The 57,671-nt window shown below is 37.6% G+C and carries 57 protein-coding genes and 1 riboswitch (1 of these 58 running past the window's edge); of the genes, 34 read left to right on the forward strand and 23 right to left on the reverse strand.

The window, feature by feature from the left end; genetic code table 11:
- Window positions 1–422: 422 nt before the first annotated feature.
- Together FAR12_RS16010 and FAR12_RS16015 are read right to left on the reverse strand one after the other, a co-directional pair.
- Window positions 423–1,172 (reverse strand): hypothetical protein, encoded by a 750-nt coding sequence (locus tag FAR12_RS16010; protein WP_126409818.1) that lies wholly within the window; start codon window positions 1,170–1,172, stop codon window positions 423–425.
- Window positions 1,165–1,698, reverse strand: coding sequence for an RNA polymerase sigma factor (locus tag FAR12_RS16015; protein WP_126409819.1), 534 nt, complete (start codon window positions 1,696–1,698; stop codon window positions 1,165–1,167). Before FAR12_RS16015 ends, FAR12_RS16010 begins: the two co-directional genes overlap by 8 nt.
- A gap of 352 nt (window positions 1,699–2,050) precedes the next feature.
- On the opposite strand from FAR12_RS16015, the gene FAR12_RS16020 reads away from it, so the two are divergent.
- A complete protein-coding gene (locus FAR12_RS16020; RefSeq protein WP_126409820.1) occupies window positions 2,051–3,754 on the forward strand; it encodes an IS200/IS605 family accessory protein TnpB-related protein in 1,704 nt (567 codons plus the stop codon).
- A gap of 104 nt (window positions 3,755–3,858) precedes the next feature.
- Here the strand turns inward: FAR12_RS16020 and FAR12_RS16025 are convergent, their stop codons facing one another.
- Entirely contained in the window at window positions 3,859–4,044 is a 186-nt protein-coding gene (locus tag FAR12_RS16025) for a hypothetical protein (protein WP_126409821.1), read from the reverse strand.
- A 168-nt stretch (window positions 4,045–4,212) separates the two neighbouring features.
- Between FAR12_RS16025 and FAR12_RS16030 the strand changes: the two genes are divergently transcribed.
- The 8 genes from FAR12_RS16030 to FAR12_RS16060 all read left to right on the forward strand — a co-directional run bounded on the left by FAR12_RS16030 (window position 4,213) and on the right by FAR12_RS16060 (window position 13,833).
- Complete coding sequence (locus tag FAR12_RS16030; RefSeq protein WP_126409822.1) at window positions 4,213–4,788, forward strand: hypothetical protein; 576 nt, start codon at window positions 4,213–4,215, stop codon at window positions 4,786–4,788.
- A gap of 71 nt (window positions 4,789–4,859) precedes the next feature.
- Window positions 4,860–5,009 carry a hypothetical protein gene (locus tag FAR12_RS23515; protein ID WP_170972230.1) on the forward strand — a complete coding sequence of 50 codons (150 nt, stop codon included), beginning with the start codon at window positions 4,860–4,862 and terminating at the stop codon, window positions 5,007–5,009.
- 158 nt (window positions 5,010–5,167) lie between these two features.
- A complete protein-coding gene (locus tag FAR12_RS16035) occupies window positions 5,168–5,944 on the forward strand; it encodes an ABC transporter ATP-binding protein (RefSeq protein WP_126409823.1) in 777 nt (258 codons plus the stop codon).
- A complete protein-coding gene (locus tag FAR12_RS16040; protein ID WP_126409824.1) occupies window positions 5,941–6,696 on the forward strand; it encodes an ABC transporter permease in 756 nt (251 codons plus the stop codon). The genes FAR12_RS16035 and FAR12_RS16040 overlap by 4 nt, the downstream gene beginning before the upstream one ends.
- A 17-nt stretch (window positions 6,697–6,713) precedes the next feature.
- On the forward strand, window positions 6,714–7,733 hold the full coding sequence (locus FAR12_RS16045) for an aliphatic sulfonate ABC transporter substrate-binding protein (RefSeq protein WP_126409825.1): 1,020 nt from the start codon (window positions 6,714–6,716) through the stop codon (window positions 7,731–7,733).
- A gap of 194 nt (window positions 7,734–7,927) precedes the next feature.
- Complete coding sequence (locus FAR12_RS16050) at window positions 7,928–8,932, forward strand: YeiH family protein (protein ID WP_126409826.1); 1,005 nt, start codon at window positions 7,928–7,930, stop codon at window positions 8,930–8,932.
- 234 nt (window positions 8,933–9,166) lie between these two features.
- Window positions 9,167–11,878 carry an ATP-binding protein gene (locus tag FAR12_RS16055; RefSeq protein ID WP_126409827.1) on the forward strand — a complete coding sequence of 904 codons (2,712 nt, stop codon included), beginning with the start codon at window positions 9,167–9,169 and terminating at the stop codon, window positions 11,876–11,878.
- Window positions 11,879–11,886: 8 nt separating this feature from the next.
- A complete protein-coding gene (locus FAR12_RS16060) occupies window positions 11,887–13,833 on the forward strand; it encodes a PAS domain S-box protein (protein WP_126409828.1) in 1,947 nt (648 codons plus the stop codon).
- 52 nt (window positions 13,834–13,885) lie between these two features.
- Here the strand turns inward: FAR12_RS16060 and metH are convergent, their stop codons facing one another.
- The 5 genes from metH to FAR12_RS16085 all read right to left on the reverse strand — a co-directional run bounded on the left by metH (window position 13,886) and on the right by FAR12_RS16085 (window position 22,154).
- Entirely contained in the window at window positions 13,886–17,326 is a 3,441-nt protein-coding gene (gene metH, locus FAR12_RS16065; RefSeq protein WP_126409829.1) for a methionine synthase, read from the reverse strand.
- Window positions 17,319–19,169 carry a bifunctional homocysteine S-methyltransferase/methylenetetrahydrofolate reductase gene (locus FAR12_RS16070; RefSeq protein ID WP_126409830.1) on the reverse strand — a complete coding sequence of 617 codons (1,851 nt, stop codon included), beginning with the start codon at window positions 19,167–19,169 and terminating at the stop codon, window positions 17,319–17,321. Before FAR12_RS16070 ends, metH begins: the two co-directional genes overlap by 8 nt.
- Before the next feature lie 14 nt (window positions 19,170–19,183).
- Window positions 19,184–20,353, reverse strand: coding sequence for a cystathionine beta-lyase (metC, locus tag FAR12_RS16075; RefSeq protein WP_126409831.1), 1,170 nt, complete (start codon window positions 20,351–20,353; stop codon window positions 19,184–19,186).
- Window positions 20,350–21,462, reverse strand: coding sequence for a methionine biosynthesis PLP-dependent protein (locus FAR12_RS16080; RefSeq protein ID WP_126409832.1), 1,113 nt, complete (start codon window positions 21,460–21,462; stop codon window positions 20,350–20,352). Before FAR12_RS16080 ends, metC begins: the two co-directional genes overlap by 4 nt.
- A gap of 312 nt (window positions 21,463–21,774) precedes the next feature.
- Window positions 21,775–21,887, reverse strand: a riboswitch (SAM riboswitch).
- Between the two features lie 84 nt (window positions 21,888–21,971).
- Window positions 21,972–22,154 carry an H-type small acid-soluble spore protein gene (locus tag FAR12_RS16085; protein ID WP_126409833.1) on the reverse strand — a complete coding sequence of 61 codons (183 nt, stop codon included), beginning with the start codon at window positions 22,152–22,154 and terminating at the stop codon, window positions 21,972–21,974.
- A gap of 450 nt (window positions 22,155–22,604) precedes the next feature.
- Here FAR12_RS16085 and FAR12_RS16090 point away from each other — a divergent pair, with 450 nt between their 5' ends.
- Together FAR12_RS16090 and odhB are read left to right on the forward strand one after the other, a co-directional pair.
- Window positions 22,605–25,442, forward strand: a complete 2,838-nt coding sequence (locus FAR12_RS16090; protein WP_126409834.1) for a 2-oxoglutarate dehydrogenase E1 component — start codon at window positions 22,605–22,607, stop codon at window positions 25,440–25,442.
- Between the two features lies 1 nt (window position 25,443).
- Window positions 25,444–26,688: a 2-oxoglutarate dehydrogenase complex dihydrolipoyllysine-residue succinyltransferase gene (gene odhB, locus FAR12_RS16095; protein WP_126409835.1), complete on the forward strand. Its 1,245-nt coding sequence runs from the start codon at window positions 25,444–25,446 to the stop codon at window positions 26,686–26,688.
- Window positions 26,689–26,733: 45 nt separating this feature from the next.
- On the opposite strand, the gene sda is transcribed toward odhB, so the two are convergent.
- Window positions 26,734–26,865 carry a sporulation histidine kinase inhibitor Sda gene (gene sda / locus FAR12_RS16100; protein WP_126409836.1) on the reverse strand — a complete coding sequence of 44 codons (132 nt, stop codon included), beginning with the start codon at window positions 26,863–26,865 and terminating at the stop codon, window positions 26,734–26,736.
- Window positions 26,866–27,027: 162 nt separating this feature from the next.
- On the opposite strand from sda, the gene FAR12_RS16105 reads away from it, so the two are divergent.
- The 5 genes from FAR12_RS16105 to crcB (FAR12_RS16130) all read left to right on the forward strand — a co-directional run bounded on the left by FAR12_RS16105 (window position 27,028) and on the right by crcB (FAR12_RS16130) (window position 29,994).
- Entirely contained in the window at window positions 27,028–27,882 is an 855-nt protein-coding gene (locus FAR12_RS16105; RefSeq protein WP_126409837.1) for a gamma-glutamylcyclotransferase family protein, read from the forward strand.
- Between the two features lie 333 nt (window positions 27,883–28,215).
- Window positions 28,216–28,422, forward strand: coding sequence for a DUF6501 family protein (locus FAR12_RS16115; RefSeq protein ID WP_126409839.1), 207 nt, complete (start codon window positions 28,216–28,218; stop codon window positions 28,420–28,422).
- A gap of 142 nt (window positions 28,423–28,564) precedes the next feature.
- Entirely contained in the window at window positions 28,565–29,251 is a 687-nt protein-coding gene (locus FAR12_RS16120) for a YfjL-like protein (RefSeq protein ID WP_126409840.1), read from the forward strand.
- A gap of 15 nt (window positions 29,252–29,266) precedes the next feature.
- Window positions 29,267–29,644 (forward strand): fluoride efflux transporter CrcB, encoded by a 378-nt coding sequence (gene crcB / locus FAR12_RS16125; protein ID WP_126409841.1) that lies wholly within the window; start codon window positions 29,267–29,269, stop codon window positions 29,642–29,644.
- Window positions 29,641–29,994, forward strand: a complete 354-nt coding sequence (crcB, locus tag FAR12_RS16130; protein WP_281275688.1) for a fluoride efflux transporter CrcB — start codon at window positions 29,641–29,643, stop codon at window positions 29,992–29,994. Before crcB (FAR12_RS16125) ends, crcB (FAR12_RS16130) begins: the two co-directional genes overlap by 4 nt.
- A 30-nt stretch (window positions 29,995–30,024) precedes the next feature.
- On the opposite strand, the gene yidC is transcribed toward crcB (FAR12_RS16130), so the two are convergent.
- Together yidC and FAR12_RS16140 are read right to left on the reverse strand one after the other, a co-directional pair.
- Complete coding sequence (gene yidC / locus FAR12_RS16135) at window positions 30,025–30,789, reverse strand: membrane protein insertase YidC (RefSeq protein ID WP_126409843.1); 765 nt, start codon at window positions 30,787–30,789, stop codon at window positions 30,025–30,027.
- A 454-nt stretch (window positions 30,790–31,243) separates the two neighbouring features.
- Window positions 31,244–31,816, reverse strand: coding sequence for a biotin transporter BioY (locus tag FAR12_RS16140; RefSeq protein ID WP_126409844.1), 573 nt, complete (start codon window positions 31,814–31,816; stop codon window positions 31,244–31,246).
- A gap of 237 nt (window positions 31,817–32,053) precedes the next feature.
- On the opposite strand from FAR12_RS16140, the gene FAR12_RS16145 reads away from it, so the two are divergent.
- From FAR12_RS16145 to nadE, 3 genes are read left to right on the forward strand one after another with little or no spacing between them, the layout of a single operon-like run.
- A complete protein-coding gene (locus FAR12_RS16145) occupies window positions 32,054–32,962 on the forward strand; it encodes a cysteine hydrolase family protein (RefSeq protein WP_126409845.1) in 909 nt (302 codons plus the stop codon).
- 42 nt (window positions 32,963–33,004) lie between these two features.
- Window positions 33,005–34,474 carry a nicotinate phosphoribosyltransferase gene (locus FAR12_RS16150; protein ID WP_126409846.1) on the forward strand — a complete coding sequence of 490 codons (1,470 nt, stop codon included), beginning with the start codon at window positions 33,005–33,007 and terminating at the stop codon, window positions 34,472–34,474.
- A gap of 24 nt (window positions 34,475–34,498) precedes the next feature.
- Window positions 34,499–35,320, forward strand: coding sequence for an NAD(+) synthase (gene nadE / locus FAR12_RS16155; RefSeq protein WP_126409847.1), 822 nt, complete (start codon window positions 34,499–34,501; stop codon window positions 35,318–35,320).
- A 43-nt stretch (window positions 35,321–35,363) separates the two neighbouring features.
- Here nadE and pflA read toward each other — a convergent pair whose 3' ends face one another.
- The 6 genes from pflA to FAR12_RS16185 all read right to left on the reverse strand — a co-directional run bounded on the left by pflA (window position 35,364) and on the right by FAR12_RS16185 (window position 41,027).
- Entirely contained in the window at window positions 35,364–36,098 is a 735-nt protein-coding gene (gene pflA, locus FAR12_RS16160; RefSeq protein ID WP_126409848.1) for a pyruvate formate-lyase-activating protein, read from the reverse strand.
- A 71-nt stretch (window positions 36,099–36,169) separates the two neighbouring features.
- Entirely contained in the window at window positions 36,170–38,395 is a 2,226-nt protein-coding gene (gene pflB, locus FAR12_RS16165) for a formate C-acetyltransferase (RefSeq protein WP_126409849.1), read from the reverse strand.
- 253 nt (window positions 38,396–38,648) lie between these two features.
- A complete protein-coding gene (locus tag FAR12_RS16170) occupies window positions 38,649–39,095 on the reverse strand; it encodes a cupredoxin domain-containing protein (protein ID WP_126409850.1) in 447 nt (148 codons plus the stop codon).
- A gap of 114 nt (window positions 39,096–39,209) precedes the next feature.
- Window positions 39,210–39,866 carry a molybdate ABC transporter permease subunit gene (modB, locus tag FAR12_RS16175; protein ID WP_126409851.1) on the reverse strand — a complete coding sequence of 219 codons (657 nt, stop codon included), beginning with the start codon at window positions 39,864–39,866 and terminating at the stop codon, window positions 39,210–39,212.
- The gene (gene modA / locus FAR12_RS16180; protein WP_126409852.1) at window positions 39,863–40,639 is read right to left on the reverse strand and encodes a molybdate ABC transporter substrate-binding protein; all 777 of its coding nucleotides are present in this window, start codon (window positions 40,637–40,639) and stop codon (window positions 39,863–39,865) included. Before modA ends, modB begins: the two co-directional genes overlap by 4 nt.
- Window positions 40,640–40,784: 145 nt before the next feature.
- Window positions 40,785–41,027 (reverse strand): YkuS family protein, encoded by a 243-nt coding sequence (locus tag FAR12_RS16185; protein WP_126409853.1) that lies wholly within the window; start codon window positions 41,025–41,027, stop codon window positions 40,785–40,787.
- A gap of 106 nt (window positions 41,028–41,133) precedes the next feature.
- Between FAR12_RS16185 and FAR12_RS16190 the strand changes: the two genes are divergently transcribed.
- Entirely contained in the window at window positions 41,134–41,265 is a 132-nt protein-coding gene (locus tag FAR12_RS16190) for a YuzL family protein (protein WP_126409854.1), read from the forward strand.
- Between the two features lie 44 nt (window positions 41,266–41,309).
- Here FAR12_RS16190 and FAR12_RS16195 read toward each other — a convergent pair whose 3' ends face one another.
- A complete protein-coding gene (locus FAR12_RS16195) occupies window positions 41,310–42,926 on the reverse strand; it encodes an ABC-F family ATP-binding cassette domain-containing protein (protein WP_126409855.1) in 1,617 nt (538 codons plus the stop codon).
- Window positions 42,927–43,081: 155 nt separating this feature from the next.
- Here FAR12_RS16195 and FAR12_RS16200 point away from each other — a divergent pair, with 155 nt between their 5' ends.
- The gene (locus FAR12_RS16200) at window positions 43,082–45,454 is read left to right on the forward strand and encodes a penicillin acylase family protein (RefSeq protein WP_126409856.1); all 2,373 of its coding nucleotides are present in this window, start codon (window positions 43,082–43,084) and stop codon (window positions 45,452–45,454) included.
- A gap of 252 nt (window positions 45,455–45,706) precedes the next feature.
- On the opposite strand, the gene FAR12_RS16205 is transcribed toward FAR12_RS16200, so the two are convergent.
- Complete coding sequence (locus FAR12_RS16205) at window positions 45,707–46,309, reverse strand: SCO family protein (protein WP_126409857.1); 603 nt, start codon at window positions 46,307–46,309, stop codon at window positions 45,707–45,709.
- A 268-nt stretch (window positions 46,310–46,577) separates the two neighbouring features.
- Between FAR12_RS16205 and FAR12_RS16210 the strand changes: the two genes are divergently transcribed.
- From FAR12_RS16210 to FAR12_RS16225, 4 genes are all read left to right on the forward strand, one after another.
- Window positions 46,578–46,685 carry a YjcZ family sporulation protein gene (locus tag FAR12_RS16210; RefSeq protein ID WP_126409858.1) on the forward strand — a complete coding sequence of 36 codons (108 nt, stop codon included), beginning with the start codon at window positions 46,578–46,580 and terminating at the stop codon, window positions 46,683–46,685.
- Between the two features lie 72 nt (window positions 46,686–46,757).
- The gene (locus FAR12_RS16215) at window positions 46,758–46,880 is read left to right on the forward strand and encodes a YjcZ family sporulation protein (protein ID WP_126409859.1); all 123 of its coding nucleotides are present in this window, start codon (window positions 46,758–46,760) and stop codon (window positions 46,878–46,880) included.
- A 152-nt stretch (window positions 46,881–47,032) separates the two neighbouring features.
- Window positions 47,033–47,197, forward strand: coding sequence for a YozQ family protein (locus FAR12_RS16220; protein WP_126409860.1), 165 nt, complete (start codon window positions 47,033–47,035; stop codon window positions 47,195–47,197).
- 16 nt (window positions 47,198–47,213) lie between these two features.
- Window positions 47,214–47,402, forward strand: coding sequence for a cold-inducible protein YdjO-related protein (locus FAR12_RS16225; protein ID WP_126409861.1), 189 nt, complete (start codon window positions 47,214–47,216; stop codon window positions 47,400–47,402).
- Between the two features lie 47 nt (window positions 47,403–47,449).
- On the opposite strand, the gene FAR12_RS16230 is transcribed toward FAR12_RS16225, so the two are convergent.
- The 3 genes from FAR12_RS16230 to yhfH form a co-directional block, all read right to left on the reverse strand.
- The gene (locus FAR12_RS16230; RefSeq protein WP_126409862.1) at window positions 47,450–47,632 is read right to left on the reverse strand and encodes a hypothetical protein; all 183 of its coding nucleotides are present in this window, start codon (window positions 47,630–47,632) and stop codon (window positions 47,450–47,452) included.
- Window positions 47,633–47,727: 95 nt separating this feature from the next.
- Window positions 47,728–49,539, reverse strand: coding sequence for an oligoendopeptidase F (pepF, locus tag FAR12_RS16235; protein ID WP_126409863.1), 1,812 nt, complete (start codon window positions 49,537–49,539; stop codon window positions 47,728–47,730).
- 183 nt (window positions 49,540–49,722) lie between these two features.
- The gene (yhfH, locus tag FAR12_RS16240) at window positions 49,723–49,857 is read right to left on the reverse strand and encodes a protein YhfH (RefSeq protein WP_126409864.1); all 135 of its coding nucleotides are present in this window, start codon (window positions 49,855–49,857) and stop codon (window positions 49,723–49,725) included.
- Between the two features lie 328 nt (window positions 49,858–50,185).
- On the opposite strand from yhfH, the gene FAR12_RS16245 reads away from it, so the two are divergent.
- Window positions 50,186–52,339 (forward strand): PAS domain S-box protein, encoded by a 2,154-nt coding sequence (locus FAR12_RS16245; protein WP_126409865.1) that lies wholly within the window; start codon window positions 50,186–50,188, stop codon window positions 52,337–52,339.
- 21 nt (window positions 52,340–52,360) lie between these two features.
- On the opposite strand, the gene FAR12_RS16250 is transcribed toward FAR12_RS16245, so the two are convergent.
- Window positions 52,361–53,104: a hypothetical protein gene (locus FAR12_RS16250; RefSeq protein ID WP_126409866.1), complete on the reverse strand. Its 744-nt coding sequence runs from the start codon at window positions 53,102–53,104 to the stop codon at window positions 52,361–52,363.
- Between the two features lie 135 nt (window positions 53,105–53,239).
- Between FAR12_RS16250 and FAR12_RS23520 the strand changes: the two genes are divergently transcribed.
- From FAR12_RS23520 to FAR12_RS16285, 8 genes are all read left to right on the forward strand, one after another.
- Window positions 53,240–53,392, forward strand: coding sequence for a hypothetical protein (locus FAR12_RS23520; RefSeq protein WP_170972231.1), 153 nt, complete (start codon window positions 53,240–53,242; stop codon window positions 53,390–53,392).
- A 14-nt stretch (window positions 53,393–53,406) separates the two neighbouring features.
- A complete protein-coding gene (locus tag FAR12_RS16255) occupies window positions 53,407–53,598 on the forward strand; it encodes a YbxH family protein (protein WP_126409867.1) in 192 nt (63 codons plus the stop codon).
- Between the two features lie 52 nt (window positions 53,599–53,650).
- Window positions 53,651–54,166, forward strand: coding sequence for a hypothetical protein (locus FAR12_RS16260; RefSeq protein ID WP_126409868.1), 516 nt, complete (start codon window positions 53,651–53,653; stop codon window positions 54,164–54,166).
- 255 nt (window positions 54,167–54,421) lie between these two features.
- Window positions 54,422–55,597: an acyl-CoA dehydrogenase family protein gene (locus tag FAR12_RS16265; protein ID WP_126409869.1), complete on the forward strand. Its 1,176-nt coding sequence runs from the start codon at window positions 54,422–54,424 to the stop codon at window positions 55,595–55,597.
- 115 nt (window positions 55,598–55,712) lie between these two features.
- The gene (fabG, locus tag FAR12_RS16270; protein ID WP_126409870.1) at window positions 55,713–56,477 is read left to right on the forward strand and encodes a 3-oxoacyl-ACP reductase FabG; all 765 of its coding nucleotides are present in this window, start codon (window positions 55,713–55,715) and stop codon (window positions 56,475–56,477) included.
- A gap of 14 nt (window positions 56,478–56,491) precedes the next feature.
- Window positions 56,492–56,941: a MaoC family dehydratase N-terminal domain-containing protein gene (locus tag FAR12_RS16275; RefSeq protein ID WP_126409871.1), complete on the forward strand. Its 450-nt coding sequence runs from the start codon at window positions 56,492–56,494 to the stop codon at window positions 56,939–56,941.
- Window positions 56,938–57,342, forward strand: a complete 405-nt coding sequence (locus FAR12_RS16280; protein WP_126409872.1) for a MaoC/PaaZ C-terminal domain-containing protein — start codon at window positions 56,938–56,940, stop codon at window positions 57,340–57,342. The genes FAR12_RS16275 and FAR12_RS16280 overlap by 4 nt, the downstream gene beginning before the upstream one ends.
- 93 nt (window positions 57,343–57,435) lie before the next feature.
- Window positions 57,436–57,671 carry the 5' portion of a hypothetical protein gene (locus FAR12_RS16285; protein WP_126409873.1) on the forward strand. Its footprint extends 91 nt past the window's final position, so 236 of the gene's 327 nt are visible here — the first part of the coding sequence; the start codon lies at window positions 57,436–57,438; its stop codon lies off the right edge, out of view.

The raw sequence follows: 57,671 nt of genomic DNA on the forward strand, positions 1-57,671 counted from the left end.
TCCTTTCTCCAGAATTACATATGTCGAAATGTTCAGAAATATGTCTATATGGACATTATAACCATCTAATTCTGGACAGGCAATACCGTCAACTTTCGGATATTTGGGGCCATCAAAAACATTTGAAGTAAATATATAGAAGACAGTTACCTATTGATAACTGTCTTTTTTGATAAAGGCTCTTTTTGCAAAGATTGTTTATTTTCCTACGAAAAAAACTTGCTGCTTTAAGATAAAAATTGATTAAATGACTAGTGAAATTGCCACTTAATAACGATAAAAGTAGCAAAAAGTGCCGTGCAAAAGTCATTTGTAGCACTAAACCACGTAGGAGGTGTAAATGTCGGCTTTAGATTTTTTTTGAAGAAAAAAATTAAGACATTTACGAAAAAAACAACATTCAAAAAGAAAACTGAGTTAGATTATTCTTTTACGATATGAAATTCTTTTAGCATTTGGTCGAAACGTGCACCATGACCTTCTTCAGCCTCTAAAAAGTACTTTTGTTGAATGATAAAACTACCTCCTGCTTCGTTATCAACTACATACACTCTTGTCATCTCATTATCCCAGTCATTCCCATTTTCTTTTGCAAGTAACATTTGACCAGCAACAGGCTCAGTTACTTGTTCTTCTAAAATAATCGTTGGATATACAGCTAAAATCGTATTTCTTAATTCACTATAAACTTCTTCCGTGTCTTTATCCTTAACTTGTGTGATTGTCATAGAGACTTCTGGATAACGTTCTTCTAGAGGCTCTTTTGTTGTAATGACATCACCAGCTTCTGTCTTATTCATCACATAACGCTCTTCATCTATATAAATAACGTAATCCGCTTCTTTCCCTTCATTTAATTTAAGATTCGTATCTTCTTTATCTCCTTCAATTTCAATCTGTACATCTTTCTCAGGTACAAACATTTCCTTAACTTTATCAACTAGTGCGCTACCAGTTTCAGTTTGTGAACCAAAAGCAAGTAACATTGCTGCGGCAGCAGCTACAAGTATTCCCCATCTTTTCTTTTTTGGTTTCATTTTAACGTCTCCCTTATGATGTTCTGTAAATAACTCTTGTTCTATGGCATTCCAAATATCGGCTTTATCTTTTGCATCGAAGTTTGACATTTCTTCTAGGCGCTCCTCAATTTTTTTATCGAAATCGTTATACATGGTTCTTCCCCCTATCCTCTAGCTCTAATAAATAGTCCTTTAATAAGGCTCTACCTTTATGGAGACGGGACTTTATCGTGTTCAAATTTGTTTCGAGCGCAACTGAAATATCCTTTTCAGAAAAACCCTTCAAGTATTTTAAAACAATAGGAATCCGATATAGATCATTTAAAGACTGAATTGCTTCATCTAGATCAGAATATTCCTTATTATCAATCGAAGGGTCCTTTATCTCACCTTCTGCGTAATCGGGTAGGTGAGTCATCTTGGATTCCTTCTTTAAAATACGATTACATTCGTTCGTTAAGATCCGATAGAACCAAGGGTCAAATGGTCTACTGGAATCGAAGGAAGATAGATTTTTAAAAACTCTTATAAAGGTTTCTTGCGTAGCTTCTTTTGCAAGTTCTCTATTTTTCGTAATTAATATTGCAACGCGTAAAGCCTTATCGACTTGTTGATTGTAAAAGGTGCGAAAAGCTTCCTTATCGCCATTTATGATTTTTTGAAGCATTGTTGCGTCCATGTGAATGGTGTCACTCCTCCCAGGAATTGTTTGAAATGCATTTCTATTAATTAATACCGCGATTAGGTAAGAAAAGTTTGCTCAGACGAAAAGTTTTTTTGAAAATGATAGTATATGACTCCATAAATAGAACAACTGACACCTCATTGAAAGTATATCCGAGAGCGTCAGTTGTTGTTTTTAGTATTTTTTATCAACACTAGCGAGAAGACTCCTTCCTCAACGATGTAGGGAGGAGATGAATCGCTTTTTGTGTCTATTTTCAAAATTAAATAAAAACAAAGGGACAAGGTTTTGAATTTTTGGTAAAATAAAAGTAAGAACAAACGTTCCTTTTGGAGGTGGTTGAGAAATGAGGAAAACTTATTTTTCTACTCGTGTATACAAAAATACGTTACCTGAAAAATATACGAATTCTATTTCTCATGCCCATCTTTTGTTTAGCCGTGCCAAACAATTCTCATTCCAAATACAAGTGTTAGAAAAACGGTCTAGTGAATCGAGAAGGAAAATATCTTTGCACCTTACTGTAAAGGAACGGTTTCAATTGAATGATCATTATGCAGGTAGTGCTGTTCAAGAAGCAAACGCCTTGATCAAATCGCAAAAGGAACTTCAAAAAATGTATATCGAAAATAAAGAAGTTCAAATCACTTCGGTTAAAAAGAAAATAAAATCAACCAAACGCCATTTAACAACTCTTTTAAAAATCAAACAATCTTTTATAAACGGAAATCCAAAATTCAATCAAACCTCCAGAGAACAACAATTTGGCCATTTTTTTGTGGTGAAATTCTATGAGAAAACAGACATTTACTATCACGCATATCAATTTGAACATGACTATTTAGATGCTCAAATCGCTTTTTTTAAAAGAAAATTAGGTCGGCTAGATTTCAGATTAGATAGATTGCAAAAACAGATAAGAAGTTTAAAAAATAACATCAATAGTGTAGTTTTTGGCACGAAAAAATTATTCAAGGCTCAACATACCATAGAAAACTATCAAAATGATCATCAACAATGGAGAAAAGATTGGGAACAATCTCGTTACAATCAAATGACCATTAGTGGACGAAAAGATGCCAAAGTCGGTAATTTCGTGTTTTGTTATATTCCAGAGACGAGAGAACTTAATTTCAAGACCCCGGATGGCACTCAGTTAAAGATTGAAAACCTTGTATTTCCACATGGTCAAGAACAGGTTGACCACGCAATTGAAACACAGATGAACTGCAAAAACAAAAAGAAATACGGCAAACCCATTGCATGGTCTGTGGAAGACCATGGGGACTACTATATTTTCAAATGCATAGTCGATGTGCCAGAGAATCCTCATAAAAATCATAGTCGTGCAGACGGCTTATTAGGTCTGGATTTAAATGTAGACCATATCGCCTGGTCCAATATTAATGCAAAAGGTCAACTGATTAAATCAGGTGTGTTTTCTTTCGATTTGGAAGGAAAAACATCTGAACAAATCACAAAAATCATTGAAAACAAAGCCGTAGTTATTGTTGATTTAGCGATGAAGTTAAATAAGCCCATTGCGTTGGAAAAATTAAATACCACCCAATCCAAAGTTTCTCATCCATACGGCAACAGAAAAGCCAATAAAGCGATGAGTCAATTTGCGTACAATAAAATGATTTCTGCCATTAAAAATCGGGCAGAGAAAATGGGTGTAGCCGTGTTTGATGTGAATCCAGCCTACACTTCCCAAATTGGCAAAATCAAATATATGAAGCGATTGGGAATTTCGATTCATCAAGCTGCTTCTTATGTCATTGCACGACGTGCAATGGGATTCAAAGAAACACTTCCACCAGTGTTGCATTCCCTGTTACCAGAGAAGATAGCAGGTCTACATCACTGGGCGCAGTGGAAGTGGGTTTCGTCATGCCTGTCTGATGTTCGTAAACACGCGTTCTATCGGATAGAACTTTTTGCCTGCGACAAGATTGACTCGATGAATCAACTCTTTCCTCAAGGGGCTCTTTCAGACTTGGAGGTAAAAGGTTTGTTCAAGGTGAGAAGTAGAAAACCCATTGCCTAGTTGAACGGGTGGTGGTCTACTAAATCCTTTGGTAGCCTTTTTAGGAATCCCCTTCCTCAAAAATCCATTTGGATTTTAGGTGGGGGTAGTTCAAAAATATAACATTACTCGAAGAACTCTTGAAATTCTTCTTTATCTTCTGGTTCATTTTGAAGATATGGGTTGTTTTCAGTTGAATCCTTTGGATCAAGATTGGTTTTGATAACGAGCATTGGCTCAGGGGAAGGATTAGCAATCACGCGATCTTCTAGTTGTTTAAAATCTGGTAAGTCTCTTTTATTTGATTTCAATTGTGCACCTCCTATCAATAGGGTTGTTAATCGAAAAACAAATTATGTAAGGGATTTTTATAAAATCGTGCAGTTTGTTACAGTCAAATAAGAAAAAATGATTTATAATTTTAACAAGCTATAAAGAAAATTCTCTAACCATATCATTTTAAAGGAATGGGTTTGAACATGAATATGTATGAAATTATATTAGACATCATAGAAAAAAATGGACCAGTTTCCTTTGATTCCATCTGCGATGAAATGAATGAGATGAGTATCATTAAGAAAGAAAGAGAAAAGCCTGTTCAAATATCCCATGTAAAGTCAGTTGTCAGCAGAAAAAAGGATCTATTCTCGGTGGAGGATAATATCGTCTCAATTCGAGAAGAAAAAGAATTGATTACTTTAACGGCGATGATTGGAAAGTTTCCAGGACCAACTTATAAAGTGGCTGTAGATTTTATTCATAATCGTTTTTATCTTTTTGAATGGAATATCGACAATAGGGTAGCTGTAAATAAAGAAAAAACGGTTTTTATTGGTGATGTGGAACAGTTTAAAAAGGAAATTATCCGCTTGAGTATATGGAATTGGGAGCGAGATTATCAGCCGGAATCCCTCGTTTTAGACGGTACTTCATGGTCTGTACATCTGAAAACTAAGGGAATGGTTTATGAAAGCGAAGGGCTTCAAGCTTTTCCAAAGGATTGGTCGAAGTTTTGCAAAGCTGTTTCTCAGTTAATAGGAATTAAATTCGCTTAAACAAATGCCGCTCGCATACTTAAAATCATTTTGGTAAACATATAAGAAAGAGCTCTTAAGGAGTGTCCAAAATGGATAAAAAACAACCGTTCCATTGCCAAGAAGATATGGACCTTGTTCATCACCAATTAGTCGAGCAAATTGCAAGGATAAGTGTGGATGAAGAAGAAGAGCGGATGCGAGATGAAATAGAGTTGAATAAAGAGGAAGGGACTACGTAGGAACGTGGGTACCTTATATTGAAATTTATGGCCAAGTCGATAATGATTTGGTCTTTTGTTTTTTTGCAATATTATATTGACATTAGTACTAAATAACCTATAATTAAAACCATGTATTCCGAGTAATATGATAAGAATTATGAGATAGGTGTGTTTAGATGTTTATCGAGATTAATCATATAAATAAACAATTTTTAAATAAAGAAAATGAGCCTGTCGATATCTTGAAGGACATTAATTTGTCGATTGATAAAGGTGAATTTATTTCCATTCTTGGACCGTCAGGGTGCGGGAAGTCAACGTTGTTAAATATTGTTGCAGGGTTGACGAAAGCAACAGAAGGGGAAATTTTCGTTAATGATACAAAGGTAACTAAGCCAGGTAAGGATCGAGGAATGGTCTTTCAACAAGCGGCTCTTTTCCCGTGGTTGAACGTCATCGAAAACGTCACTTTTCCATTAAAGAAAGAGATGTCGAAGAAAGAATCAATCGAGATTGCGAAGAAATATTTGCAAATGGTCCAATTAGGAAAATATACAGAGCATTATCCTCACGAGCTCTCTGGGGGAATGCAACAACGTGTGGCGATTGCAAGGGCATTAGCGATGAATCCTGAAACGTTATTGATGGATGAGCCGTTCGGTGCTTTAGATGAGCAAACACGCTCTCGGCTACACACACAGCTTGAAACGATTTGGACAGAAACGAAGAAAACGATCCTCTTTGTCACTCATAGCATCTCTGAATCTATCAAGCTATCAGATCGGATTATCGTGATGGGTACAAAGCCAGGGATTATCTTACAAGACATCAAAGTCGATATACCGAGACCAAGAGAAGAACATAAACAGGAAATGATCGAACTTGAGGATTACATTATGAGCTTCTTAAAGAAGGAAATTGACAAAGTCGTAAGTGAGGAATTAGCCGTATGAAAAAATTCATCAGACAAGTCATTTTCTTTATAGTAGTTGTTTTCTTATGGGAGCTTGGCTCAAGACTTGAGCTTTGGATGCCAATTATTCTTCCATCACCATCAATGGTGTTAGAGTCATTGGTTCAAGGGTTTGGGGATAAAACATTGATTTACGACTTGGTTGCCAGCTTTAAACGCTTATTTATTGGATTAGGAATTTCATTGGTTTTAGGTTCCTTAATCGGGATTCTTCTAGCGAAATCTAAATATGCAGATGATACAATCGGTTCACTCATCTTAGCTTTACAAAGTGTACCAAGTATTGTTTGGTTGCCACTAGCGATTATGTGGTTTGGAATGAATGAAGTATCCGTTATTTTTGTGGTTGTACTTGGCGGGACGTTTGTTATGACCTTAAACATGAGAATGGGAATAAAAAATGTTTCTCCTCTATATATTCAAGCAGCGCAAACGATGGGTTCAAAAGGAATAGACCTTTTTATAAGAGTCGTTTTCCCGGCATCGATTCCATATGTAGTAACCGGAGCCCGTCTTGCCTGGGCATTTGCTTGGCGTGCTTTAATGGCAGGGGAGCTATTAAGTACAGGACCTGGTCTAGGTTACACGCTTCAATATGCATCAGATTTTGGCGATATGAGTCTTGTTATTGGCGTCATTGTCATTATCGGTGTCATTGGTTCAGTCGTAGACCAATTTATTTTTAATCGGGTTGAAAAATCAGTCTCCCGCAGATGGGGACTAGAATCATAGTTTTGGAGGAGAACAGAGTGAAGAAGAAATCCATATTTTTAGCAATCATTTTTATGTTATTTGCTGGCATTCTAGCAGGCTGTGGTGCTGATTCCGCTACAGGTAAGAAGGATGGCAAAGAAAAAGTAGTCATTGGGTATTTCCCAAATATTAACCACGTACCAGCGATGGTAGCGAAAGATAAAGGCTACTACCAAAAGGAATTGGGCGATGGAACAACTGTAGAATACAAAACGTTCGCGGATGGTTCAGCCTTTATGACAGCATTAAAAACAGGTGAAATTGATGCTGGTTTAGTTGGACCTGGTCCAGCAATGAATAACTATTCTACTGGTGCTGATGTTCGAGTGATCGCTGGTGCATCCACTGGTGGTACAGTTGTTTTAGCAAGAAAAGATAGTGGAATTAATTCTGTTGAAGACTTAGCTGGAAAAACATTTATTACACCAGCCGTTGGTTGTACACATGATGTTCAGTATGAAACTTACCTAGAAGATCTTGGTATCACTTCAGAGCGTATTGGTGGTACGATGAAACACTTAACAGGAAATGCAGCTCAGTATTCTGCCATGCTTCAAGCTGGAAAAATTGATATTGCTGTTGCTCCAGAACCTTGGGCAGCTCAAATTCAATTGGAAACTGGTGCTGAAGTGGTCATTCCTTGGAATGAGATTTCTTTTGGAGAAACATTACCAGCATCTATTTTAGTTGCAAGTGGTAAAATGATTGATAATAACAAAGAAACAATTGATAAAATCGTAAAAGCACATAAAGAAGCGGTTGATTTCATTAATGCAAATCCTGAAGAAGCAAAAGAAATAACAATCAAGGATATTGAAATCACGACTGGTCAAGAGTTAGCAAAAGAAGTTGTAGATTTAGCTTGGGACCGTATTGGGTTCACGTATGAAGTAGACCAAGAGGCAATTCAAGCGTTTTCTGATAGCTCTTACGCGTTAAAATTCCTAAAGGAAAAACCAGATTTTAAAGAGTTTATCGATCTTCAATTTATCAGCACAGAAACAGCTAGTCGTTAATATTTAATAGTAAACGCACAAAAAGGGTATCGAGGGACACTCTTTTTGTGCGTTTTTTTATGCCCGATTAAGATGAAATGTTTGAAAGTGGTTAGTTTTTTATGTAAACTCAACTTTATTATGCGATTTTTTATCTACATGATTTATTGAAAAATTGTTCCTAAGCGTATAAAGATAGAGGAGAAGTGAAACGATTGTTAACTCAACAAGATGCACTTTCATCGTGGTCAAAACGGGCAAAAGGTATCATTCTAGTAGTGGTTATCGCCATCATTGCGCAATTTCTGGGGGGGTTATTCCCTTTAATCGGAGGAATTCTTTTCGCCATTATTATTGGTATTATTCTTAAAAATACGGTCGGCATCAAACCAACCTTCGATGCTGGATTAAGTTTTGTGATAAAAGACTTATTAAAACTTGCTGTTATATTTCTTGGTGCCAGTTTGAATCTTAATGCTATTATAAAAGTGGGTCAGCAATCGCTTTTAGTCGTTCTTGTATCCGTAATTTTGGGCATCGGACTGACGTTTTGGTTTGGAAAGCTTTTAAAGCTTGATCGTACATTAACATTGATGATTGGTGTAGGATCGAGTATTTGTGGTGCCACGGCTATCTCTTGTGTGAAAGGCGTGTTAGAAGCGAAGGACGATGAAACAGCCTATGCGATTTCAACAATTGTATTTTTTAATTTGATTGCCTTTTTTGTTTATCCAGTTGTGGGTCATTTATTTCAATTAGACGATCTATCATTTGGTATTTGGACAGGGACTGCCGTACATGATACTTCCTCTGCCGTTGCAGTAGGTTTTGCTTATAGCAATGAGGCTGGAGAAATTGCTACAACCGTTAAATTGGCTAGAACGCTCTTTTTATTGCCAGTCATTATTATCTTGCCATTTCTTATGAGTAACAGGAAAAAGGGAAGCGTTAAGCAATCGTTAAAAGAAGCATTTCCTTGGTTTATCGTGTGGTTCTTAGTCATGAGTATTCTTAATTCCATTGGCTGGATTCCATTAAATGTCCAGGAACTTAGCAGCAACTTAGCAAAGTTTTTAATTATCATGGTCATGGCTGCAGTAGGGATGCAGGTCAACTTAAAGGGCTTTGCAAAAATTGGGATAAAGCCATTTTTAACAGGATTATTCGCTTCAATCACTGTATCATTGATAAGTTTACTTATGATCTGTCTAATTAAATAATGTTGTAGAAGAGCCAAGGGTTGTCATGATCCTTGGCTCTTTTTTTAGCCACATTCTAGTAGATTCATTCCTACCTGAAGTGCGTACGGAAAGCAGTATATTGAGGTGTAGTTTTGTAAATAGTTATAATCTCCCTTTTTTAAAAAATTCAGCTTTTTATCTTAATAAAGCCGGTAAAATATGGTTTACTAGATTTAGATAGTGAAAACTATGATAGATAAAGGAGCTTTATAGATGAAGTATACAACAAGGCTGTACGTAGGATTTAGCCTAATTATCATGGTAATTGCTGTTTTAGTCGGATTTATCGTTGGAATCATCCATAGTCAAAATCAAGAATTGAATGAGCTATACGAGGATCGCTATTTGAAAATCCAACTATTGAATCATATTCGGGTTGGAATTAAGAATGTGGATAATGATTTAAAGGATACGATCGATCATAACAACGCCCCATCAAAGGATATGAATGTACAGAGTATCCGCGAAGGTTTGGAAGAAATAAATGATGATTTACATACGCTAGATGCGATCATTAAGGTCAAAAAAGCCAAGGATAAACTGAATATTTTACATGGGCAGATAGAAGAATACGAAAAATTAATCAATGAAATACTGACCATTGTGGATGGAGGAAATACTGAAAAGGCTGCTTCCGTCTATGAAACTGATATTAAAAGAGACAATCAAATCATCAATACAACTGAAAGCATGATTTCCATACAAGAACGAATTATGGAGGATACTCTAAAAAGTACCAAGGTTTCGAATGATTTTTATGTGAAGTTTACTGTCGTTTCAATCATTATTACGCTATTAATTGGTTTTTGGGTATCTAGATGGGTCATAAGAAGCATCACAAACCGCTTTCAGAATATTCGAGATGTAATGAAAAGTATTCAGTACGGTTCTGAAAATCTTCCAAGATTAAGAGACTTATCGAATGACGAAATTGGAGAAATTGCACAAGCCTATAATGAAATGGCAACAGCACTTGAAGCACATGAACGGATGGAGCGACAGTATACGGAGGAAGTTGAGGAACAAAATTGGCTTTCTATGAGACTTGCCGAGCTTTCGATGCTTTCACAAGAAATATTCGATATTAATAATCTTGATGAAAAATACTTTCAAGCGGTTATTCCGATGGTAGACGCATGTTATGGCGCACTTTACATCATTAAGAATGATCGCTCAAGACCTTATTTATTGAAGGTCTGTTCCTATACGGATGATGTTTTTGCTAAACCTTCATTAATAGTTGAATTGGAAGAAGGAATGGTGGGTCAATGCGCTAGGGATGGAAGGTTAAGACGGATCAAAAGTGTCCAAAGTTTACCTAATACATTCTTTTCCCATATGGGAGAAAGTGTTCCGAACGAAATTCTTATCTTCCCGATTCTTTTAGATGGAGAGGTAGTTGGCGTACTAGAACTAGCTACAAAAAGGGAATTTCCGCAACTTCACGAAAAATTGCTAATAGAAGCCATGAACCAGCTTGGAGTGACGATCGACCGGATTATGCAACAGATGCAGGTAAGAAAACTACTCGAAGAATCACAGGCGCTTAATGAAGAGCTGCGGATGCAATCTGAAGAAATGCAGTTTCAACAAGAACAGTTGCGAAAAATGAACGAACAGCTTGAGACTCAATATAAGCATTCTGAACAAAAAACGAAAGATCTAGAAGTAACAAAATTGGAGCTAGAAGAAAGAACAAAGCAGCTTCAGTTAACATCGAAATATAAAACTGAATTTTTGGCAAATATATCTCATGAGTTACGTACCCCATTGAATAGTTTACTAATTTTGGCGCAAATTTTTCTCGAGAATAAAGAAAATAATTTAACTGAAAAACAAAAGGAATATGCCAATACGATTCACGCAGCGGGAAAGGATTTACTCAATCTTATTAACGACATTCTAGATTTAGCTAAAATTGAATCTGGAAAAATTGATATTAAACGAAACGAAATGGAGATTGGCGATTTGGTTAGTTTTATTACAAACCAATTTGAACCATTAGCAAACCGGAAAAATCTCGAATTCATAGTTGAGGTCGCTAGTAATATCCCAGGATTCGTTTATACTGACACACAAAAAGTCTATCAAATTCTAAAAAATCTACTTTCGAACGCTATTAAATTTACGGTAAAAGGGAAAGTAAGAGTGTTCGTCAAGAGAACGATGCACCTACAAGGAGAATATATTGCATTCGTTGTAGCAGATACAGGCATCGGGATCTCGAAGGAAAATCAAGAGCTGATATTTGAAGCCTTTCAGCAGGTCGATGGAACGACTAGTCGTCAATATGGAGGTACTGGCCTTGGTTTATCAATTAGCAAAGAATTGGCGGGACTATTGTCTGGATTTATTACGGTTGAGAGCACAGAGGGAAAAGGAAGTACTTTTACCTTTTACTTACCAGTTAATTTTGAAGCAGAAGTGGTCCATTCATATCCAAATGTAGAACTAGATACATTTGACTTGCAACACCAAGTGGTTGAAGAACCTCGATTAGGGGCAAACATAGTCCAAGATCATGAACTTACAGGAAAGCATGTATTGATTGTTGATGATGATATGAGGAATGTTTTTTCACTGACGACAGTGCTAGAAGCAATAGGGATGAAGGTTTCTTTTGCAGAAAATGGTTTGGAAGGGATTCAGATTTTAGAAAACAATAGAGACATAGATATTATCCTCATGGATATTATGATGGCAGAAATGGATGGTTATGAAACGATGCGCGAGATTCGCAAAAGTGAAAAATTAAAACATATTCCCATTATTGCTGTAACCGCTAAAGCGATGAGCGAAGATCGAAATAAATGTATTGAAGCAGGAGCTTCGGATTACATGACGAAGCCAGTGAATTTGGAACAATTAATTTTATTGATGAAGGTTTGGCTTTGTCAATTAGACAATGAATCCATAGGGAAGTGAGGAAAGTTATGGAAAATACACAAGTTAATATTTTATTAGTTGAAGATCGTCCTGAGAATTTATTAGCTCTTGAGGCTGTTCTCACTTCTCCCCAGTATCGACTTATTAAAGCGAATTCTGGGATCGAAGCGTTGAAATGGGTATTGAAGGAAGAATTTGCAGTTATTTTAATGGATGTACAAATGCCATTATTGAATGGGTTTGAAACAGTCAAAATGATTCGAGAACGAGAAAAATCGAAGGACATTCCAATCATTTTTATAACGGCCTTGAGTCAAACAGTTGAAAATGTATTATATGGTTACTCAGTTGGAGCCATTGATTATATTATAAAGCCTTTTGATCCGATCGTATTAAAATGTAAGGTTGACGGCTTTATTTCCATGTACACACAGAAGAAGATCATTCTTGAGCAGAAAAACTTAATTGCTAGTCGAACAAAGGAGCTTGAGCGGGTTTATACAGAACTTAAGAAAAAAGAGGCGATGTCACGAGCGATTGGGGAAACCTCGATTGATTCGATCGTATTTTTTTCTGAGGACGGTACGATCCTGTCATTAAATCCTACGGTTAAAAAAATGCTTGGTTATTCGGACGGTGAACTAGTTGGAAAAAAGGTTGATTTACTCTTCGACTTGTCCATTTCTGATATTCCAACAAAAGCAAATGTGGAAACGACTGCTATTCGAAAAGACAAGACGACCTTTCCGATTGAGCTTCACATTGCTGATACAGAGGTGGAACACGAGAAGATCTTTGTTTGTACGATTCGTGATATAACCGAGAGAAAGCATTATTTTGAAATGCTCGAAAGCTTAGTAAAGGAAAGAACATTAGAACTGAGCGAAACGAACCGAAATCTACATAACGAAATAGAAGAAAAGAAAGCAACTATGAAACAATTATATGAAAGTGAAGAAAAATATCGTCAACTCGTAGAGAATTCTCCGGAGGCGATTATTGTTCGAGCTGTTTCAAGTGAAAATATTTCTTTTATTAATGACACAGGAGTAAAGCTTTTAAAAGCCAATTCAAAGGAAGAATTGGTTGGGAGGAGCATGTTTGAAATTGTTCACCCGTCTGATCAGGAAAAGGCTAGGAAAGTATACAAGCAGTTATCACGTGGAGAAACTATTCTTCCGTATGAGGAGAAACTAGTTTGCGTGAACGGAGACGTTATTGATGTGCAAATCAAAATTATTCCTTTCGTTTATGAAGGGAAAGCCTCTCTACATATTGTTATACGAGACATGACGGAAGTTAAACGGAACGAAGAATTTATACAACAATCGGAGAAACTGAATGTAGTTGGGGAATTAGCTGCGGGTATTGCGCATGAAATTCGTAATCCGTTAACCAGCTTAAAAGGCTTCACACAGTTACTCGAGTATAAATATTCGACGGATAGTGATTATGTTAATATTATGATTCAAGAAATCGATCGGATAAATACAATCGTTAGTGAGTTATTATTATTGGCAAAACCCGGTCATGATGATTTTAGAGAAGTGAGTTTAGACCAATTGATTCAGAATGTAACAACACTCATGAGTGCTCAAGCTAATTTACATGGAATCACGCTACAGCCAAAAATGGACCCAAATTTAAACTCTGTGATGATTAAAGGGGTCGAGAATAAGATCAAGCAAGTGTTTATCAATATTATCAAAAATGCCATTGAAGCTAGTGGTGCAGGTGGAAGCATTGTCATTGAAACAATGCGAGTATGTGACCATATTGTCATTTCCTTTACAGACACCGGTGTAGGTATACCAAAATCAATTTTACAAAATATCGGAAAACCTTTCTTCACGACAAAAGCTACAGGTACTGGCCTTGGAATAATGGTGTCAAAAAGCATCATCGAAAGTCATGATGGCGAATGGAACATTCGAAGTAAGGAAGGGGAAGGCACGACCGTTGAGGTGAAGTTGCCGATTTTAAAAGATTTATAGAATGAAATGCAAAAAGCCAGAGATGCAGGTTGAATGCGTCTCTGGCTTTTTTTTACAATACATTAAAATACCTAGCTTCCGGATGGGCAAAGACCATCGCTGTTACGGATGCTTCTGGCTCCATCATAAATCCTTCTGTTAGTTGAATGCCAATATCCTCAGGATGAATGAGGGAGAAGAGCTTCGTTTGATCTTCTAGCTCAGGACAAGCAGGATAACCGAATGAGAAACGTTGTCCCTGGTATTTTGCAGCAAAACGTTCCTGCATCGTCATCTGAATTGGATCAGGGAATCCCCATGCGTCTCGAATTTGACGATGTATCAATTCTGCAAATCCTTCAGCAGATTCAAGGGCAAGTGCTTGCAAGGCATGAGACTCTAAAAATCTACCTTCAGCTTTCAGTTTATCAGCTTGCTGTCGGATTCCTTTACCTGCAGTTACGGCAAAAAATCCTACATAATCCATTTCTCCTGAATCAACTGATTTAATAAAATCAGCAAGACATAGATAAGAGCCTTTGTCTTGACGTGGAAAATCGAATTTCTCAACGATTCGTTTCGGATCTTCAGGGTCATAAATATAAATTTGATTGCCGTTCGACTGAGCAGGGAAGAATTGATACACAGCAGAAGGCGTTATCCAATGATGTTCCTTTGCTTCAAGAATTAATTGATTGACCATATCATTGACCTTATGAGCCTTTTCATCGTTTGCTTGTAAAAGCTGTTCGATTTTTCCTTTTACGCCTAGATGATGGCCGATTAGCATTTGTTTGTTAATGTATGGCTCGATATGTGCAAGTGAATAAGACTTTAATATATGTCTTTTTGTATCTCTTGGAATATGGACAGGAACGGTCGTGCTCACCTTTGGTTTTTCTAAAACGGCTGTTGATGTAGGGCGTTCATAAGAAAAAACAACAGGTGCTGCTTCTAATTTTGCTTTATGAGCTTCAACTAATACCTTTCGTTCCTCTTGATCTTGAACCTGATTAGCGATTGCTAAGCCGTTCATTGCATCTTTTGCATAAAGAACGAGTCCATCATATTCCTTCGAAATTTTCGTATCGGTGAACTTTCTTGATAGGGCTGCACCACCAACTAAAATTGGAATATCAATTCCAGCCTGCTTTAAATCGTGTGCTGTTAAGACCATTTGCTGAGCAGATTTGACTAATAGTCCAGATAAGCCAATCATATCTGGCCGTTCTTTTTTCACAGCTTCAATCAAAGTAGTCGGCGTAACCTTGATGCCAAGGTCAATTACTTCATACCCGTTGTTGCTTAAAATAATATCAACGAGGTTTTTACCGATATCATGAACATCGCCTTTTACGGTTGCTAGAATAATTTTTCCTTTATTTGAACTAGTGTCGTTCTTCTCCATAAATGGTTCAAGATGAGAAACAGCTGCTTTCATCACTTCGGCACTTTGTAAAACTTCAGCAACAATAAGCTCGTTGTTGTTAAACAGGCGTCCAACTTCTTTCATCCCATTCATTAATGGTCCATTAATGATCTCGAGTGGGGTAGGGAAAGTCTCTAACGCGATGTTTAGGTCGGCAATTAATCCTTCTTTCGTTCCTTCAATGACATAATAAGCTAGTCGTTCTTCTAATGTCATATCTGGAATTGAGCTTTTAGCTTCCTTTTTCTTATCTCGATAAAAATCAGTGAAGATTGCAAGTGATTCCTGTGTAGTTTCAAACAACAGCTTCTCTGCCATTGCAACTTCGTCTTTAGAAATAGAGGCAAAGCGCTCTAGTTTTTCCGTATTTACGATGGCATAATCTAGGCCAGCCTGTGTGCAATGATAGAGAAAGACAGAATTCAAAATTTCTCTGCCAACAGGAGGTAAGCCAAAGGAAACATTACTAATACCTAAAATAGCTAATGTTTTAGGGAAATGTTCTTTTATCAATCGTATTCCATCAACCGTTGCTTTAGCCGAGCCAATGTATTGTTCGTCACCTGTTCCTACTGGGAAGACAAGTGGATCAAAGATAATATCTACTGGGGAAATTTTATATTTATTTACTAGCAGATCGTAGGAACGGGTAGCAATTTCTAGTTTTCTCTCGGCAGAGACACCCATTCCTTTTTCGTCAATTGTCCCAACTACAACGGCAGCACCAAATTGATGAATAAGCCGCGCAATCGATTCAAAGCGTTCTTCACCATCTTCTAGATTAATAGAGTTGATAATCGCTTTACCTTGTGAATAGGATAATGCTTTTTCAATCACTTTTTCATCAGTCGAATCGATAACGAGAGGTGCTTTGATTTTCTTTGTTACTTCTTTTAGGAAATTTTCCATGTCTTCAAGCTCATCACGGTCAGGGTCTGCCAAGCAAATATCAATGACATGGGCGCCGCCTTTCACCTGTGCACGAGCAACTTCGGCTGCTTCTTCAAACTTACCTTCGGAGATAAGTCGCTTGAATTTCCTTGACCCAATTACGTTTGTTCTTTCGCCAACCATAATCGGACGAAGGGTAGGATCATCATAAATAAAAGGCTCGATCCCAGAAACCATATGATTTTGCTGTTCAGCTGGCTTTCTAGGTTCATATTGCTTCATTTCTTCAGCTATAGCCTTAATATGTTGAGGTGTCGTACCACAGCAGCCGCCAACGATGTTTAGCCAGCCTTCTGCAGCAAATCCACCCAGTTTTTTGGCGAGAGATTCCGGCGTTTCATGGTAGTTTCCTTCTTCATCTGGTAATCCCGCGTTTGGATAACAGCTAACTGCGGCAAGCGAGAGTTGTGATAATGAGCGGATATGGTCCTGCATAAACTCTGGACCCGTCGCACAGTTTAGGCCGATCGCTAACGGTTTCATATGCTCAACGGAAATGTAAAATGCTTCAATCGATTGTCCAGCAAGGGTTGTACCCATTGGCTCAATCGTTCCGGATAGAATTATAGGAATCTCCACATTTCGCTTTTTAAAAGCCGCTTGAATACCTAAGAAACCAGCTTTTACATTAAGCAAGTCTTGACTCGTTTCGAGGAGAAGAATGTCAACGTCCCCATCAATTAACCCTAGGGCCTGTTCTTCATAGGACTGTTGCAGTTTTTCAAATGTCGTCCCACCTGTTACTGATAATGTTTTCGTTGTTGGTCCCATCGAACCGGCAACAAAGCGGGGCCAAGAAGGGGAAGACAATTTATCGGCAGCTTTTCGAGCAATTAGGGCCGCAGTTTTATTTAGTTCATAAGCTTTTGAACCTAATTCATATTCATCAAGGACAATTTCTGTAGCCCCGAACGTATTTGTTTCGATTATGTCAGCACCTGCTTCTAAATATTGAAGATGGATCGACTCAATCACGTCAGGTCTTGTAATATTTAGGATTTCATTACAGCCTTCAAATTGTTCTCCACCGAAGTCTTCAGCTGTTAATTCGGCTTGCTGCAACATGGTGCCCATCGCGCCGTCCATGATGAGAATTTTTTTCGCTAATTCTTTATTGAGTATTGCATTAGACATTCTGCTTCCTCCCTAGGATGCTGCTGTATTCATTTGCATATTGAGCAAGCTCAACTGTCAATTCATATCGTAGAAATGGCGTAATTAGATAAATTCCGTTAAAGAGCTCGGAAGCTGCATCAATTAGTGATTTCGTAATCGCAATTCCTTCGCGTGCGGACTGAATGGGATCGTCCTGCAGTTCAGCCATTGTATTCCGAATGGAGTCTGAAATTTTAATGCCTGGTACTTCATTGTGAAGAAATTCTGCATTTTTGCTACTTGTAAGTGGCATAAGGCCAATATAAATAGGGGTATCTAAATGCTTTGTTGCCTCATGGACCTCAATTAGCTTTTCTTCTGAATACACAGGTTGTGTAATAAAATAATCAGCACCATACTTAATTTTCTTTTCCAATCGTTGTACGGCTTTTTCGACGGAGCGAACATTTGGATTAAAAGCTGCTGCTATAGAAAAGTCACCTTTTTGACCAAGATCCTTTCCTGAGATTGATAAGCCTTCGTTAAACTGCTTAATCATTTGAATTAATTCAAATGACGAAACATCATATACAGAAGAGGCTCCAGGGAAGTCTCCTACGCGGGCAGGGTCACCAGTAACAGCGAGAACGTCATTTAACCCAAGTGTATGTAAGCCCATCAAGTGAGACTGAAGTCCAATCATGTTTCGGTCTCGGCACGTAATATGAACAAGTGGGCGTAATCCCACCTGTGTTTTCGTTAAATAAGCAAGAGCTGAATTCTCAATTCGAGGGGAGGCAAGAGAGTTATCTGCCAACGTAATGGCATCGATTCCTGCTTCTTTCAATGCTTTTGCTCCTTCGAAAAAGCGGGTAGTATTCAGCTTTCTTGGTGGGTCCAATTCGACAATAACAGAAGGTCGCTCTGAAGCGATTGTTTGTAATGGTGTATTATTCCGTTTTATTGGTGCGTGTTCAATAGAAATGGAAGAAACACGCTTAAACTTGACTATTTTTTCTGTAACTGGTTTCGCACCCTTTAATTCCTCTGCAAAGGAACGAATAAGTGCAGGAGTCGTTCCACAGCAACCTCCAAGAAGACGAACCCCTTGTTCACGAAAGGCTTGGGCAGATTTTTTAAAATAATCGGCTTCTCCTTCATAATGGAACTTTCCATCTGTATAGGTTGGTAGACTCGCATTTGGAAATGCAGAAAGAAACGCCTGATTCGGAATCTGCGCTTCTTCTAAACTTTTAATCATATGGTGGGGACCAAGTCGGCAATTTAACCCAACAATATCTGCCCCTAATGCTTCAAGTCGTTCAAAGGCTTCATTTATTGGTGTTTGATTTTGCATAATCCCTGGCTCATGAATCGACACTTGCGCAATAATTGGTAGAGCGGTTTCCTTGCGAGCAATCGCTAATACTGTTTCAATCTCTTCTAAGTCATAGAAGGTTTCGAGGAGAATCCCGTCAACTCCTTCTAATAATAAACAATAGAGTTGCTCGCGAAAGCTTCGCTTTATTTCATCGATGGAAATGGCTTTTGGATTAACGCCACGATTTCCGCCCATTGTTCCAACAATATAAGCTTTATTGTTAGCCGCTTGTTTCGCTATTTTTACGGCTGCCGAATTTATTTCTTTGACGGATTCTTCTAAGCCGTATCTTTGTAGCTTTAAATAGTTTGCAGCATAAGTGTTCGTTTGGATGATATCTGAACCTGCAGCAATATAAGCTTCATGTATTTTAAGAATATCATTTGGATGGGATACATTTAGTTCTTCAAAACAGCTATCTGTTCCGTAGGAGTATAAAAGGGTTCCCATGGCACCATCTGCAATTAAGATTTCATTTTTTAATCTGTCTAGGAAACTCATAGTTTTACTCCTTTCTATTTTACTACAGCTATTGCGTTACTTAAGGCATTAGAAAAATCAGCGATTAAGTCATCAACATGTTCTAATCCAACAGATAGTCTTAATAAGCTATTGCTAATTCCACGTTTTTCACGTTCATTTTTAGGCATAGCCCCATGTGACATTTTGGCAGGGTAGGAGAGGATGGACTCCACAGCTCCTAAGCTAACGGCAAACACTGGAATTTTAACGTTCTCAACGAAAAATTTCGTTAATTCTTCACTCTCTAATTCAAACGAAAGGACCGCACCAGCACTTTTTGCTTGTTTCTTTTGTAATTCATATTGTGGATGGTCAGATAGACCAGGATAGTAAACATTTTTTACTAAAGGATGATCCTTTAAATAGTTTGCGAGCTTACTAGCATTGGTGACCGATTGCTCAAGTCTTACAGATAATGTTTTTAATCCGCGCATCACAAGCCAAGCATCTTGCACACCTAACACAGCTCCGAATGAATTTTGTAAAAAGGCTAGTTGATTTCCAAGCTCTTCATCTTTTACAACAGCAAGACCTGCTACAACATCACTATGGCCGGAAAGAAACTTAGTCGCACTATGAAGGACAACATCTGCTCCTAATTCCAACGGTTTTTGAAGGGCGGGTGTTAAAAAAGTATTATCAACAAAAGTATAGGCATTGTGAGCTTTTGCTAATTGGCTGATGGCTTCAATATCCGTAACCTTCAGTAAAGGATTTGAAGGCGTCTCAACATAAAACACTTTCGTATTCGGTTGGATTGCATCCTTGACTGCTTGAAGATTCGTCATATCAACAAAAGTATGCTCAATTCCAAATCGAGAAAGGACCTGAGTTACGATTCGGAAGGTCCCACCATATACGTCTTCTGTAATGACAACATGATCTCCTTTTGAAAGAAGAAGGAAGGCTGTTGAAATGGCAGCCATCCCTGAAGCAAAAGCAAATCCGCGCACGCCACCTTCTAATTCAGCAATTTGTTCCTCAAGTGCTTCTCTTGTTGGATTTAAGCTTCTACTATAATCATATTTTCCGTACTTATCGAAGCTTGATTGATGAAAGGTGGAGGCGTGTTGAATTGGAACACTTACACCACCTGTGGTTACGTCAAACTTATGGCGATTATGTAGAAGTTTGGTTTCAAAAGAAAAACACTCGTCACTCATCGTACAGCCTCCTTACTTACCTTAGTTAGAGCTTGTTCTAAATCCTCAATTAAGTCACGTACATTTTCAATGCCCACTGAAAAACGTAATAAGCGATTATCTACGCCAGTTGCAAATCGAACTTCTTCAGGGATATCAGCATGGGTTTGGGTAGCAGGGTAGGTAATAAAGCTTTCTACGCCGCCAAGACTTTCAGCAAAACAAATGAGTTTTAAGTTTTTTAAGAAAGGATTGACCCATGTTTCATCTTGAACGCGGAATGAAATCATTCCTCCACGACCAGGGTATAAAACATCCGTAATGCTATGATGTTTTGATAAATATTCAACAAGTTCTTTTGCGTTTTGTTCATGACGATCCATTCTTAAAGCTAATGTTTTCATCCCGCGCATTAAGAGCCAAGAGTCAAAAGGGCTTAAGACAGCACCGTTGCCATTATGATAGAATGCTAGATCCTGACATAATTTTTCCCCTTTTGCGACAACCAAACCTGCAAGAACATCATTATGACCACCTAAGTATTTCGTAGCACTATGAATAACAATGTCTGCACCATCTTTGATCGGTTTTTGAATATATGGTGTATAGAATGTATTGTCGACGATAAGAAGTAGTTCATTCTCTTTTGCAATTTCTGAAACTGCTTTAATATCCGTTTGTTCCATCATTGGATTCGTTGGTGTTTCGATAAAAATAGCCTTTGTATTTTTCGTTATGTATTGAGAAATATTAGTTGGATCACTTGTATTAGCATAGGTTACCTTCAGGCCCCATTTTTTGAAGCCTTGTTCTAACATACGGTATGTTCCACCATAGAGGTCCTGCGAAACAATCCATTCATCTCCTGCTTGGAAAAGTGAGACAACAGTTAAGATAGCCGCCATACCGGAGCTACACGCAAAGCCTGCATCACCTTCTTCAAGCTCAGCGATCGTTTTTTCAAGCAATTGTCTCGTTGGATTACCTGTTCGAATATAATCAAATCCAGTTGATTCTCCAATGCCAGCATGTCGAAAGGCAGTAGAAAAATAAACTGGGGGATTAACGGTTCCAGTTGCTGTTTCACTTCGATTTCCAATTTGCGCTAAAGTAGTTTCAAGTTGATGCATTGTTTACACTCCTTTATGTTAGGTGGTGATAGGTAAAGGCTCTTTTCGCAGAGATTGTTTATTTTCTTACGAAAAAAACTTCTTGCTTTTAGATAAAAATTGATTAATTGACTAGCGGTATCGAATCTTAAAAACAATAAAATGTAGCGAAAAGTGCCGTGCAAAAATCATTTGTAGCACTAAACCCCGTTTGATGTGTAAATGTCGGTTTTAAGACATTTACGAAAAAAACAACAAGCAATAAGAAAATAGCGTAAGGAAATAAAAAAAGTCTTCTATAAGAAGAAGACTTTACGTTTAATTTAGCCATTCTTCTTATCTCCCAAGTCTTAAAAGCGAACTTGCTGGAATTAGCACCTTGCTTAAAATTCATGCAGGTTGCTGAGGTTTCATAGGGCCAGCCCCTCTACCTCTCTTGATAAGAAATACAAGATTTAATTTTCTAAACTTTACTACAATTAACGAACGAAGTCAACAAAATTTTCAGTAAATTACGGAAGCCACTCTCGTTAATCCTCTTCAATTAGATTCAGAATGGGTACATCTTGTTCATCTTCTGGATTTTTCTTCGAGTAAATTCTAGCCATCTTCGTTTGCTCATCCACATGTTGAATAATGACTGGTGTTCCTTCATAAGTGACGTTGTGGATATCAGCGCTTTCTACTATTTCTTTTGCACGACCTACATTCACGCTCTGTCAGTCCTCCTAGGATTAAATTCAAAGCATATTTTGTCTATTTTTGAGAAAATTTATCCAAGGATCAGAAGAGGCGAGTAGTCTTTTTGGTATTTATAAATTTCTAATGTAGGTGAAGGCCTTCGCCTAAAGCGGAATCAACTTTTTTCTATGTCTGAATGACTCTTAAAAATAAGAAGAACTGTCTTTTAAACTGGAATCAGTAATCTGAAATATTGTGAAAAGGCTTTCAAGAAATTTTATCGGAATAGGTATTTATATGATATATTTTTTTACTATTTCAATAGTAAAAACCTTTGTAGATCTTACATGATCGTGTTAGAATAGCTATGAAAACGTTATATCCTCTGAAAAATAATATTATTCTAAAATTTGAGTTTTGCTATGTAACAAAGGGGTAAGAGGATATAAATTCTATTTTTATCTATTTTGGAGGTTTTTCACATGAGAAAGCCATTAGAAGGTCAAGGACCTGTATGGCAGGGGTTTCACGGGCCGAACTTAGGGTACGTCATGGAATTATACGAAATCTACTTAGAAAATCCAGAGTTAGTTGAAGAAGACATTCGCAGTCTTTTTGACAAATATGGTCCGCCTAGTGAAGAGACGGCTCATGAAAGCACTAGTTTCACAAATGTATCTGATGAAGTAGCAACTGAAAAAATTATAGCAGCGGTTTCGCTAGCAGATAAAATAAGGGGCTACGGTCATTTAGCGGCAGATATTTACCCGCTCAATAATCAAGAACCAGATAAGGAATTAATCGAACTTGAATTTTATGGACTAACAAAAGGGGACCTTGAAAAAATCCCAGCTCGCTTTATTTCAACCGATATACCTGCAAATATTAAAAATGGCTATGAAGCTATCGAGTATTTAAGACAGGTATACACAGGCAAAATTGCCTTTGAAATTCGCCATGTGAATAGTGTTCAGGAAAAAATATGGCTCCGTAAAAAAATCGAAACAGGAACACTTCTTCCTGCTTTTAATAAAGAGAAGAAAAGAAAAGTTTTACAAAGATTAACAGAGGTTGAAGAGTTTGAAAAATTCATTCATAAAACCTTTGTTGGTCAAAAGCGTTTTTCAATCGAAGGACTTGATACATTAGTACCTTTAATTGATGAAATTATTGCAGAATCCGTGCAAAAAGGGGCTTCAACCGTCAATATCGGGATGGCCCATAGAGGACGTCTAAATGTACTTGCGCATAATCTTGGCAAGCCATATGAAATGATTTTTGCTGAATTCCAGCATGCACCAAACAAAGAATTAGTTCCATCAGAAGGTTCAATTGGAATTAACTTTGGTTGGACTGGGGACGTAAAATATCATTTAGGGCTAAATCGTGAATTGAAGGAAGAAGATCGACCAAAGGCGAGATTAACTCTTGCTAACAATCCGAGTCACCTTGAATTTGTCGGAGCAGTCGTAGAAGGCTTCACTCGTGCTGCCCAAGATAACCGAACAGAGAAGGGGTATCCACAGGAAAATTTGAATTCCGCGATGGCCATTTTGGTCCATGGTGATGCTGCATTCCCTGGTCAAGGGATCGTAGCTGAAACACTAAATTTAAGCCGCTTAAAGGGATACCGTACAGGTGGAACGATTCATATTATCGCCAACAACCTAATTGGTTTTACAACTGAACGATTCGATTCCCGTTCTACACGCTACTCTAGTGATTTAGCAAAAGGTTATGAAATGCCGATTATTCATGTTAATGCGGATGATCCGGAAAGTGTATTAGCTGCTGCTCAGCTAGCTTGTGAATATAGGGAATTATTTAAAAAGGACTTCTTAATCGATTTAGTTGGTTATCGTCGTTTTGGACATAACGAAATGGATGAACCTATGACTACCAATCCATTAATGTATCAACTTATTCACGAACACCCAACTGTGAAGGAATTATATGCGAAGAAGCTTGAAAATGAAAACGTTCTTTCTACATCAGAGATCGACGAGGTTTACAATGCTGTAGTTACGAAGATTCAAGAAGCTTATGCGAAGGTCCCAGCAGAAAAAGCTGTAGTGGATGATCCGAAACCACCGATCACAGTCGAAAAGGGTATTCCTAGAATCGAGACGAAGGTTTCCTTTGAGACGTTGAAAAATATCAATGAAGAACTATTAGATTGGCCAGAAGATTTCCAGGTTTTCAGTAAACTAAGCCGTATTTTAAAAAGAAGAAAAGAAGCTTTTCAGGACAATGGAAAAATCGATTGGGGATTAGCAGAAACATTAGCGTTTGCATCGATTATTGTGGACGGAACTCCAGTACGACTGTCTGGTCAAGATTCCGAACGTGGAACATTTGCCCATCGTAATATTGTTCTCTATGACCAAAATACAGGAAGAAAGTTTTCACCATTACATCGATTGTCGGAAGCGAAGGCATCATTTGCTGTATACAATAGTCCATTATCTGAAGGTTCTGTCCTAGGATTTGAGTATGGTTATAATGTGTTCGCTCCAGAAACGCTAGTATTATGGGAAGCACAATTTGGTGATTTCTCTAATGCAGCACAGGTAATATTCGATCAATTTATATCGGCAGGAAGAGCAAAGTGGGGAGAAAAATCAGGACTTGTTATTCTTCTTCCACATGGTTATGAAGGGCAAGGTCCAGAACATTCAAGTGCAAGGATGGAACGCTTTTTAACACTTGCAGCAGAAAATAATTGGACAGTTGCGAACTTAACAACATCTGCTCAATATTTCCATATTTTAAGAAGACAAGCCGCAATTTTACAAAGGGAAGAGGTTCGTCCACTTGTCATTATGACACCGAAGAGCCTGCTTCGTAATGTAAATGTAGCTTCGAATCCGAGTGACTTTACTGAAGGTGAGTTCCAAGCAGTCGTTGAGCAGGATGGCCTCGGGAAACAGGATAAAAAGGTTGAACGAATTGTCATGGGAACTGGGAAGATTATGATCAATGTGATGGAACAACTCGATTCGGTGAAGGAACAAGATTGGTTACATATCGTGAGAGTTGAAGAAATTTACCCTTTCCCAATGGAAAACCTTCGTACTATCGTCGCGCGTTACCCGAACTTAAAAGAAATTGTCTGGATTCAAGAGGAACCGAAAAACATGGGAGCATGGACTTTCGTAGAGCCTCGTATTAAAGAAATAGCGACAAGTGCAGTAGAAGTGAACTATGTTGGTCGTAGACGTCGTTCAAGTCCAGCTGAGGGAGATCCAGATGTTCATAAAAAGGAACAAGCAGCAATAATAGAGAAAGCATTAACCCGCTCGGTAGAAGGAGGAAATTAAGGTGGCAGAAGTTAGAATTCCTGAATTAGCAGAATCCATTACAGAAGGTACAGTTGCTCAGTGGCTTAAGAAATTAGGGGACCAAGTGGAAAAAGGCGATTATCTTGTTGAATTAGAGACAGATAAAGTCAATGTAGAGATTATTTCTGATTTTAGCGGAGTCTTATCTGAAGTAAGGTACAACGAGGGTGATACAGTTAATGTAGGCGAAGTGATTGCTGTTGTTGAAGAAGGCGGAGTAGCTAGTCCTCCTGCACCAAAGGAGGCTCCTGTACAGAAGGAAGAAGCACCAGCAGCACAAGCACCTGTTGAGACACCAAAAGCTGTGGAGGAAACTGTAGATAAGAACGGTCGCCCAATTGCTTCCCCATCAGCTCGAAGAATTGCTCGTGAAAAAGGAATTGATTTAACTGCAGTGCCGACAGTCGATCCATTAGGTCGCGTTCGTGCCCAGGATGTTCAAAATTATAATCCACAGGCAAAAACAGCTCAATCTGCGCCTGCACCTGCTCCGGCAGCAAAACAAGAGGTAGCTGTTGATAGCAATAAGCCAGTGGAGAGAATTCGCATGTCTCGCCGTCGTCAAACGATTGCGAACCGCCTTGTTGAAGTACAGCAAACAGCGGCGATGCTTACTACTTTCAACGAAGTAGACATGACGAATGTGATGAACTTAAGAAAACGTCGTAAAGACCAATTCCAAGAAGAAAATGATGTGAAGCTTGGTTTTATGTCCTTCTTTACAAAAGCGGTTGTTGCGGCTCTTAAGAAATCTCCATTATTAAATGCAGAGATTCAAGGGGATGAAATCCTTTTAAAGAAATTCTACGATATTGGAATCGCTGTATCAGCACCAGAAGGTTTGGTCGTACCAGTGGTTCGAGATGCTGATCGTAAAAATTTCGCGGAAATTGAAAAGGATATCCTACACCTTGCGGATAAGGCTCGTCAAAACAAACTTGCCCTAAATGACCTACAAGGCGGAACATTTACAATCACAAATGGTGGAGTATTCGGTTCGTTAATGTCTACACCAATTTTAAATGGACCACAGGTTGGAATTTTGGGTATGCATTCTGTGAAGCTTCGTCCGGTTGCGATTGATGAGGAAAAAATGGAGAATCGCCCGATGATGTACATTGCACTTTCTTATGATCACCGTATTGTCGATGGGAAAGAAGCAGTTACATTCCTGAAGCGGGTGAAGGATTTAATTGAGGATCCAGAGTCATTGATTTTTGAATAAACAAAAGTAAACCACCGTTTTAAGATAAACGGTGGTTTTTTAATCTTAGTTTTTGATGGGTTTTAGCCCGCGTCTTCTGATTTCATTCATTAAAATTCTTGCCCATTCCTTATCCTTTCCCGACTTCAATGCATCACGATACGAGACAATTAACATTTCGTTACTCATAATCTTCATAGTGCATACCTCCTGGTAAAGGATTGTTAAAGCTATGTTAATCCATTGTAAAGGATTTTCGAGGTAATGAAAACCATTTTAACTAAATTTTCAGAAAAAAGTTTATTCTTTTGTTGGATATAAGGTAAAATAGGGATATCTTAGCTGGCTGGGGGGAAAAGTGTGAAAGTATTTGTTTACGGTACCTTAAGAAAACATGGAAGATATCATCATTTATTAGATGGAAACCCTTGTTTAGCTGAACAGGCGTGGACCTACGGTGAGCTATTTGATACTGGCCATGGCTACCCGGCGATGAAAAGGTCCAATCAACATAAGGTATATGGGGAAATCTACGAGATTGATGATACAACTCTATTTAAGTTAGATATTCTAGAAGACTATGAGGAAGGCAGAGAGGATAATGAGTACGATAGAATAACTGTTGATGTATTCACTGATAGCGGTTCCCATAGGTGCTTTGTTTATATAGAAAATCAGGCTGGATTAGGAAAGGTCGCGGTCCCACATGGAGATTGGAAATTACATCATCTAATTGAGACTAAACCAAGATCGATCTATTATTTTGCTTACGGCTCATGTATGGACACAGAGAGATTTGTTAAAGCGAATGTTGATCATTACTTTGACAATGTGATAGGTGCTAGTCTACTAAACGGGTATTCGATGAAGTATCTATTTGCTGTTGAGGATGGTGGCAGAGCCGACATTATTGAAGATGGGGAATTAACAGAAGGAATATTATACGAAATTCCATATGAGGGAGTCGAATATTTATTTGAAAGAGAAGGGTTTTACGGTGGATGGTATCGTCCAACCTTCGTAGATGTGACCATCAATCATCAATTATATACGGATGTCTTAACTTTCCATGTCTATGAAAAACAGGCTGAACAAGCGCCCCCGGCCCATTATGCAAAGGAAATATTAAGAGGTTCGAAAGGCAGAGTTAGTTCAGAATATTATCAGAAACTTGAAAATGAATTAGCTAGACTTGGATGCATTGTAGAATTTTAAGAAATACTTTTTAAGAAAAATGTTTCAAACAAGCAACAGAAGTGGTAAATGAAATTAACCCCTTTAAGAAAGAAGGTTAGTTTCATGAAGCTATTTGCTGAAAATGGCTATTATGAAGTGATGTATAAAAATAGATGTTATCCCTTTTTGGAATTTATCCGAATAGATACAATTTGCGAACGTACTTATGTAACTTTAAAAAATATCATAACCGGTGAAATCTTTACATTTGAAGAAGAGAAAGTAACAAGAATCCGAAAAAAACTTTTGTTGCGTGACATCAAACTATTTCACTATAATAGGAATTAGATACACATTGAAGGAGCTGTCATTATGAAACATTTAACATGGAACGATACAGAAACAATTAAAACAGTAAAGTGTGTGCATACAAATGCTGAAAAATATATTGTAAACAATGCCTTAACTGTTGGAAAAATGTATGAAGTAAAAAATGAGACGGAAGAGTTTTATTTTATCGTTGACAATAGCGGAAAAGTTGGCGGTTTTTACAAAGATTATTTTGAAACTGCTGAATAAGTCTCTGAACATTCTTGGAAATAGGCATTAGTAAATGTGGAACTGTGTATACAGTTCCCTTTTTATTTTGTATGAATTAATATATTGCTCTTTTACATTTATAGTGTAAAATTACACTATAAATGTAAAAGGTGGGAAAAGTATGTCTATGTCCATTAAAAAATTCTTTGTGGTAGTTTCAATTGTATTATTTGGAGTATTTCTATTTTTTTACATAACCTTTGCAGGTCTTCCTTGGAAGAAATGGTTCATCGGAAATGAAGCACTCGCCTATTTAGAAAATAAATATAAAGAAGAGTTTGTAATTGAAGATCGATATTACAATTTCAAGGATGCAAAGTACAGTATTACGGCTCATCCTTTAAAAAATCCGTCTATAAGCTTTAATGCTGGAGAAGCTGGGATTAAAAACGAGTATTTTGATTACTATCCTGAGGCGATCTGGACCATGCAGGCAGAAGGTGATTTTAAGGATATTGTAAAAGAAACGTTTCCTAATTTACGGCGTTATAATGTGAATACTGTGTTTGGTGAAGGTGATAAGTTAGTTTATCAAACAAAGATTCCGGATTATATTACGGCAAAAGCTTTTGTTGACATCCTAGTTATTTTGCCTGACAAGTTTGTGGAATCAAATGCGGAATATAAAAAAATGCTTTCTCTCATTAATTTTGTTCGTGAAAAAGATGGTAATATTCATATTTTCATTGCCTATGAACCAAATGAGGATTATGCTAGTGACACGGTTTACTTTACCTTTTCTAATGCAGAAATACATAAGATTAAAACGATTGAGGATGTAGAGAAATATGGTACTAATTTAGAATAAGAGTTGGTGTTTTAATTGAAGGTATATTTATATGTTGGTCTAGGAGGAGCAGTGGGTAGCGTATTGCGTTACGGGGTTGGACTCGCATCTTTGCAGCTATTCGGTACTGGTTTCCCATTCGGTACAATTTTAATTAATATAATTGGGGCATTTATTCTCGGCTGGTTGACAGCTAAAGTCATTCATCCTCATGTGCGAGCAGCAATCGGAACGGGTTTAATAGGATCGTTTACAACCTTTTCGACATTAAGTGTAGATGTTGTTAATCTAATACATGGTGGAAAATTATTATTGGCAGCAACCTATATCTTTGTGAGTCTATTTGGTGGCTTACTTTTTGCAGCCTTTGGTTTTCGAATAGGCGAGCAAAAGGAAGTAGGTGAAGGGCACTGACATGGGTATTAGTAGCAATAGGCGGTTTCTTTGGTGCTATGAGTAGATTTTATGTCGGGAATGTAGCGAAAAAAAGATTTGCTACAGATTTTCCAATCGGAACAATTTGTGTGAACCTATTCGGTTCTTTTCTCCTCGGATACTTATTTACCGCACCTTTTGAAAAAGAGATTTATACTCTTTTTGGAGTCGGATTTTTAGGAGCTTTTACGACGTTTTCGACGATGAGTGTAGAAGCTATTCAATTGTTGTTTGCAAAAAAGTTTTCCCTTTCATTTGTCTACTTGGCACTTACATATATTTTAGGGGTTCTTCTAGCGTTTCTCGGATATTTTATAGGTAACAATTAAGGACCTGCTAATCATAGCAGGTCCAACTTTTTATTTGCTTATTGCTTGAGCTTTAGGAGTTTTATAGAGAACTCTAGCTAACCAAGTTTGGAAAATCAAAAAGATTCCTCCGACCGTCCAATATAAAGGGAGAGCGGCTGGGGCATTCAGTGAGACGATGACGATCATAACAGGCGATAATAAGCCCATTATTTTTATTTGCCCTTGTTGCTCTTTTGGAATGTTGGACATCGTCACTCTAAATTGTAAAAAGTATACAATCCCTGCAATGGCAGTCAGGATGATATCAGGTTGACCAAGACTAAACCAGAGAAATGAATGGCTGGCAATCTCGGTTGAACTTCTGATTGCATAATAAAATCCCATTAAAATTGGCATCTGTATGAGCATTGGTAAGCATCCCATTGATAATGGATTGACCCCATGCTTTTTATATAGGCCAAACATTTCTTGTTGAAGCTTTTGCTGTTCTTGTTGGTCTTTTGTAGCTTTAATCTTTTTTTGAATCACTTCAAGCTCAGGCTTAAGGACTTCCATTTTCACTTTCATTTCTTGTTGCTTCTTTGATTGTTTTAACATCAAAGGCATTAGAATGAGGCGGATAAGTAAAGTAATACAGATGATGGATAAACCATAATTCCCATGAAAGAGCTCAGCGATTGCGTGTATTGCACTGGCAAAAGGACTCACAAAAAATGTGTTAAAGAAGCCCGTATCACTTCCGTTTTGAGCGGAACAAGCTGATAGAAAGATAGTACCCAATATAACAATGAAAAGCTTTAATTTGTGTTTCATAAATCGATTTCCTCCAATTGTGTAAGTTTAGTATTGTAGGTTTTGGAGAAAATCGATAGAATCCTCATCGTTACTCGAGCTTACTTTCTTCCTTATATATCTTAAAATCCATGTAATGATATTGTTAAAAGATTTCTTAGCAGTTTTATAATAATGACCTGAAACAAAAAAGCATTTATCTTCGAATGTTTGATTCGAGGTAGTAAACTGATACTCAATATTCCAAATCCAGATCATTCTTATTAGAATGAGAAAGAGACCACCGTATACTGAATATATGGTAGATAAACTCGTTAAATCTAATTCAGGGTCAAACATATATTCACCTCTTATTTAGCACCTCTTAAAGTATAAGAGCAGTAGTACATAAAAGCAATACTAGTATATACGATCCAAAAGGGAAAAAGATTCATTAAAAAAGAGTTGCCGTGTGTACGACAACTCTACTAATGTTTTATGCTGATTGTTTTATATCATGTGAAAAAAGCAATTTAGCAGATAACAACCGTTTTCTGACGAGTGTGCCAATCCACGAAGCAAGAACTGCTTTAATAACGCCAACAATAAGAAATGGAGTAAAACCACTTGCAAGTGCAGCTGTCCATGATAAATCGGCAGAAATTTTTAACCAAACAGTACCAAAAATTAAAGTAATTAACATTCCAATAATGTTGGCAATCGTAGCAATTTTAAAGGTGAATCCGAACTTCTCCATTAATAATCCCATAATTAGAGTCGCTGGAATAAATCCTACTAGGAAACCTCCAGTTGGTCCAACTAGCTTTGAGACTCCAGCAGAGAACTCTGCAAATACAGGAACACCAACAGAGCCAATTACTAAATATAATAAAACAGAAAGAGTACCATAACGGGCTCCTAAAATTGTAGCTGCAAGACCGATCGCCAATGTTTGACCAGTGATTGGCACAAGAGGAAGTGGAATGGTCAATTGAGCCAGTACGCCTATAATCGCTGCGAATAAAGCTGTAATAATCATTGTCCTAAGCTTGATTTGTTCCTTACTCATACATCTGCTCCTTTCATATGTTAACCGTTATGTATTTTTAGTTTACATTTAAAACTATAAAGATAACTGAAAAATATGTCAATCACTTTTTTGAAGGAATCACGGGGCCATACAACGTTTTCTTAGTTGTGGTATTATAATAGGCAATGGGAAAAATGTAGCAAATACCCTTTCAAAAATGTTAATATTTTTTATTATAGAATAGCTAAAGTTTGACTAAGTCCAAGGGGGAAGACGATGTTAAAAACTAATTTTGAAGAAATTGTAGATTTAACAGCAGTTGGAGGACAAAATCCCAAAACGTTAAACGACATTTTAAGATTAGCGGCTTCGGAAGACATTGCTTCATCTAACAAGGATAAAGAAAAGGTATTGTTTGTCGGAATTGATTTACAAAATGATTTTATGGAAAATGGGGAACTACCCGTACCAAACTCTTTTAAGGATATAGAAAATACGACAAAGTTTCTTTACCACAACATTGAGAAGATCACGACGATTGCGGTCTCGCTTGATACTCATTCCCCACAGCAAATTTTTCACCCAAGCTGGTGGGTAGATAACGAAGGAAAACACCCTGAACCTTACACGATTATCTCAGAAGAAGATATCGTCAATGGAAAATGGATGGCCGTTGAGAAACAAGAAGAAAGCTTGGAATACGTTCGCCAGTTAGAGAAACAAGGTAGAATGAAACTATGCATTTGGACATTTCATTGCATTGAAGGAACATTTGGTGCCGCATTAGAAGGGCAATTTTCCAATATAATTCATTTTCATTCGGTGGCAAGAAAGTCTCCAATACATAAAATTGTAAAAGGGAAAGATCCATTAAGTGAAATGTACGGAATCATCAAGCCTGAATATAACAAAAACAACTTCGTTAATTCAGAATTTCTTGAGATGTTAAAAGGATATGATAAAATTCTTGTTGCAGGGGAAGCAAAATCCCATTGTGTACTTGAATCTTTACGTCAAATTTTAGAGCATTATCAGGATGACTTAGCTATGACCTCGAAAATCTTTGTACTAGAGGATTGCATGAGTTCAATCCCAGGCTTTGAAGAAAATGCTGAAATAGCTTTGAAGGAATTTAAACAGTTATATAACATTAATATTGTACGTTCCAATGAATTGAATTTATAGAATCTGGAACTATATTTAAGAATTTGAAAGAAGGAAATATTTATGATTAATCAATACCCAGATGATAGCTTAACTTTACATACTGATTTATATCAAATCAACATGGCTGAGACGTATTGGGAGGATGGCATCCATAATCGCAAAGCTGTGTTTGAAGTATATTTTCGGAAGCTACCATTTGGAAATGGTTATGCCATTTTTGCGGGACTGGAGCGAATTATTGAATACATTCAGCAATTTCGTTTCACAGAAACAGATATTGAGTATTTGAGAAATGAAGTCGGTTATAAAGAGGATTTTATCGAATACTTAAAGACTTTACGCTTTACTGGTAATATACGCTCGGTTGTTGAAGGCGAACTTGTATTTGGGAATGAACCATTAATTAGGGTTGAGGCACCTCTAGCAGAAGCTCAATTAGTGGAAACAGCGCTACTTAACATTGTGAATTACCAAACATTAATTGCCACGAAAGCTTCTCGGATTAAGCATGTGGTTGGCGATGAAGTGGTGATGGAATTTGGTACAAGGAGAGCCCAAGAGCTAGATGCAGCGATCTGGGGAACAAGAGCTGCTTTTATTGGTGGATGTAGCTCTACGTCTAACGTTCGAGCAGGAAAAAAATTTGGCATACCTGTGGCTGGTACACATGCCCATTCATTAATCCAAGCATATAAAGATGAATATACTGCCTTTCATAAATATGCACGTCGACATAAAGATTGTGTATTTTTAGTTGATACGTACGACACGATAAAATCCGGTGTACCAAATGCCATTAAAGTAGCCAAAGAGCTTGGGGATAAAATCAACTTTGTTGGTATTCGCTTGGATAGTGGAGATTTGGCGTATCTTTCTAAAAAGGCGCGAAAAATGCTGGATGAGGCAGGTTATCCGAATGCAAGAATCGTCGCTTCCAATGATTTAGACGAATACACAATCATCAATTTAAAAGCACAGGGTGCGAAGATTGATACTTGGGGGATTGGAACGAAGCTGATTACCGCTTTTGATCAAGCGGCATTGGGTGCAGTCTATAAACTCGTTTCAATTGAAGATGAAAATGGAGACATGCAAGATACGATTAAAATTAGCGGTAATCCTGAAAAGGTTTCGACTCCTGGTTTAAAAAGAGTTTATCGTATTATCAATCAAATAAATCATAAATCAGAAGGGGACTATATTGCGCTTGAAGACGAACGTCCTCAAGAAGAGTCACCTTTAAAAATGTTCCATCCAGTGCATACGTATGTGAGTAAATTTGTCACAGATTTTGAGGCGAAGGAATTGCATCAAGATGTATTTAAGGATGGAAAACTTGTGTATGATTCTCCGTCCATTTGGGATATGCAAAAATACGCAGTAGAGAATTTAGATTTACTTTGGGAGGAGTACAAGCGTACACTCAATCCAGAGGAGTATCCAGTTGATTTAAGTCAGAAATGCTGGGATAACAAAATCAAAAATATCCAAGAAGTTAAAGACAAGCTTAAAAAGGATACGACGGTATAAATAAACGAAGGAGGGCGTCTTGTTATGAATTTACAGCAGCAGATTATGAAGGAATTATTTGTAAATCCAGATATAATTCCAAAGGAAGAAATCAGAAAGCGGGTTGACTTTTTAAAGTCTTATTTAAAGAAAACAAAGGCAAATGGTTATGTTCTTGGTATTAGTGGTGGCCAGGATTCTTCGTTAGCAGGAAGACTAGCTCAGCTTGCAGTAGAAGAGCTTCGTGCGGAAGATTATAATGCTACATTTGTAGCAGTACGTCTTCCATATGGTGTTCAAAAGGATGAAGAGGACGCACAAAGAGCTTTACGTTTTATCAAACCAGATAAGTCATATACATTTAATGTTCAGGCGGCCGTTGATGCGGTTAAAGCTGAATATGATGAAAGCATCCCTGGAGAAGAGCTACGAGACTATCACAAAGGAAATGTTAAGGCTCGGATGAGAATGATTGCTCAATATGCTGTTGGTGGTCAGGAAAATCTACTTGTCATTGGAACGGATCATGCAGCTGAGGCTGTGACAGGTTTTTTCACCAAGTATGGCGATGGGGGAGCAGACATTCTGCCCCTAACTGGATTGTCTAAGCGTCAAGGAAAAGCGTTATTACAAGAGTTGAATGCAGAGGAAGCTATTTATTTGAAGGTTCCAACGGCTGACCTTCTCGATAATACTCCTGGACAAGCTGATGAAACAGAGCTTGGCATTACATACGATCAATTAGATGATTACTTAGAGGGTAAAACAGTACCTGCTGATGTTGCAGAAAAAATTGAGAAACGCTATTTAGTAACCATGCATAAGAGACAACTACCAGCAACGATGTTTGATGAGTGGTGGAAATAGAAAAAAGGGCCAACTGCAATTTTAATGCAGTTGGCCCTTTTTATTAGACGAGTTTCTCTGTAAGCAGTTTTTGAGCAAAAGCTGTTTTCTCTTCACATGGCGGTTGGATATCCTTTAGTGGATATTCCATGCCTAAGGCTTCCCATTTATATACACCGAGCTGATGGTAGGGAAGGACCTCTACTTTTTGTACATTATTTAATGTACCGATAAAAGCTCCTAAATTTCTTAAATCCTCTTCGTCATCTGTAACAGTAGGTACTAGGACATGACGGACCCAAATAGGAACATTGTTATCAGATAGATAACGAGCAAATTCTAGTATATGGTCGTTTGCCATCCCAGTTAGCTTTTTATGTTTTTTACGATCGATATGCTTTAAATCAAGCAAAATTAAATCAGTATAGCTTAAAAGCTCTTTTAAATTTTTCTGAAAAAGGTCAGCATGGGAGAAGCATCCGCCAGAGGAGTCGATTGTTGTATGAATCCCAAGCTTTTTACACTCTTTAAACAGTTCAATGAGAAAAGGGAGCTGTAATAAAGGTTCTCCACCAGATACTGTAATTCCACCACCAGATGCCTCAATGAAAGGAAGATAGGATTTTAAATCATCAATGATTTCGGAAACAGACATTTGCTTGCCAATCCCAATTTCCCAAGTATCTGCGTTATGGCAAAACTGACAGCGAAGCAGGCACCCTTGTGTAAATAGACAATAGCGGATACCAGGGCCATCTACTGTTCCAAATGTTTCGATTGAATGAATGTTTCCGTTCATGTTGATTATCTCCTTTCATAATAAGGGGGTGAGAGAGGGGACAAAAATGATTTTGACCCTCTCAATATACCTTATAGTGAACCATGGAAGGTTCTATTTATAACGTCTAGTTGCTGCTCTCTTGTTAGTTTAATAAAGTTTACCGCATAACCAGAAACGCGAATTGTTAATTGTGGGTATTCTTCAGGATGTTCCATTGCATCTAATAATGTTTCACGATTAAAGACGTTCACATTTAAGTGGTGACCTTGCTTCACAGCATATCCGTCTAGAATACTTACTAAGTTTTGAACACGGTTTTCTTCTTCTCTTCCTAAAGCTTTTGGCACGATAGAGAAGGTATTAGAAATTCCGTCCATTGCAGAGCTATATGGTAATTTTGCTACAGATGAAAGGGAAGCAAGTGTACCCTTTGTATCACGCCCATGCATTGGGTTCGCACCTGGTGCAAATGGTTCCCCAGCACGACGGCCATCTGGTGTATTACCTGTTTTCTTACCATACACAACGTTGGATGTAATTGTTAAGATGGACATTGTATGAACGGAGTCACGATATGTTGCATGCTTGCGTAATTTTTTCATAAATGACTCTACGAGTTCAACAGCGATGCTATCTACGCGATCATCGTTGTTACCGTATTTAGGGAAGTCGCCTTCGATTTCAAAATCAATAGCAATACCATTTTCGTCACGAATTGGTTTTACTTTAGCATATTTAATCGCACTCAATGAGTCTGCCACAACGCTTAAACCGGCAATTCCTGTTGCCATTGTACGAAGAATCTTCGTATCATGGAGGGCCATTTCAATACTCTCGTAGCTATATTTGTCATGCATGTAATGGATAATATTTAGAGTATTGATATATAACCCAGCAAGCCATTCCATTGTATTATCAAATTTCGCCATTACTTCTTCATAGTCGAGAACTTCAGAGGTAATTGGGCTGTATTCAGGACCTACTTGAACTTTTTTCATTTCATCTTTGTTGCCGTTGATTGCATAAAGTAGGGCTTTGGCTAAGTTAGCACGAGCGCCAAAGAATTGCATTTGCTTTCCGATTTCCATTGCAGAAACACAGCAAGCAATACCGTAGTCGTCCCCGTATTCAGGTCTCATAATATCATCGTTTTCATATTGAATTGCACTTGTTTCAATTGAGACCTTCGCACAGAATTTTTTAAAGTTCTCAGGAAGTTGTGGTGACCATAGAACAGTTAAATTTGGCTCTGGTGCTGGTCCTAAGTTACTTAAAGTGTGTAAGAAACGGAAAGAGTTCTTTGTAACTAAAGCACGTCCGTCATTTGCCATACCACCAATTGATTCAGTTACCCATGTTGGGTCACCGCTATAAAGCGCGTTGTATTCAGAAGTACGAGAGAATTTCACTAAACGTAGCTTCATAACAAAGTGGTCGACAATTTCTTGTACTTCCTGTTCTGTTAGTGTGCCATTTTGTAAATCTCTTTCAATATAAACGTCAAGGAAGGTTGATACTCTACCTAAACTCATAGCAGCACCGTTTTGTTGTTTTACAGCAGCTAAGTAAGCAAAATATAGCCATTGGAAAGCTTCAATAGTATTGTTAGCTGGCTTAGAAATATCAAAACCATAGCTTAAGGCCATTTGCTTAAGTTCTTTTAATGCACGATATTGTTCGCTAAGTTCCTCACGAAGGCGAATCACATCTTCACTCATAACAGAAGAAGTAGCAGCAAAATCTTTTTGTTTTTCTTGCATTAAGAAGTCGACACCGTATAATGCTACTCGACGATAGTCACCAATAATGCGACCACGTCCGTATGCATCTGGAAGACCGGTGATGATACCAACGCTTCTTGCTTTTCTCATTTCTTCTGTATAAGCATCGAATACACCTTGATTATGTGTTTTGCGATAATCAGTAAAAGTATCCTCAACATCTTTATTAAGTTCAAAACCATATTCTGCTAAAGATTGTTTTGCCATTCTTACTCCACCGAAAGGCTGAAGAGAACGTTTGAATGGTTTGTCAGTTTGAAAACCAACTACTTTTTCAAGGTCCTGATTAAGATAGCCTGGTCCGTGAGAGATGATTGTAGAAACAATTTCTGTATCCATGTCAAGAACGCCACCATTTTCACGTTCTTGCTTCGTTAATTCCATGACTTGGTTCCATAACTTTGTTGTTGCTTCAGTAGGGCCTTGTAAAAAAGTATCTTCTCCTTCATATGGAGAAAAGTTTCTTAAAATAAAATCGCGAACATTAATTTCTTTCTGCCAAACACCTTTAGTAAAACCTTTCCATTGTTCCATCATGAACACCTCTTTATAGTAATTAGTTTGTATAACAGTTAATACAACTTAACTATATTTGAAGTATAACAGATAATATGTGAAATACATCACATAATTTGTGAACGTATTATGAACGTTGAATTAAAGGGAGTTTAATCCGTGTGGGGGATGAGGGAGTAGGAGGAACTGTACTATAACTGTTTATAAAAATGTTAACTATCATAATAATAGTCCAATTCAAGTTTGAATTGGACCTAGGTGAAGGATTTAACTAATCAACGATAATATTTGCGATCATTGGACCACTATTTTCCATGTCTGAATGAGTTAAGCAGACAAGTCTGTAAACTCCTTCTTTTGATAGTTGGAGCTCAACTGTTGTATCCTTTCCTTTTGAAACAGTTCCTTTAATATCTGTTCCTTCAATAATAAAAGGATGTTCATGGCCATTGACTCCATATAAGTGTAGGAGAACTTTTTCATCTTTTCCGACGAAGATTGTGCCAGGGTCCCAACGATAAGCTTCAATCTCTTTTCCATCCTCTGTTGTAGTCTTGAATTCAGTTGTAACGAGATGGATTTCACGAATTTTTTCTTCTTGCCCAATCGTTGCGACAGATCCATCCATGGCAAACAGCCAAAAAGAGCTTACGGCAATAGTAGCGATAATTAGACCGATGAATACGATAGACCGTCTTTTTAATACGATAAAATGCATTTTTTTGCACCTCCTAAAGTTTCCACTACTACTATATGCTTGTCTCTATCCAGAACTTGTCTATAATTTTCATTTGATCACAAAAAAGCCGTCACTTCAGATAAGTGACGGCATTTATTTTATTAAAGAAGACACAAGCAACATGATGAATGAGATGAAGATAGTGACGATAACCCACATCCATGCTAGAGTCATATTCCCAGATTCTAAAGCAACATATATGGCCGTTGGCATCGTTTGCGTGATTCCTGGGAGATTTCCTGCAAACATCAAGGTGGCACCAAATTCACCAAGAGCTCTTGCAAAGCTTAATATTGCTCCGGATATGATGGCTTTATAAGCAAGAGGGAGGGTGATAAAGAGAAAAGATTTCCATTCTGAAGCCCCATCAACTCTCGCTGCATCTTCAATTTCTTTTTCAATAGATAGAAATCCAGTTTTACAAGCTTGATACATGAGCGGGAAGGCTACCACTGTTGACGCAATTACAGCAGCCCACCAAGTAAACATAATCGGTTGATCAAAAAGCGTTTCAATAAAACGACCAATAGGGCTATTAACCCCAAACACGACGATTAGAAGGAACCCAACCACTGTTGGTGGTAAAACAATGGGAAGTAATATGATTGTTTCGATGATTACTTTTCCTCTAAAATTTTTCCGATGCATAAAACCAGCAAATAGATTCCCAATAATAAGAACAAAAATAAGTGCAATTGAAGCAACCTCTACTGAAAGTAAGACGGGTGACCAAAAGGACTCGTTTATCATTTTATCGTACCAAAACCATACTCGTTAAAGATTTCTGTTGAAGTATCATTTTTTAGAAATTCATAAAAGAGGATGGCTGCCTCTTTATTTTTTGTTGATGAAATGATGCCAGCAGGGTATACAATTGGTTCATGGAGATCTTCTGAGATTTCTTCGACAACTTTGATCTTTGAAGATGACAAAGCATCTGTATTGTAAACAAATCCTGCATCGACATTTCCTGTTTCAACATATGTAAGTACTTGCCGCACATCTTTTGTACGGATCAAGGTTTTCGATTGGAGTGAATCCCATAGATTACGAGATATCAATGTTTGTTTTGCATAAAGACCAGCTGGAACAGTCTCAGGTGTCCCGATGGCAATGCGTTCAATAGAAGCATTTTTGAGATCATCTAAGGATGACACTTTGTTTTCCTTTGGTGTAATAAGCACTAAAGAATTCTTAACGAGATTGGCATGATTTGTTTGGTCTATTAATTTTTCCTCAATTAATTCGTTAAAGGGTTCCTCTGCAGCAGAAAAGAATAAATCGACAGGTGCACCTTGTTTTATCTGTTGTTGCAGAGAGCCAGAACCACCGAAGTTCAGAACTACCTTAATATGGCTATGTTCTTTTTCAAATTGATCCTTAATTTCGGTCAAAGATTCATTTAAGCTGGCAGCTGCTGAGATTGTAAGTGTGACATTCTGTTCCTCTTTCTCTTTGGTTGTATCATTACAACCAATAAGGAGAATGAACAAGAGGGGAAGGAGTAAAAGTATGTATTTCATGAATAGAGCCTCCAGACAAGCGGACTAAAGATAATTATATTAGGAATTATAACGAAAAATCCTGAAAAGCGATAGCCATTCTATCTAGTCCGCTCACTCGAAAAAGGAAAAAGAAGACTAATAAGCTTTAGTCTTCTTAGTTCGATTATCGTAAATTCTGTTCAACCTTTTGGCAAACCTCGTCAGCAGATAAGCCATTTGCTTCGATAACTGGACCAGCCATCATCGTATCGTGCATACCCATTACATTCGAATCAATCCCTGTGACAACACAGCAATCACAGCCCTTTGCATCTGATTCTTGACTTAATTGAACTACATCATATCCTTTTTGCCGAAGTGCTTCTTGAACATTCGTTAAAGAATCCTCAACACCAATTTTCGCCATCTTTACACCTCCTCCAATCGATAGAATGTGTATATTTATGGAAAATTATTCGATTGTATAAAAAGGGAATTTTTTTGACAAGGTAAACTCATGGAGGTGTAGAGCAATGTCAAAGCGAAAGAAGGACCCTTCAAAAGTGGGTCTAAGTTCTCCAGAGGTACAAGGACAGGGAACAACGAATCAGGAGATCGATGGAAAGAGTGTTTCATCGTCCAGGAAAAGCACAAAAAAGCCATGATCAAAAAATGAGAGTCTCCTGTATGGAAACTCTCATTTATCATTTTAATACATACTAGCTATTTGCTTTTGAAGCTCTGTATTTTCTAAATACTCATCATAAGTCACTTGCTTATCGACTAGACCGCTTGGTGTAAGTTCCATAATACGATTTGCAATCGTTTGGATGAACTGATGGTCATGAGATGCGAAAATCATTGAGCCTTTAAAGTTAATTAAGCCATTGTTCAGTGCAGTAATAGATTCAAGATCTAAGTGGTTTGTAGGCTCATCTAAAAGAAGGACGTTTGATCCGCTAAGCATCATTTTGGATAGCATACAACGAACTTTTTCTCCTCCTGAAAGGACGCTTGATTTCTTTAATACCTCTTCACCAGAGAAGAGCATTCTTCCTAAGAACCCACGTAGGAAGCTCTCACTTTGGTCGTTCGGCGAGTATTGGCGTAACCAGTCTACTAGATTCAAATCGCTATTTTCAAAATACTCGGAGTTATCCTTTGGGAAATAGGCTTGAGAAGTTGTTACTCCCCATTTGAAAGTACCGCTATCTGGCTCCATTTCACCCATCAATATTTTAAATAGAGTTGTTTTTGCAAGTTCGTTTGCACCAACAAGAGCAATCTTATCGTCTTTGTTCATGACAAAGTTGATGTTATCAAGTACTTTAACGCCATCGATTGTCTTTGTTAATCCTTCAACACGCAGAAGGTCATTTCCAATCTCGCGCTCAGGTGTAAAACCAACATACGGATACTTACGAGAAGATGGTCTAATGTCATCTAATTCAATTTTATCAAGCAATTTTTTACGTGAAGTTGCTTGTTTCGATTTAGAAGCATTTGCACTAAAGCGCGCAATGAAGGCTTGTAATTCTTTAATTTTTTCTTCTTTTTTCTTATTTTGATCTTGAGCCATTCTTGAAGCTAACTGGCTAGATTCGTACCAGAAGTCATAGTTACCAACATAGATTTGAATTTTTCCAAAGTCTAAATCGGCAATATGCGTACAAACTTTATTTAAGAAGTAACGGTCATGGGATACTACGATGACTGTGTTTTCAAAGTTGATAAGGAATTCTTCAAGCCATTGAATTGCTTTAATATCAAGGTGGTTCGTAGGCTCATCTAGTAGTAATACGTCAGGTTTACCGAATAGAGCTTGTGCAAGTAAAACCTTCACTTTTTCTCCACCAGTTATATCCGCCATTTTCTTTGTGTGAAGATCCTCTTCAATTCCAAGCCCTTTTAAAAGGATTGCAGCTTCAGATTCAGCTTCCCAACCGTTTAATTCAGCGAATTCACCTTCAAGTTCAGCAGCTTTCATGCCGTCCTCATCGGTAAAATCTGCTTTCATATAAATCGCGTCTTTTTCTTGCATTACTTGATAGAGACGAGCGTGTCCCATGATAACAACTTTAAGAACTTCTTCTTCTTCGAATTCAAAGTGATTCTGTTTTAAAACGGCTAAACGCTCTCCAGGACCTAAATGTACAGAACCTGATTGAGATTCGATTTCACCAGAGATTATTTTTAGAAAAGTTGATTTTCCAGCACCGTTTGCACCAATTAGGCCATAACAGTTCCCTGGAGTAAACTTAATATTTACATCTTCAAAAAGTTTACGATCACCATAGCGCAAACTTACGTCAGTTACAGTTAACATTTACTACCTCCAAATTTGAACAATATCTCACATTATAACATTTTCACGACAGCAAAGGGAAACTTTTTCCCCAAATAGGAAGGTGCAAATAAAGGAATTTCTCTACAAATAAAGAATTATGTATGAGGGTCAGTAGAATTAAAGGGGGAAATAGAATGGAGGCAACAGTTCCAATAGAGAAACAAAGAGGCAAACGTTGGAAAAAGATTATTGGCTGGACAGTGGGAAGTCTTGTCGTGCTGATAGCGGCGATTGCAATCGGTTTGTACGCTTATATCACACGTTCACATCCACAGATAGATGGGGAAATTCAGCTAACAGGATTACAAGAGCCAGTTGAAGTGGTAAGAGATGAGAATGGAGTACCTCATATCACCGCAAAGAACGAAGAGGACTTATATTTAGCTCAAGGTTATATACAAGCTCAAGATCGCTTATTTCAGATGGACTTAAGCCGAAGGCAAGCATCGGGTCGATTAAGCGAGGTCGTTGGTGAAGCGGCATTGGAAAACGATAAATATTTTTTAACACTAGGACTTAGAAGAGCGGCTGAAAGCTCCTATAATCAGTATTCAGATACAGCCAAACATGTACTCGACAAGTTTGCAGAAGGGGTCAATCTTTATATAAAGGAACTCCAAGAAAGCAATAAGTGGCCAATTGAATTTACAGTGTTGGGCTATGAACCAGAGCCTTGGACACCGGTGGATTCGCTAACTATCGGTAAGTATATGGCATTTGACCTTGGTGGACATTGGGAGGATCAAGCTTTCCGTTACTATTTATTACAAAGCTTCCCTGAGGAAAAAGCGTATGATCTATTTCCATCCTATCCAGAAGATGCACCATACATCATTTCGAAAGACGAGCTAGATATTGAAAAAAGCTTTGCTAGTGCTGTGATTCCACATGAATTTAATGGGAGCAACAACTGGGTAGTAAGCGGGGAAAAAACGAAATCAGGGAAGCCGATTTTAGCAGATGACCCACATTTATCACTCGCAACGCCGGCCATTTGGTATCAAATGCATTTACAAGCACCGTCTGTAAATGTAAGCGGAGTCATTTTTGCCGGAATTCCCGGAATCATACTTGGACATAACGAGCATGTGGCATGGGGAGTAACAAATACAGGACCAGATGTGCAGGATTTATATATTGAAAAAAGAAATCCAGATAACGAATATGAATTTCTTTTTAATGACAATTGGGAAGAAGCATCTGTTGTAAAAGAGGAAATTAAAGTGAAGGACCAAGACCCAGTTGACTATGAAATTGTCATCACGCGACATGGACCGGTGATTTCAGAATTTGCAGGGGAAAGCGGGAAGGATACTGTTCTATCCTTACAGTGGACTGCATTGGAACCATCAAGTGAACTTGAAGCAGTGCTAAATATGAATAAGGCTAAGGACTGGGAACAATTCGAGAAGGCGTTAGAAGGCTTCCATACACCAGCACAGAACTTTGTTTTTGCTTCAACTGATGGAACGATTGCCTACAAGGCCAATGGAAAAATCCCAATCCGTAAAAAAGGGGATGGATTATTGCCAGTACCTGGTTGGACCGATGAGTACGAATGGGTTGATTATATTCCATTTGACGAACTTCCAAGAGTGGTCAATCCAAAAGAAGGTTTTATTTCGACTGCTAATAATAAAGTCATTAATGATGATTATCCGTACCACATTAGTCATGATTGGGCACAGCCTTTTAGACAAATGCGAATTCAGGAATTTATTTCAGCGAAAGACAATATAACAGTAGACGATATGATGAACTTACAAATGGATAAGATGAACTTACAAGCTAGGGAATTTGTTCCTTTATTTGTGGACCTGTTAAAGAATTCTGAGGATGAACAGGTGAAGGAGGCTCTTTCTATTTTAGATAAATGGGATTTTGTTGATAGAGCCGAGCAAGCAGCACCAATGATCTTTAATTTATGGACAAAAGAAATTCAGGATGTCCTTTTTGAAGAGGAAATTCCTGTTGAAACTTTAGAACTATTTGGTGGAAAACGTCAGGCAATTGATGAACTATTAAGAAAAGCGATAGAGGGAGACCCCGGTCCTTGGATTGAAGAGAATGGAGGATTAACAACCGTTTTAGAAGATTCCCTTTTACGAGTATTAGTGGAATTAGAAGATTCCTATGGATCCAATATGGAAAAATGGGAATGGGGAGACTATCATCAAATCTATTTTGCTCATCCACTTTCAAGTGTGCGTCCTTTAAATCTATTATTTAATAGTGGGGGGAAAGTTCCTGTTGGAGGAAGTCCGGTGACGGTTCAAGCTGCGGCATTCAAAGAAGACGGAACCGTGAATCATGGTGCTTCATGGAGATTTGTGGTTGATATGGATGACATCCAAACAGGATACCACCTAGTCGGTCCAGGTCAATCAGGAAATGTCCTCAGTAAATGGTATCAGGATCAATTGGAAAGCTGGGTCGATGGTACGTATCATTCAACCATTCTAAAAGACTATAACGGAAATGCTTTAAATCTAAATCCAAAAAAATAAAACTATTTTTCATTTTTTCATATTTTATTCATATTTCTCAGTTACAATAGAAACATCTAGAACGGTAAAGGAGTTTTGAGAATGGATAAGAAGAAGCTAGTCGATCTTGTTGATCGATTAAAAAAGTCCGGGATTAAAGCGAGTATTACCAAACCGAGATCAAAGACGATCATGATTCTCAAACAACAAACGGCACATTAAAACACATAAAAACGGAAGCGGTGAATGATTTTTACATCACCGCTTCTTTTTTTAATCGATTTTCTTCATGATTTTATTAAACATCGCTTCTCTATCAAATTCTTCACCCATTGGGTATTTCTTTATATACTGATTATTTTCATCTAACAGGTAGATATAAGTCGAGTGAACGAAGAAGCCATCACCAGGATCTCGATATTGGAATTGGAACGTACCGGCAAGTTCTTCGATTTCTTTCAAGTCCTCTTTAATGTTCTTTTGGTCACCTGTAAGGAAAAGCCAATTACCGTCATCTTCAATCTCGAAATTCTTCATATATTCCTGCAACTTTTCAGGCGTATCTCGATAAGGATCAATCGTAATGGTTAGAAATTGTACCTTGTCTCCAAAGACACCAGCTTTTTGTAAATCCTTTTTAAGCATATTCATTTTTAAAGTTGTAGTAGGACAGATATCAGGGCAATTTGTATAAATAAATTCGACAACTTTTAATTTCTGATCCGATTCAGAAAATTTATAAGGCTCATTATGCACTGTGACTAAATCAATCGTATTTGGAATGGTTGAAGTTTGGTCACGGATGATGAAAAATGAAATACCCGCTGCAATCGCGAGTGCTACGATAACACCACAAATAATATATATTTTCTTCATTTTGTACCCTCCCATAATAAAGATAAGAAATAAGTGACGAAAATACTATGGATATATTGTGAACTTATTTTTTTAGAGAAGCGGTTTGTATTTACTGATCAAACTGTTGGGACAGTTTCATTCTATCTTGAAGCTGTTTGTCCTAACCAAAGGACATCATATTTTTGATGTGTTTTTTAAATTCTTTTAGGTCGTTAGTGAAGAAGCCCATTCGGGACAACTTGCCCTTTCATACTATAGGTGTAGATGTTATAGGAGGTGGATATTAATGAGCGCAGGAGCTGGAATTGGATATGGCGGCGGATTTGCATTACTCGTAGTATTGTTCATCCTTCTTATTATTGTAGGTGCGTCCTACATTGGTGGATGGTATTAATCACGGAGAAGGCCTCCAAATAATAAGATAAAAAGAGAGAATTCTTCAACACTTTAGGAAGGAAGTGGAGTAATGGGTTACGGTTACGGTAGTTGCGGCTACGCTTATCCAACGGGAGGATATGGTCAAGGCGGTTTTGTTTTAATTGTCGTCTTATTCATTCTCTTAATCATTGTCGGAGCAGCTTGGTTGTAATTTAATTATTTATAGAAAAACCTGCGTATTGCGCAGGTTTTTCCAATTTCAAGATTCAAAAACTGAGAAAAGATCCGGATCTATGAATGAATACCCTTTAGTTAGTGAAAGCTAACTTTGTTACCACTATATCTTTTGAAAGGGGCATACATATGAAAGACAATAAATCTGAAGATAGTTCAAAGCTAGCAAACCGCCATTATTCTCCTGATGATTACAATAAAAATGATCAAGTTTCCTCTGGCTTAGCTACTACACATGAACAAGTTAATGACTCTTATGTAGAAGGAGAAATAAAATCAAGCGACAGTAAATGAGAAGGGGGCAATTGCTATTTTTTTTAACCGAAAAGCTGCAGAAGAAAAACCAGAAGATATTCTCATGGATACGGAAGTATATGCATGTATGGATGAAGGCTGTAATGGCTGGATGAGGAAGGATTTCGCAAGTAACGATTTGAAATGCCCTTTATGTGGCAATGAGACATCGATGGAGGTACGTGAGCTCCCTAAGATCAATTAAGAATAAAGGGCCAAACTCATAAGATTCGTGAGAAGTGGCCCTTTATTTTATAGATTTTCCTTTTGTTGACCTATTTCACCTTCGGCGATAATCGTATTTGCTGTTTCAAGACTTTCATGCTCGTTTACAGAATCTCCAGGATAATTCTTTTGATTAGGTGCTCGTCCATCCGTGTTAATCGTTACACCTTTCTTTTTAGGTGCATGTGTTAAGTACTCATCGTTATTCATTTCGCTCACCTCATATTAAAAGGGTTTACTCAGGGACTATAACTTATTCAAAAAAAGAAAACTCTCTAGCGGACTAGAGAGCTTTCAACATTTAATTACTCATAGCTTTCTTCAAGAATATCAATCAATGAACCAACATAGGCTACCGCTTTTTTGATTGGTTCAGGCTGTGACATATCGATGCCAGCGTGCTTCAGTAAATCAAGAGGCTTCTTTGTTCCGCCAGCTTTTAAAACTTCTAACCATCTGTCGACAGCAGGCTGACCTTCTTCCTTAATCATTTGTGACATCGCAGTGGAAGCTGTTAGACCAGCGGAGTAAGTATAAGGGTAGAGTCCCATATAATAATGCGGCTGACGCATCCATGTTAAGCTTGCACCTTCATCTAAAACAACAGAATCTCCCCAGAAGTCAGATAGAACATTTCCTTTGACCTCACATAATACTTTTGCAGTTAATGGCGTACCGTTTTCAGCTAGGGCATACACTCTGCGTTGGTATTCACCCTCTAATAAGTGAGTCACAAAGTTGTGATAATACGTACCGAGTAACTGTAGCACAACCCAACGTTTCATTTGTGGGTCTGTTGTATTCGAAAGTAAATGGTCTCCTAAAAGCATTTCATTCATCGTAGAAGGTGCCTCGACGAAATACGTAGAAGGTCTAGTATTCATGATTCGCTGATTCTTATTAGCTAAATAGAAATGTCCTGCATGTCCTAGTTCATGAGCAAGGACGAAGGCTCCTCGCATTGTGTCAGTCCACGTAATCAAAATGTAGGGATGAGAACCATAAGGGCTTGAACAGAATGCGCCTGTAGCTTTCCCGACATTATCAGCTAAATCGACCCATCTTTCTGTTAATCCTTTTTTCATGATCTCTGAATACTCAGGTCCCATGACTTTTAATGCTTCTAAAATGACTTCACTTGCTTCTTCATAAGTAGTTTGTGGGTTGAAATCGGGATCTAAAGGCGCTTTTAAATCACAAAAGCGGAGCTCGTCCAGCCCTAATACTTTCTTCTTTAAATTAGCATATCGACGCATATGAGGAGCTAACTCTTTTTGGATGATATCCAGTTGATTATTGTACATTTCAGTCGTAACTTGCTGTGGCTGTAAAAGCATGTCTGTAACTGAATCATAACCTCTTAATTTAGCTAAGGTTACTTGCTTCTTTACTTCTGTTGCATAAGTTGCAGCAAATGTATTTTTATAGTTGTTTAACGTCTCTACAAATGAATCATATGCTTTTCTACGAGTCTGTGTATCTGGTGTAAATTCATACCGATCTTCAAAAAGGGCAAAGGAGTTCGGTAACTCATTTCCATCCTCATCCTCAATGGATTTGAATTGCATATCAGCCAATTTGCTTGTCTGATAAATGGCATAAGGAGCATCATGTACAGTTCCTAATGCGGCCAAAACCTCCTCAGTTTCAGGAGAAAGTCGATATTTTTTCTCGTCTAAAATGTCTAATAGAGTCTTTTCAAATGGTTTTAGGCCATCTTCCTGCATAAAGGCTTGAATGGTTTCTTGATCCATTGCAATAATCTCTGATTTGATAAAAGAAAGGGCAGCATCCACTTTAGAACGCAAATTACTAATAACTGAGGCATTTGCTTGATTTACTGGGTCTGTTCCGTCACCTGATTGTTTTAATTGTGCATATACGAATACTAAAATTAGTTTCATTACTACTTTTTCTTGGAGCTCAAGACACTCTAGTAATGTCTTTGCACTTTCATGGAGTCTCCCTTTGTATGTTAAAAAGGAAGATAGCTCTGTTTCTATTGTAGCAATTTCAGCTTCCCAATCGGCTGGGGTTTGAAATAAATCTTCTAACTTCCATGTTTGTTCAACAGGTACTTCATCACGCTTCAAACGCTTGACAACCGTTTTTTCCATTTATTCTCCTCCTTATGTATGGCAGGGTCCTATTATTTCGATACCCTAATTAAATAATAGCATAATCATGAAAATAATTAATATATTTTTCTAAATATTTAATGAAATTAAATAATTGAAATGGTAGATTACGTGACACAAAAAATGCAATGAGGTTGTATTACTCCTCATTGCATTCATTTTTTACTCAACTTTTTTTGATAGACAGCGATCACATTCCATTAAATAGGACTCAGCTTGCTCCTGCATCACTTGCCCACATTCAGGGCAAACCTTTTTTGGTAACGTACGGAAAAATTCAACTGGACTTTGAATCATCGTCATTTCCTCCTTTTTTAATACAGTATATTATTGTTCATTCTGTTATAGTACAGTATACACAAATGTATAGAAAAAGTGTACAGTTTTTTAATAAAAAGTTCAGAATTCTAATATATTTGTCCTTTTGCACGAATAGATAAAATATTCCTTTCTTGTTACAGCACTTTCCATTACAATCATAGTTGTAATATTAGGATGTTTTCGGGTAAATTAATTTTTCGTAAAAAAACATAAGCACTGAACCATATTGATAATGCATTGCTCTTTTCGCAGGTACATAGATGGAAAAGAGTCTTATATAAACTGCAAAAAGGATTGATACATGATGGAAAATCTCTTGAACTCAGTAGATCCAATTATCATGTGCGTCGCCGTAATTTTAACGATGATGGCAACGTATTCAGCATTGGATATGTTTTCGATGCTAAGGACATCTGAACGAAATAAGCCGCTTCTATTTATTGGTGGTTCGTTATCGCTCAGCTTCGGTATTTGGATAATGAACTTTTTGTTAGCGTTAGATGTTACAGCAACATCAGATTACAATTTACTTATTACACTGTTAGCCATTGTTGTGGGAATCTGTTTTACAGGGATGTCTTTTTATGCTGTTTCGATTGAGAATACATCTACAATTCATATAATTATTGCTAGTTTCTTAATGACTGGTGCTGTTTGTGCAATTCATACAATTGGGATGTTTGGTCTTGAAATGTCGATCACCTACAATATAGCGATTTTGGTTGTGGCTGCTGTTCTTGTATTTGTGTCGTTTTATTTCGTATTCTGGCTTCTTTATAATCCGAAAATCGGTAATCTTACAAAAAAGACGTGGCTCCGTCCTTTGAGTGCATTAATTATTACGGGTGCAGTAGTGGAAGGGCATTTATTGCTTTTGAAGGCTACAAAAATTGCTGCAAGTGATCGAGTAGTAAACGGTACTCCTTTTCAAGACAGCTTTCTTATTTATGTAATCTTAATTATTGCTGTCCTTATTTTAAGTGGCTTAATTGGCTCGAGTGCACTTGTGAGCAAAAGATTGGCTGTTTCAGATTCTAATTTAAAGGACATAAAAGCTGCTTTAGATGTATCTTCAATTGTAGCTATGACAGATGCTAAAGGTACAATTACTTATGTGAATGATAAGTTCGTCGAAATCTCCCAATATTCTCGAGAAGAATTAATCGGCCAAAATCATCGGATTCTCAATTCTGGTTACCATTCGAAAGAATTTTTCCAATCTCTATGGAAGACGATTGGAAATGGTGACGTATGGAAGGGAGAGATTTGTAATAAAGCGAAGGATGGAACTTATTATTGGGTGGATACAACCATCGTTCCTTTTTTAAATGATAAAGGGAAGCCGTATCAATATGTTTCCATACGGACCGATATTACCGATCGGAAAACATCTGAACGAAAATTGAAGGAAACAGTCAAAGAAATTACTGACATTAAATTTGCTTTAGATCAATCTTCAATTGTCGCTTTTACGGATGCTAAAGGAATTATCACAAAGGTGAACGATAAGTTCTGTGAAATATCGAAGTATAGCAAGGAAGATATTATTGGAAAGGATCATAGTGTCTTAAACTCTGGCTATCATAGTAAACAATTTTTCCAAAACCTCTGGAGAACGATTGGGAACGGACAGGTTTGGAAGGGAGAAATCCGAAATAGAGCAAAGGATGGATCCTTTTACTGGGTAGATACGACGATCGTTCCTTTTATGAACGAGAATGGAAAGCCGTATCAATATTTAGCAATTCGAAACGATATTACCGAGCGAAAGCGTACAGAGGAGATATTACATCGCCAAGATAAGCTTGCTGCGGTTGGACAGCTAGCAGCTGGTGTTGCGCATGAAATACGAAATCCACTTACTTCGATGAAGGGTTATGCAGAAGTTCTCCATGAAGACGAGGTTGAACCTCAAAAGCGCGAATTTGTTGAAATTATTTTGGATGAGATTGATCGTGTGAATCAGATTGTTGAAGATTTTATGGTGTTAGCAAAGCCAAAAGCTGTGGACTTAAAAGAAAAGAATATTATCCCGATTATCAAAAATGTCGTTTCATTACTGGATTTCGAAGCGAGAAAGAAGAAAGTGCGTATGCACTTAGAAGTTCCAAATGAAATTGTCCAAATAGAATGTGATGAAGACCGATTAAAGCAAGTGTTCTTGAATTTTATCAAAAATGGCATTGAAGCGATGCCAAATGGTGGCGATATAACCGTAAAAGTAAATGTAGAGAAAGAACAAGTAAAGATCTCGATTCAAGATACGGGTGTTGGAATTCCAGAGGATAAGCTGAAAAAAATCGGCGAGCCTTTTTTCACAACGAAGAAAGATGGAAATGGTCTCGGTTTAATGGTTAGCTACAAGATTATCGAGAGTCACAATGGTACTGTTTATATTGAAAGTGAATTGAACAAGGGCACCACCTTTAATATTATTTTGCCAGCACATTCTGCTTAAAAAACGAGCGAACACCTATTATTAGGTGTTCGCTCGTTTTTCTTTTACTTTTTCTTTTTCTTTCTCATCTTTTGAAATAAAGAATCTTTGTATCGGGCTCGTAATGCGTTGAAAATTAGCTTCTAAACTTTCAACAATATGTGAGGCACGCTCATATATAACTGAGCGAAGATGATCAATTTCTCCATTAATCTTCTTAATTAGCCCTTCTTGTTGATCAAGTCTTTCCATCACTGTATTGTGAAAAACCTCTTGTAGGTTAAGCTTACTCGCGAATTCATCGTATACTTCATCTTGTTTCTTCAATTGATTTGAAATAGCTTCATTCTCATCTAACTTGTCAGCAATTTTCGAAAGAATAGTATCCTGCACTGCCTGCTGTTTTAATATTGCCTGTGTTAAAAAGCCGTCTGCTTCTATCTTCTCAAGTATGGCTACATTGTTTTTCTCTAGGAATTCTAATCTTTGCAAAAGGCTTTCTGTGATTTGCTCCTGCTGTTGAATGAAATGAAGAACTTGCGAATCTAATTCTTCCTGTTGTTTAAGCTTATTGATGACTTCTTCCATTTGATTATTCTGAGATTCACGTGTGGTTTTCATAAAGTGGCGGACTTGTTTCACCGATTTGGCTAATGATTTGTTAATTGTCGCTTGCCCTTCAAATATATCTTGTAAATAGCTTCTTTTAAATTCCTTTTGATTGGGGCTATTTTCTATGGCATGAAAAACCTTAGGTTTAACCTTAGGGTCTTGATATAAGCCCATTTTTTCACTTCCTTCTCTATTTTTTCACTGTTCTATGATTATCGTATGACAGGGATCATAAAAGGAAACTTCATTATACGAAATTGGAATAAACGTCTTGTCAGCGGGTAAAAGTAAGACAAAGGAGATGGACATATGGATAAGAAGAAAAATGGGCAGGAACCTACTATGGCTCCTGGAATGAATGACCAAGAAGAACTAAAACAAGATGCGAATGATGAAGAGATTGATAAAGGCGAATATACGAAAGTAACGAGACTGTCCTTTGATGAGGTTGATCCAAGCTAAAGGAGACGAGAAAAATGGGTGCTATTGATCGAAATGGATATCGATTCGAAACAGAATTTAGTGTCATCAATCAAAACGGGGCAATCCACGTATACCATGAAGGGGAATTCATGGAGGAGATTCCGTTTCATTTTGACGGCAAATTCCCAGAGCCAAATCTGTTGGAAGAATTAGTAGAGGGTTATTGCGAAAAACATAATATCTGAAAAAATGTATATAACTTTAGCTTTCTCTCATAATAGAGAGGAGGTGATTAGTGTGAAAAAGGTCGTATTTTTGATGTTAGTATTATTTATAACTATGAATGAGCCAATACATAGTAAAGCAGAAGAACAAGAACAAGAATTATCTGCAGAATGTAAGAAGATGCTCGAGGAAACGAAAGCTGAGTATATTAATTTAGTGAATAATGATGTACTTTCTAGTTTTGACTTACTTGATAAGGAACCAGTCGTTTATTTTACAGCAAGTGAACTTTGGAAAAATGAAATATTATCAGGGAAAAATGAGGTCTTTGATTCACTGAAAAAATTGATGACAGGAAAGTACCGAGGAGAAAAGAGACTTTATTTTTTTGAGCCTGATCCGAAAATTGGATATATCCTATTTAAAGATATTAACAATAATAATATTATGTTAACTATAGAGAAAGAATCAGATAAATGGATATTAAAGGAAGAAACAGTGAAAGAAGGAAGAGAGATTTCATTAGAGACAGCAAAATGTGACGAGCAACATTTTATGCAGAAGATGTTTGATAATTTGTATCCATAAAATGAATGGCCACCCTAATCGGTGGCTATTTTTTTGCTAAAGCTGTTTTCTTAAAACTTGTTTCAAGAGATATAGCTTGAGATAAAACCTATGCCAAAAAAAGGATTCTTACTATTTGTTGTAGAAATAGAGAAGTAACAATTAAGCGCTTACAATATTTTGGTATATTTCTAACTCCAAAGAAAATATCTTATAAAAGGAAGAGGAAGAAATTTGAAGAGGACAGGCTTTACAAATTGAAAAGGGGTGGAGAGTATGCATTTACGATTAACAGATGAACAAAAGATGGTGCAACAAACGATTCGAAAGTTTGTGGAAAAGGAATTAATGCCATTGGAAAACGAAGTTTTAAGAAATGAAAGAGAGGGAAGGCCAAGCTTGCCAGCTGGAAAACTTAAGGACCTTCAGCTAAAGGCAAAGGAAGCAGGGTTTTGGGGAATTAATACACCAGCAGAATATGGCGGAGCGGACTTAGGTCAAATGATGATGGCAATCGTCATGATGGAAACCTCAAAAACATTTGTACCTTTTTCATTTGGCGGTTCAGCTGATAATATCCTCTATTATGCGAACGAAGAGCAGAAAAAGAAATATTTGATTCCAACGATTAATGGTGAGAAAAAATCTTGCTTTGCTATGACTGAGCCCAGTGCTGGTTCTGACACAAGGAATATTAAAATGACAGCGGTGAAGGACGGTAGTGAATGGGTATTAAATGGAGAAAAGACGTTCATTACTGGCGGAAATGAAGCCGATTTTGTTATGGTTATCGCTATAACAGACAAAGAAAAACATCAAGCAACAGGTCGTGACGGTGTAACTTGCTTTATTGTTGACCGTGATATGGGTTGGAAATCAGAATACATCCATACGATGGGGGAATGGGGACCAGCCGGATTAGTATTTGATAATGTACGAGTACCAGAGGAAAATATTTTAGGAGAAGTACATGGCGGCTACAAGCTTGGATTAGAATGGATTGGCTTTGCTCGCTGGGTTGTCGGAGCAAGAGCGGTCGGTGCAGCTGAAAGACTTTTACAAATGGCCATTGATTATTCTAAAGAACGTATTACATTCGGAAAGCCTATCGCTGAGAGACAGGCGATCCAATGGCAAATTGCTGACTCTGCTGTGGAAATTGAAGCGACTAAATGGCTCGTACTAAATGCTGCCTTTACATTGGATCATGGTGAGGATAATCGCCATTTGGCTTCCATGGCAAAATTATATGGTTCTAATATGGGCAATCGTGTTGTTGACCGAGTCCTACAAATCCATGGAGGAATGGGGTATACGAGGGAATTGCCAATTGAAAGATGGTACCGTGAAGCCCGACTTTGGCGAATTTATGATGGGACAGATGAAATCCAGCGCATGATAATTGCGAGAAATCTAATTAAAGGCCATGTAAAAGTTGGGCAATATATTTAGTTCCTAGTAGTAAGTGAGAGTTATATTTTTCATTTTTCCTAATTACTAGTATAATTGTATATACAAAATTCAGAATTAACCATAAACTAACTATGGATTCAAGGAGGAAGTACCAATGGCAGGAAGATTTGCAGGTAGAGTCGCATTTGTTACTGGTGGTAGTCGAGGAATTGGAAAAGCAATCGTTGAACGCTTTGCCGAAGAAGGAGCCAAAGTGGCATTTATTGACGTAAATGAGGAAGCGCTTTCTGACGCTACGAATGATTTAAGAGAAAAGGGTTATGAGGTATTTTCTAAGTTTGCTAGTGTAACAGACGAACAACAAGTTGAGGATGCAGTAAGGGAAGCCTATGAAGCGCTGGGCTCACTTGATATTCTTGTCAATAATGCAGGCGTAATCCGAGATAATCTACTTTTTAGAATGACAGATTCAGACTGGCAAACCGTAATGGATGTTCATTTAAAAGGTTCTTTCTTTACGGCTAGAGCTGCTCAAAAGTATATGGTTGAAAACAAATATGGAAGAATCATCAATATTTCCTCCACTTCTGCTCTTGGTAATCGCGGACAAGCGAATTATGCTACTGCCAAAGCAGGACTACAAGGCTTTACCAAGACATTGGCGATTGAATTGGGTCGTTATGGAATTACAGTTAATGCTGTTGCACCGGGCTTTATCGAAACAGATATGACAAAGGCAACGGCAGAACGGATTGGAATATCGTTCGAGCAGTTAATTAGTGCCAGTGTATCGCAAATTCCAGTCGGACGGACTGGGAAGCCAGAGGACATTGCCAATGCAGTTGCGTTTTTTGCTGATGAAAAATCTTCGTTCGTAAGTGGTCAAGTGATTTATGTCGCTGGTGGACCGAAAAATTAAGGCGAGGTGAAATCATGTTATCTGAGTTTGTCGGAAAAAAATCTAGTAAGGTTCGGAATACAGTAGAAAAAGGAGCAGTCAAAAAGTTTGTGGAAGCAGTTGGAGACTTACAACCTATTTATGTAGACGAGGAAGTCGGGAAGAATTCTCGTTATAAAACAAATATAGCACCACCAACATATCCGCGAGTATTTGATTTTGGCATTATTGAAGGCTTTAAGCTTCCAAGTGTTGGCCTTATACATGGCGAGCAGCATTATCACTACGAGAGGCCTCTACTGGTTGGAGAAGAGGTTCAATGCTATTCAGAGGTTCATAGTTATGTTGAGAAAACGGGAAGCTTTGGAAAAATGGGCTTTTTATCGATCAAACAATATGGGGAAGACCAAAATGGGGAGCTTATTTTTAGCTCTGAGCAGATCATCATTGTTCCAGAACCTGTCGCAAGGGGGCTGGGCATATGAGCAAGTTAGGTGAATTACAAGTTGGGGCAAAGTTAGATGAAATTGTACTTTCTCCGGTGTCACGATTAGACCTTATCAAATATGCGGGAGCCTCTGGTGATTACAATCCGATTCATACAATTGATGATGAGGCTAAAAAGCTTGGACTTCCAGGAGTTATTGCTCATGGGATGTGGACGATGGGAAACTTAGCGAAGCTATTCACATCGTATTACGAAGAAGGCTTTCTTCAAGATTACTCAATCCGCTTTAAGGATATGGTGTTTTTAGATGATGTCATTACTTTAAAAGCGGAGCTTACAGAAAAAGAAGAAAACAAGGTGAAATTTAGTGTCGCAGCTATAAATAAACGTGGAAAAGAAGTTTTAAAAGGCAGTGCTGTTTTCGCACTATATGAATAAAAATATATAAAATGATTTATTTCCACTAATATCCCAACTCGAAGACCAATCACATATGATTTGGTCTTCGATATTTTTTAAAGGGGGAATATCATGAAAAAATTGTGGTTCACAATCTTTACGGTTTTAGTAATGGCAGTGGAATTTGGAATATCCTATCTGATTTCCTATCAACTTAATTACCAATTACTTGGATCCATGTTTCTTGTAGGATTGGTCTCTTCCTTGGTTACTATTTTTTTCTCGAGTACAGGGGGAATCGTTTCAAACTATCATGAATCCGAGCTTGCAACAAGCTATATAGGATGGAAAAATGGTTATAAATTTAA

The organism is Bacillus yapensis (assembly GCF_005280205.1).
Lineage (GTDB): Bacteria > Bacillota > Bacilli > Bacillales > Cytobacillaceae > Robertmurraya > Robertmurraya yapensis.

Bases quoted from the DNA above. Each gene is read 5' to 3' on its own strand.
- FAR12_RS16010 (WP_126409818.1), bottom strand. From the start codon at position 1,172: ATGTATAACGATTTCGATAAAAAAATTGAGGAGCGCCTAGAAGAAATG.
- FAR12_RS16015 (WP_126409819.1), bottom strand. From the start codon at position 1,698: ATGGACGCAACAATGCTTCAAAAAATCATAAATGGCGATAAGGAAGCT.
- FAR12_RS16020 (WP_126409820.1), top strand. From the start codon at position 2,051: ATGAGGAAAACTTATTTTTCTACTCGTGTATACAAAAATACGTTACCT.
- FAR12_RS16030 (WP_126409822.1), top strand. From the start codon at position 4,213: ATGAATATGTATGAAATTATATTAGACATCATAGAAAAAAATGGACCA.
- FAR12_RS23515 (WP_170972230.1), top strand. From the start codon at position 4,860: ATGGATAAAAAACAACCGTTCCATTGCCAAGAAGATATGGACCTTGTT.
- FAR12_RS16035 (WP_126409823.1), top strand. From the start codon at position 5,168: ATGTTTATCGAGATTAATCATATAAATAAACAATTTTTAAATAAAGAA.
- FAR12_RS16040 (WP_126409824.1), top strand. From the start codon at position 5,941: ATGAAAAAATTCATCAGACAAGTCATTTTCTTTATAGTAGTTGTTTTC.
- FAR12_RS16055 (WP_126409827.1), top strand. From the start codon at position 9,167: ATGAAGTATACAACAAGGCTGTACGTAGGATTTAGCCTAATTATCATG.
- FAR12_RS16060 (WP_126409828.1), top strand. From the start codon at position 11,887: ATGGAAAATACACAAGTTAATATTTTATTAGTTGAAGATCGTCCTGAG.
- metH (WP_126409829.1), bottom strand. From the start codon at position 17,326: ATGTCTAATGCAATACTCAATAAAGAATTAGCGAAAAAAATTCTCATC.
- FAR12_RS16070 (WP_126409830.1), bottom strand. From the start codon at position 19,169: ATGAGTTTCCTAGACAGATTAAAAAATGAAATCTTAATTGCAGATGGT.
- metC (WP_126409831.1), bottom strand. From the start codon at position 20,353: ATGAGTGACGAGTGTTTTTCTTTTGAAACCAAACTTCTACATAATCGC.
- FAR12_RS16080 (WP_126409832.1), bottom strand. From the start codon at position 21,462: ATGCATCAACTTGAAACTACTTTAGCGCAAATTGGAAATCGAAGTGAA.
- FAR12_RS16090 (WP_126409834.1), top strand. From the start codon at position 22,605: ATGAGAAAGCCATTAGAAGGTCAAGGACCTGTATGGCAGGGGTTTCAC.
- sda (WP_126409836.1), bottom strand. From the start codon at position 26,865: ATGAAGATTATGAGTAACGAAATGTTAATTGTCTCGTATCGTGATGCA.
- FAR12_RS16115 (WP_126409839.1), top strand. From the start codon at position 28,216: ATGAAACATTTAACATGGAACGATACAGAAACAATTAAAACAGTAAAG.
- FAR12_RS16120 (WP_126409840.1), top strand. From the start codon at position 28,565: ATGTCTATGTCCATTAAAAAATTCTTTGTGGTAGTTTCAATTGTATTA.
- yidC (WP_126409843.1), bottom strand. From the start codon at position 30,789: ATGAAACACAAATTAAAGCTTTTCATTGTTATATTGGGTACTATCTTT.
- FAR12_RS16140 (WP_126409844.1), bottom strand. From the start codon at position 31,816: ATGAGTAAGGAACAAATCAAGCTTAGGACAATGATTATTACAGCTTTA.
- FAR12_RS16145 (WP_126409845.1), top strand. From the start codon at position 32,054: ATGTTAAAAACTAATTTTGAAGAAATTGTAGATTTAACAGCAGTTGGA.
- FAR12_RS16150 (WP_126409846.1), top strand. From the start codon at position 33,005: ATGATTAATCAATACCCAGATGATAGCTTAACTTTACATACTGATTTA.
- nadE (WP_126409847.1), top strand. From the start codon at position 34,499: ATGAATTTACAGCAGCAGATTATGAAGGAATTATTTGTAAATCCAGAT.
- pflA (WP_126409848.1), bottom strand. From the start codon at position 36,098: ATGAACGGAAACATTCATTCAATCGAAACATTTGGAACAGTAGATGGC.
- pflB (WP_126409849.1), bottom strand. From the start codon at position 38,395: ATGGAACAATGGAAAGGTTTTACTAAAGGTGTTTGGCAGAAAGAAATT.
- FAR12_RS16170 (WP_126409850.1), bottom strand. From the start codon at position 39,095: ATGCATTTTATCGTATTAAAAAGACGGTCTATCGTATTCATCGGTCTA.
- modB (WP_126409851.1), bottom strand. From the start codon at position 39,866: ATGATAAACGAGTCCTTTTGGTCACCCGTCTTACTTTCAGTAGAGGTT.
- modA (WP_126409852.1), bottom strand. From the start codon at position 40,639: ATGAAATACATACTTTTACTCCTTCCCCTCTTGTTCATTCTCCTTATT.
- FAR12_RS16185 (WP_126409853.1), bottom strand. From the start codon at position 41,027: ATGGCGAAAATTGGTGTTGAGGATTCTTTAACGAATGTTCAAGAAGCA.
- FAR12_RS16190 (WP_126409854.1), top strand. From the start codon at position 41,134: ATGTCAAAGCGAAAGAAGGACCCTTCAAAAGTGGGTCTAAGTTCTCCA.
- FAR12_RS16195 (WP_126409855.1), bottom strand. From the start codon at position 42,926: ATGTTAACTGTAACTGACGTAAGTTTGCGCTATGGTGATCGTAAACTT.
- FAR12_RS16200 (WP_126409856.1), top strand. From the start codon at position 43,082: ATGGAGGCAACAGTTCCAATAGAGAAACAAAGAGGCAAACGTTGGAAA.
- FAR12_RS16205 (WP_126409857.1), bottom strand. From the start codon at position 46,309: ATGAAGAAAATATATATTATTTGTGGTGTTATCGTAGCACTCGCGATT.
- FAR12_RS16210 (WP_126409858.1), top strand. From the start codon at position 46,578: ATGAGCGCAGGAGCTGGAATTGGATATGGCGGCGGATTTGCATTACTC.
- FAR12_RS16215 (WP_126409859.1), top strand. From the start codon at position 46,758: ATGGGTTACGGTTACGGTAGTTGCGGCTACGCTTATCCAACGGGAGGA.
- FAR12_RS16220 (WP_126409860.1), top strand. From the start codon at position 47,033: ATGAAAGACAATAAATCTGAAGATAGTTCAAAGCTAGCAAACCGCCAT.
- FAR12_RS16230 (WP_126409862.1), bottom strand. From the start codon at position 47,632: ATGAATAACGATGAGTACTTAACACATGCACCTAAAAAGAAAGGTGTA.
- pepF (WP_126409863.1), bottom strand. From the start codon at position 49,539: ATGGAAAAAACGGTTGTCAAGCGTTTGAAGCGTGATGAAGTACCTGTT.
- yhfH (WP_126409864.1), bottom strand. From the start codon at position 49,857: ATGATTCAAAGTCCAGTTGAATTTTTCCGTACGTTACCAAAAAAGGTT.
- FAR12_RS16245 (WP_126409865.1), top strand. From the start codon at position 50,186: ATGGAAAATCTCTTGAACTCAGTAGATCCAATTATCATGTGCGTCGCC.
- FAR12_RS16250 (WP_126409866.1), bottom strand. From the start codon at position 53,104: ATGGGCTTATATCAAGACCCTAAGGTTAAACCTAAGGTTTTTCATGCC.
- FAR12_RS23520 (WP_170972231.1), top strand. From the start codon at position 53,240: ATGGATAAGAAGAAAAATGGGCAGGAACCTACTATGGCTCCTGGAATG.
- FAR12_RS16255 (WP_126409867.1), top strand. From the start codon at position 53,407: ATGGGTGCTATTGATCGAAATGGATATCGATTCGAAACAGAATTTAGT.
- FAR12_RS16265 (WP_126409869.1), top strand. From the start codon at position 54,422: ATGCATTTACGATTAACAGATGAACAAAAGATGGTGCAACAAACGATT.
- fabG (WP_126409870.1), top strand. From the start codon at position 55,713: ATGGCAGGAAGATTTGCAGGTAGAGTCGCATTTGTTACTGGTGGTAGT.
- FAR12_RS16275 (WP_126409871.1), top strand. From the start codon at position 56,492: ATGTTATCTGAGTTTGTCGGAAAAAAATCTAGTAAGGTTCGGAATACA.
- FAR12_RS16280 (WP_126409872.1), top strand. From the start codon at position 56,938: ATGAGCAAGTTAGGTGAATTACAAGTTGGGGCAAAGTTAGATGAAATT.